Origin of the sequence: Mesorhizobium sp. B2-4-14 (assembly GCF_006442155.1) — a bacterium.
Lineage (GTDB): Bacteria > Pseudomonadota > Alphaproteobacteria > Rhizobiales > Rhizobiaceae > Mesorhizobium.
On record NZ_VFVA01000030.1, the window covers coordinates 1 to 55,671 of the forward strand.

Here is a 55,671-nt window from a genome sequence, read left to right on the forward strand (position 1 = left end):
GCAGGGGGCGAAACTTATCTCGCCTTCAAATCTCGCCTTGGCCCTTTAATCCGCCAAAAATTCCAAAAAAAATTGCACAAAGTGTTCATTTTCCTGGTCGCTCGAAAAGTTGGGCTGGCTCGACGCAGAGTGCACTGGCCGCTTCGCCAATCGTTTTGATGGTTGGGTTCCGCTGCCCAGCTTCAAGCCTGCTTACGTACGCCTGATCGACGTTCATCCTCGCGGCAAATTCCTCTTGCGAGATGCCCGCATTCAGGCGGTGCTTTCGAATATTGAGGCCAACCAGCTTCTGTATCTCCATCTGAAATGATGGAGCGGCGTTCGACTTGATCGGCCATGTATCCTATTACATATTTTGTGTGGGCTGGTGCTGGCCGGTCATGGCTTTGGGGGATGACATGGGATTTTGGACAGAAGTCAATCAGGACGCTCTGACGGTGTCCCCGGACATGGCTGCGATCTCTCCTGCACAACGAGGCTTTCTGCGAAATTTCGAAATTGCCAATGGCGTGAGCTTATCGTTTGTTGCGATTCTCGTTGCCGTCATAATTGTCGGCATTCTGCTGGCTAGGGCGACCGCGCTTGTCGCCAGAAGCCCTGATGGCAGAACGTACGTGCAGGCCAATGCACTTGGGAGTTTGGTCGGTCTCGCATCAAGCGCATCGGTGCTTGTGATGGCGGTTGTCGGCTATGTGTTCACGCACTGGTACTGGCCTACTGGCTCACTGGTTGCCGCTTTTGCGCTGTCCGGCTTGTTGGTCAACGGGGCGACGGCAATTCCGTTGTACAGATTGCACAACATTCTGGGTCTGCTCGTGATCGGAGCGACCGTGTTTTCGATCTGGCATATCTGGCGATAGGCGATGAAAAGGAATTCCGCAGGGCGGCAATTTCATCCTATCGTAGCCCGTGGACATGGACACAACGCGGGGGTGACGTAAGGAACTTCCCCCGCGTGTCCGTCCGGTCCATCAAGAGGGAGCCGTGGGCAAGTATCCATGGCCAATGAGACGACATGCCCAATTCACGCCACTCCTTTTTGATGTCGGTTTACGAGACGCACCTGTGCGGCCTCGTGCGCCTGCGGCGAGGCATTGCGCCAATCCTCAAACAAACACGCTGCCTTAGTGGTCCCATGCCAATGTTGGCAGATAGTATGTGCTGCTTTCGCGTGTCGTTTTCTCGATCAACGCAGCCTCAATGAGAGTGGGTAGCCCACGCTCTGCCCGTTTTCGAAGCGTATTGGCTTTCGTCGGCTCCGCGTCCTCAGTTCTTGCACGTTCCGAATTTATCGCCACCCACGCTCGTTCGATCTGAGCCAGATTTGCTGCCTTCACCTTTTGGCCAAGGAAATTCTCAAGCGTGACAGATGAACTCTCACATGCTCTTTCAATCACGCTCAGCAGTTCCATCGAAAGTTCCGAAAGCGATGACTTGTCTTCGGGTGCAACGCCTTCGCGTACGACGTCTCCTGCCACTGGCCGCATTACCGCGCTAGCCGCGATGCTCACTAGTTCGAAGTCGAAGGTTTGGCGTTCTGTGGCGCTGTCGCGCATCTTGACCACGGTTATTCGGCGACGTGCATTTCTGCTTCGCTCAAGCGAGAAGATAACATCAGCACCGTTGGCCAAGGCGCTCGCGCCACGTACACCCTGTCTACGTGCGCCACGTCCCTTTCCCGGATGAGCGATTGCCAAAACCAAGCAGTCGAACCTTTCTGCATATCGCCTTAGCGCGCTAATAACGCCCTGCATCTCGCTGTTGCTGTTTTCATCACGCACATTGAAACAAGCAATGAGTGTATCAATGACGATAAGCCTTACCGGCAACCCGTGTGTCGCGCCGCGTTGAATCTGCTCGTTGGCCTTTTGCCAGATACCAAACACTTGTTCGGCAGCGTTCAGCCGCAACTGCGCAATACCAATGGGAAGAATGGGCAAGACCACGCCTTCGTCCACACCAGGACCGCTCGAGGCCTCGGCACGTAAGGCTTGCTCACACGCTTTAATCCTGTGCGGCAAACCTTCCGCACCTTCGCCTGCGATGTAAATGGTTGCACCGAGTTTCGCAGGTTTTGCGAACTCGTGGTGTTCGTTCCCTGCAACACGGGGTGGAATCGCTGCATGTCGCCCGGTTGCGAGGCACGTAGCCAGCAAGAGTGCCCAGAACGATTTGCCTACGCCGCTTCGTCCGAACAGCAGTGCCACGCCTTTGCGAGGTAGGTAGTCGCTGAAAAGACAATCGGCATCGCCGGCCTCTGCTTTGGCCTCGCGGTCTATCACGCGAATATATTGGTCCAGGCTCATGACAACGCCTTCAAACCGGCCAAGCGGCTCGCGAGCAAGTTCTGGAAGCCGCGCACGCTACACACGTCCTGTTCTGACGCGCTTGCTTTGTCCGTTGATGGTGTCGCGCATTGTACGCCAGCGTGCGCCGCCATCGCCGCATGCCATAGTTCTTGGGCAATACCGTATTCCTCGTGCGCGGATGCACCAGCCAACGCCACGGCAAAATCAAATGCGGTGAGCGCGTCGAGCCACGGGAACAGGCGCGCTAGTAGATCGGGAAACTGCTTTGGTGACTTGTCTCGGTCGGAGGAAATAGACCACTGCCAATTGCCCAAATCAACATCGATGTAGACGGGTTGACGGCTTTCAGTCGTCGGCGGAAATATTCTGCCGTGAAACCTACCGTGTGAGCCAATCTCGTTGTCGTCTCGTCTTCTGCTTGCTGCCGTCGCAACGCCCACACTTTCCTGATTCGCCCCGTACGTGTCAGCGAGAGTAAAGCTTGGCGGAACTGGCATTCCGAGTGGGGCTATCTGCCGAAAAATGCGGATGTCATTCCATACGGACGTTGGTTCACGCATTCGGTAGCCGGACCGGCTCTGCGTACCCTCCATTAGGTCACACATAATCTCGTAGTCTTCATATGAGATGCGACGCCAACGAGGCATGTCTGTTCGGTCGTCACGTTCCTCGTACACGGTCGCGGCAACACGGTGGTCGAAGCTGTATGGATTGAACGGCTGTCGGGCATCATCAATCTTTGAAGGCGCGGGGGAGCATTTGCCGGATGTAGCTTTTCTGTTGGCCATGACTTTTCCGATCGTAGAAGCGTGGGCTTGGGAGTTGGCATCCGACTAGACGGACCGCCGCCGAGCCTCAGCTTTCCGTGAACGCGCTCGCCGGAATACCCGACGCCCGGAACGGCTCTGACAGCCGCGCTTGGGCCCAGGCATCAAGGTCTGATTGCGAATAGATCGGAACCCGCCCGGCCTTACGGAAGACGGGACCGCCGCCGACACTCGCCAATTTGGCCAGCCAAGCCTTGCTGCACGGGAAACCGTAGGTGGCCATGATGTAGGCAGCCGCAGCATCACGGCGAAAGCGGCGCTGCTGAGTGTCAGAGACGATGGTCATTTTGCTTTCCTTCGATATAGCCAGAAGATTCTGGGAAGCGATGAAAAGCAGTCATGATCGATAGCGTCGGCGATGTCGCCGAATATTAAGAGGTGTAAAATCAGAGGGTTTTAGAATGCTGTCTTTCTTGGGTCATATGTAGCGAGAAGAGGAACGGAACTTTTGCACGTATTTTGCGCATAATTCTGATGACGTTATGCTCGTCGCAAACCATCTTACCTGACGGAAACGCGGTACACGCAACCTTCGAGCGGACTAGATTTCGCAAAGATATGTGCGGCTGCGCCGGTGCTTCGCGTATTATCTCTAGTATTATTCTCTTGTCGTATTCGTGTACTCGTGAAATGCGTGTTCCGCGCACGGTCGCCACAACAACCCGTGGCTTTGGGGGTCGGCCGCGATTTCGCTTTGTAAGGTATGACCACGCAGATACCACGACCGGCTTCTTGCGCCCTCGTCCACCTTTAGCGGCCCATTGCGCCTGTCGCTCAATCGCGCTTCGTCTTTGCGCTAGCGACAATGAGAAGCCCGGAATGGCAAACAGCGCGCTCATGGTTTCTGTCCTAAACCGCCTTCGCATTTTCTATGGGTACTATTTCTGCGCTTTGTCGGCCTTCCATTGCTGCGGTGATTTGGGACGAGACTTGTTCGGCTGCGCGCGTGGCACGGTCGTCAACGACATGCGCATAAGTCGATAGCGTCGTACGCGGGCCTTTGTGTCCCATGATCGCTGACACGGAGGCCACGTCCTGTCCTGCAGAAAGTGCCAGCGTGGCGACCGCGTGACGCGCGTGGTATCGAACGCGATCCGGTAGGTTCGCAACCCTGCGAGCTTCGTTCCACAGCTTCTTTGAGCCTGTAAAGTAGCCGTCGCCGCGTGTGGCGGGGAAGACGTACTCACTGCCTTCGACGCGTTCTATCCTGCCCAAGATGGCCATCGCTGCCGTCGATAGCGGCCTAATCGAGTATCCGGTCTTGCTGTCTGTCAGGCGAAGGCATCGCGCATACAAATCGACCTGTGTCCATTTAAGCGCTTCAATCTCATTCGGTCGTGCGCCGGTTATGAGAATGAGGCGCAGGATCGCAATACCACTCGCATTTGCACCGTCTGCCTCAAGCTGCACCAGCGCTTTTCCTATCGCCGCCATGTGTTCTGAGCGCAGGTAATCGTTACGCTTGCCTGCCTTCGGCTTCCGTGCCGTGGCCACTGGGTTTGTCTGCACAATCCGCTTTTCAATCGCGTAGCCATAAACAATCGACAGGTCGCTCGCGACTTTACGTGCTGCTCCGTCGCCGCCGCTCACGATTATTCGGCCTCGCTTGTTTTTCGATTTCTCCTGCCGCTTCGTCTCTCCGCTGGTCACACGCCGGATCATGTCGTTTATGTCGTCCACCGACACGTCGCTCACGCGCTTGTTGCCGATCAACGGCACGACATGGTGACGCAGCCGCGCAAGTGTGTACACGCGCGTCCGCTCGGCCATGGGCTTACCCGTCTTGCGCCCAGCCGGATTTGCCTTTTCCCAAAGATCGATGAGTTGATGGACTTTAATTTCCCGGCGCTTCGTTTCGCGTTCCAAGAGCGGATCATCGCCCTTACGAACGGATGCCAACTTGCTTTGAGCCATCGTCCGCGCTTCGTCAGGCGTCAACTCGGTCGTTCGCCCAAGCGCCATGCGCTTCTTAGACACGCCTCGCCCACCTTCGCCAGGACGGTACTCTACGATGTACGCCGCAACACCAGATGGCATAACGCGTATGCCGAAGCCCTTCACGTCCGCATCGTACACGACGAATGCCTTCTCGGTCGGCTTGATCGCATCCACGTAGCGACGTGTAATCTTTGCTGTTGCCATTGCTTCTCTCCTAGTTTCGGTGGCGACACACGTACCAAGTCGCCACTATGTCGCCACGCGCCAGAAAGGTGCAGCAATCGACACCAACCAAGATATATCATAAGCGATTGAAATTACACAACATGTATGTGAGCAGTATTCGGCAGAAACCAAAGGAAATTGCTTACACCAACCTTGCCAAGGTTGGGGTCGAGCGTTCGAATCGCTTCACCCGCTCCAGTTTCCTCCAGGGAATCAAGCAACGAAAAGCCGCGGTTCGCCGCGGCTTTTTCGCTTTCTGGGCGGTGCTTCAGGGTGATCCCAGCTCTGTCGGTCACATAAAATTACAGCTCGGAACGCTCGCGGCTCCGGCTCGTTAGGCCTGCATCCCGTCCAATCCATGGAGACAATGATGCAGAATATTTCCGGCAAGCGCGTCGCTGTCCTTGCGACCAATGGTTTCGAACAGTCCGAATTGGAAGTGCCGCTGAAGAAGCTGCGCGAAGCGGGCGCGGAGGTCGATGTCGTGTGGCTCGAAAGCGGCAACATCAAAGGTTGGGACCACAAGGGACTGGGGCCGCGAGGTTCCCGTGGACAAGACCCTCGATCAGGCGCGCGCGGATGACTACGACGCGATCGTCCTGCCCGGCGGCGTGATCAATCCCGACCTCCTGCGGGTCGAAACGAAGGCGCTGGAGTTCATCAAGGCGTTCTGGGCGGCCAAGAAGGTCGTCGGCGCCATCTGCCACGCGCCTTGGCTGCTGGCGGAAACCGGTATCGCCAGGGGACGCCGGCTTACGTCCTATAAATCCATCAAGACCGACGTGATCAATGCGGGCGGCCTTTGGGAAGACACTGAAGTCGTCGCCGATCAGGGCCTTGTCACAAGTCGCAACTCCGGCGATCTCGACGCTTTCTGCGACAAGCTCGCCGAGGAGATCAGAGAGGGCCTGCACGAGGACAGAGCCGCGGCATCGATCGATGCACCTCGCCCACAATGTGTCCTCGGCAACGACATACGACAGCACTCAAGCTCGTCGCGCGAATTGGTTTGGGCCCGGCGCGCTTAACGCGGTGGCTTGAGGTTGGCGGAGGCGCCATGCTCCGAGTTGCAAGGCCACAGGCCGGACTTCAGTGCTTGGGGTCCGTAGTGTGATTGGCGGCGTCCGCACCGGCCTGTTTTCGCCCTGCGGTCAACTTGCCTGATTCGAACTCTTCAACTGCCTTGTCCCAACAAGCTTTCTCACGATCGGGCATCAGTCCTTCGCGTTCCCAGAGCTCGCGGGCCCGCTTCGCGATATGCGCTATGCGTTCTTCCTGGCTGATCACCATAGCTGCATTCCTTCCGGATTTTAAAAGGAGGCAACAGGACAGTGCTGAAAATGTTCCACCACGGGTCGACTGGAAATGCCCGAGCCAGGCAATTCCAGGAAAGTTTGAAGCGGTTTCCGTTCGCAATGGCGTCGAAACAAAGAGTTAGGATCGCGATTCAGTCTCGCAGGCCCCTCAGCCGCCCTTTCCGCCGTCCGCCTTGCGCAGCGACGCCTGGTGGACCAGCGATGTCCAGCTGTTGGTCGAGGCAAGGTGGCAATAGACCAGGACGAGCGCGCCTGATTTTCTCAGGTCGAGAAAGGCCTGGTCGCTCAATTTGTTGAAGGCCTCCTCGTCGATCACCTGGAAATCGGTGAGGTTGAGCACTTCACCGCCTTCCAGCGTCACCTTGCTCTGGCGCGGCGAAAACAGCCCGTGCGCGTCGATCTTCTCGACCATCTCGCGGGTGGCTCTGAAGTCGATCTGGAACTGATTGCAGAAGGCGAGCGCCTGCTTGGTTGCCTCGGCCGGCTCGGCGCCGTTGAAGAATGGCGCGATCTTGTCTTCGCGCGGTGGCGCGACGGACTGGTCGACGACACGCTCGCTTGCCCGGTCGACGCACAGCGTCAGCCGGCCTGATGCGGTCGGGTCCTCGGCAAGGATGAAAGGATAGCGGCGCACATAGGCGGGGATATAGTGCGGTGCCGTCCACCGGCCGTCGGCGTCGACGAACAGGTTCTCGCCCTGGCGCACGCCGGTGATGATCACCGGCGCCTTGCCGGTGCCGATGAAGACGATCGGATAGGAGCGCATCGCCGCCGGCATTTCCGACGCCACCACCGGAATGGCATGCGCCGAGCGCGCGAAGGAAAAGTCGCTGCGCGCGGTGAGGCCGAGAAAACCGTGCCGCGCCGGGTTGAGCGCCTCGGGCCTCGAATAAAACAGCGGCATTGAAGCATCCGCCGGCGCCGCTGCCGTTCTCGCACCGCTGTCAGCCATCGTTCGGCCCCTCTTCTGCCGCGACCCGGTTGCGCCGGCCCGCTTTATACGCGATCCCGCCGGGATCTGTTTTTCTGCGCCGATCTTCGGTCGGCAAGAGATCGTGCGCAGGATTAAAGTAAAGGCTCTACCGCGTTCCTCGCCACGACAAAAGCAGGCATGGCCGGATGATGCGGATTTACGCCGGGTTTGCACCGCGTTGTGCGGCAAAGCCCGCCTTGCGGCTATGGACAGCTTGCGGCGAAGCGGCGACATTGCCGCCATTCCGGGAACCAGGGGACTGGGCGTTGAACGCTCCAGGCAGTCGAGGCGCATGGCATGACGAAATCGGATTTCGAACAAGCGGTCGGCACGGCCTTCACCACCACGATTGCCCTGGAATTGACCGATGTCCGCGCCATCCCTGCCAGCCCGCGCCCCGGCGGCGGATTCTCGCTGCTGTTTCGGCGGCCGCGCGACGTGGCGCTGCCGCAGGCGACCTATAGTCTTGCCGGCAAGGGCGGTGCCCATGACATCTTCATCGTGCCGGTCGCGGCCGACGCGGCGGGGCGGCTTTACGAGGCGGTTTTCAACTAGTCTTGTAGTCTTGCGAGGCTGGTGCCGGTCCCCCACCGAACCTGCGGTCCGAACTCGCCACAAAGGGGAGGTCGGAGCCAGGCCCTCCAGAATACCTCCTCTTGCGGCAACCCACCCGCAACCATTCGCCAAATTGCGCGCCGCCGCGCAACATCGACAAGAAATTTCGCCGACATATCTTCATCTTGGTGCGCGGGAGGCTCGATCGGCCGGCATGGCCGGCCCGATGCGCGAAAGGCTTGCCCGGCGAATTCGCACTGGTCTGGCCGCGCGGATGTGCAAATATCGGCGCCAGGCAACATTGGAGGACAAAGGTCATGGCCGATGCTGGAATGTTGCGGTTTCACGTTCCGGAGCCGGAAGTGCGGCCGGGCGGCATGCCTGACTTTTCCAATGTGCCCATCCCCAAGGCCGGCTCGGTGCCGCGCCCGGAAATCGATGTCGATCCGCGCACCATCCGCGACATGGCCTTCTCGATCATCCGGGTGTTGAACCGCAACGGCGAAGCCGTCGGGCCATGGGCCGGGCTGCTCACCGACGAAGAACTGCTGACCGGTCTGCGCCACATGATGACGCTGAGGACCTTCGATGCCCGCATGCAGATGGCGCAGCGCCAGGGCAAGACCTCCTTTTACATGCAGCATCTCGGTGAAGAGGCGGTGAGCTGCGCATTCCGCAAGGCGCTGGCGCCGGGCGACATGAATTTTCCGACCTATCGGCAGGCCGGCCTGCTCATCGCCGACGGCTATCCGATGGTCACCATGATGAACCAGATCTATTCCAACGAGGCCGATCCGCTGAAGGGGCGGCAGCTGCCGATCATGTATTCTTCGAAGGAACACGGTTTCTTCTCAGTCTCGGGCAATCTGGCAACGCAGTACATCCAGGCGGTCGGCTGGGCGATGGCCTCGGCCATATCGAACGATTCCAGGATCGCCGCCGCCTGGATCGGCGACGGCTCGACGGCGGAATCGGATTTCCATTCGGCCCTGGTCTTCGCCTCCACCTACAAGGCGCCTGTGATTCTGAACGTCGTCAACAACCAATGGGCGATCTCGACCTTCCAGGGCATTGCGCGTGGCGGCTCCGGCACTTTCGCCGCGCGCGGCCTCGGTTTCGGCATCCCGTCGCTGCGCGTCGACGGCAACGACTATCTCGCCGTGCATGCGGTGGCCAAATGGGCGGCCGAGCGCGCGCGCAGCAATCTCGGGCCGACGCTGGTCGAATATGTCACCTACCGCGCCGGCGCGCATTCCAGTTCGGACGATCCGTCCGCCTACCGGCCAAAGACCGAATCCGACGCCTGGCCGCTCGGCGACCCTATCGTGCGGCTGAAGAACCATCTCATCCAGCTTGGTGTCTGGTCGGATGAGCGGCATGCGCAGGCGGAGGCCGAAATCCTCGACACGGTGATCGCGGCGCAGAAGGAAGCCGAAAGCCATGGCACGCTGCATGCCGGCGGCAAGCCATCGACGCGCGACATGTTCGAAGGCCTCTATGCCGAGATGCCGCCGCATCTCAGGCGCCAGCGCCAGCAGGCGGGAGTCTGAGCATGCCGAGACGGACCATGATCGAGGCGATCCGCGACGCCATGGATGTGTCGATGGGACGCGATGAGCGCGTCGTCGTGTTCGGCGAGGATGTCGGCTTCTTCGGCGGCGTCTTCCGCTGCACGCAGGGCCTGCAGGCCAAATACGGCAAGAGCCGCTGTTTCGACGCGCCGATCAACGAATCCGGCATCGTCGGCTCGGCCATCGGCATGGCCGCCTACGGGTTGAAACCTTGCGTGGAAATTCAGTTTGCCGACTACATGTATCCGGCCTACGACCAGCTGACGCAGGAAGCAGCGCGGCTGCGCTACCGCTCCAACGGCGATTTCACCTGCCCGATCGTGGTGCGCATGCCGACCGGTGGCGGCATCTTCGGCGGCCAGACGCACAGCCAAAGTCCGGAAGCGCTGTTCACCCACGTCTCGGGCCTGAAGACGGTGGTGCCGTCCAACCCGCATGACGCCAAGGGGCTGCTGATCGCGGCGATCGAGGATCCCGATCCGGTGATCTTCCTGGAGCCGAAACGGCTCTACAACGGTCCGTTCGACGGCCATCACGACCGGCCGGTGACGCCCTGGGCGAAGCATGAGCTCGGCGAGGTCGCCGACGGTCACTACACCGTGCCGCTCGGCAAGGCCGCGATCCGCCGGGCGGGCTCCGCCGTCACCGTGCTCGCCTACGGCACCATGGTCTATGTCGCACAGGCCGCTGCCGAGGAGACCGGCATCAATGCCGAGATCATCGATCTCAGGACCCTGCTGCCGCTCGACCTCGATACGGTCGTCGCATCGGTCAAGAAGACCGGGCGCTGCGTCGTCGTACATGAGGCGACGCTGACCTCCGGCTTTGGCGCGGAGCTTTCGGCACTGGTTCAGGAAAACTGTTTCTACCATCTCGAGGCGCCGGTGGCGCGTGTCGCCGGCTGGGACACGCCCTATCCGCATGCGCAGGAATGGGACTATTTTCCGGGACCGGCCCGCGTCGGCCGTGCCCTCCTAGAAACAATGGAAGCGTAGAGCGGGAGGCCTGAGATGGGCGAACACATCATCAAGCTGCCCGATGTCGGCGAGGGCGTGGCCGAGGCCGAATTGGTCGAATGGCATGTCAAGGTTGGCGACATCGTACGCGAGGACACAATGCTCGCCGCCGTCATGACCGACAAGGCGACGGTCGAGATTCCGTCGCCCGTCGATGGCGAAATCCTGTGGCTGGGCGCCGAGATCGGCGACACGGTGGCCATCGGCTCGCCCATCGTGCGGCTGAAGGTGGCGGGCGAGGGGAATGTGAAGGCGGAAGGCGCGAAATCGCCGGAGGTCACGGCGACACCTACCCCCACCCCTAACCGTGCCGGGACGAGCCACGCGTCTCGCCCGTCCTCCGGACCCCCACAAGGGGGAGGGGAACGCGCCTCGGCTCCCAAGGTCGAAGCAAAGCGCGCGCCACCGTCATCCACGAATCCAAGAAACGATAACGTTGGAGCGGCTGTGACCGAATCCCCCTCCCCCTTGTGGGGAGGGGTTAGGGATGGGGGTACTGCGACGGTGGGCGCCCCACGCCCTGAAGGCGAAAAGCCGTTGGCATCGCCGGCCGTTCGCCTGCGGGCGAAGGAGGCCGGCATCGATCTCAGGCAGGTCGCGGGAAGCGGCCCGGCCGGACGCATCGGCCATGAGGACATCGAGGCGTTCCTGGCGCGCGGGCCGCAAATGGCCAAGGCATCGGGCCTTGCCCGCAACGATGCTGTCGAGGACATCAAGGTGGTCGGTCTGCGGCGCAAGATCGCCGAGAAGATGACGCTGTCCAAATCGCGCATCCCGCACATCACCTATGTCGAGGAGATCGACGTCACCGCGCTGGAAGAGCTGCGCACCGCGCTCAACAAGGAGAAGCGCCCTGCCAAGGCGGGCGCGGAAAGGCCCAAGCTGACGCTGCTCCCCTTCCTGATGCGGGCGATGGTCAAGGCGATAGCGGATCAGCCCCAGCTCAATTCGCTGTTCGACGACGAGGCCGGTATCATCCATCAGCATGGCGGCATCCATATCGGCATCGCCGCGCAGACGCCGTCCGGACTGGTGGTGCCGGTGGTCAAGCATGCCGAGGCGCGCGACATCTGGGAATGCGGCGCCGAGGTCGCCAGGCTGGCCGAGGCGGCGAAGTCCGGCACGGCGACACGCGACGAGCTGTCCGGCTCGACCATAACCATCACCTCGCTCGGCGCCATGGGCGGTGTCGCGACGACGCCCGTCATCAACCATCCCGAGGTGGCGATCATCGGCGTCAACAAGATGATGGTGCGGCCGGTGTGGGACGGCACCCAGTTCATCCCGCGCAAGATGATGAACCTGTCGTCAAGCTTCGACCATCGCGTCATCGACGGCTGGGACGCGGCCGTCTTCATCCAGCGCATCAAGACGCTGCTGGAAACGCCGGCGCTGATCTTCGTGGATTAGGTTTATGAATACGGACGCTGCCCCCTTACCTTCGTCATCCTCGGGCTTGACCCGAGGATCCATGCCGCGACCTGGGCCGGGGCGCGCAGCAGAACAGAATTCCGGACCGTTGCAACGCCTTAACGTGACGGCATGGATCCCGGGGTCTACGCGCGTCGCTACGCTCCTTGCTCCGCCCCAGGATGACGAAGGTACGAACGCCTCCGCCAATCTCCAACATGAGCGATGCGGTCCCGAGGCACCGCGACCAAGCGAGGTGCCAACATGAAAGAAATCTCCTGCAAGCTGCTCGTCATCGGCGCCGGTCCCGGCGGCTATGTCTGCGCCATCCGCGCCGGGCAGCTCGGCGTCGATACGGTCATCGTCGAGACGGGCAAGCCGGGTGGCACCTGCCTCAATGTTGGCTGTATTCCTTCCAAGGCGCTGATCCATGCGGCGGAAGAATTCGAGAAGGTGGCGCACATGGCCGGCGGCGACAGCCCGCTCGGTATTTCGGTTGCGGCACCGGCGCTTGACCTGGCCCGAACCGTTGCCTGGAAGGACGGTATCGTCAGCCGGCTCAACAGCGGCGTTGCCGGCCTGCTGAAGAAGGCCGGGGTCAAGACCGTGCATGGCTGGGCGACGTTCCGCGACGGCAAGACCGTCGAGGTGGAGACCGAGACGGGCATGCAGGTGATCCGGGCCGAGATGATAGTGATTGCCACCGGCTCGGCGCCGGTCGAATTGCCGTTCCTGCCGTTCGGCGGACCCGTCATTTCGTCGACGGACGCGTTGGCGCTGGGCGAGGTGCCCAAGAGGCTCGTGGTCGTCGGTGGCGGCTATATCGGCCTGGAGCTCGGCATGGCCTTCGCCAAGATGGGCGCCAGGGTGACCGTGGTCGAGGCTCTGCCGCGCGTGCTGGCGCAGTACGACGCCGAACTGACCCGGCCGGTGGTCAAGCGGCTTTCCGCGCTTGGCATCGAGGTGATGACCGGCGCCAAGGCCAAGGGCCTGTCAACGAAGGGCGACGCCCTGCTGGTCGAGACATCGGACGGCAAGAATGCCAAGATCGCTGCGGACAAGATCCTCGTGACGGTGGGGCGCAAGCCGGTGACCGAAGGCTGGGGGCTCGAGCAGATCGACCTCGACAAAGCGGGCAGGTTCATCCGCATCGACGACCAGTGCCGCACCTCGATGCGCGGCATCTTCGCCATCGGCGACGTCACCGGCGAGCCGATGCTGGCGCACCGGGCGATGGCGCAAGGCGAAATGGTCGCCGAGATCGTCGCCGGCCACAAGCGCGGCTGGGACAAGCGTTCCATTCCCGCCGTCTGCTTCACCGATCCGGAGCTGGTGACGGCCGGGCTGTCGCCTGAAGAGGCCAAGACCCGAGGCGAGATCAAGATCGGTGTGTTCCCGTTTGCCGCAAACGGACGGGCGATGACCAGGCTCGGCGAAGATGGCTTCGTCCGCGTCGTCGCCCGCGCCGACAACCATCTGGTGCTCGGCATTCAGGCGGTCGGGCAGGGCGTCTCGGAACTGTCGACGGCCTTTGGGCTGGCGCTGGAGATGGGCGCGCGGCTCGAGGATATCGCCGGAACGATCCATTCCCACCCGACGCAAGGCGAGGGCTTCCAGGAAGCCGCGCTGAAGGCGCTGGGACACGCGCTGCATATTTGAGAGTTCACCCTCCCCCTTGTGGGGAGGGTCGATCCGTGAAGCGGAGCGGGGTGGGGGGTCTCGTAGGGCGCACCCCCACCTCGTCTCGCAATCTCCGCTTCGCTCCGACCGCGAGCCGACCCTCCCCACAAGGGGGAGGGTGGGAGCCTCAGCTCGCCAGCCGGCTCACCATTTCGTGCTGGGCGTAGGCGCGGCCGAAGCGGTTGGCGAGGAAGGCGTCAAGCGCGATCTCTTCCTGCTTGACGAAGCCGGTCGCCGGCAGGCTGCCGTCGGCCAGCATGTCGAGCACCGCGCAGATGCCGGACGCCGTGGTGATCTGGATGGCGCTGCGCACCGTTTGGCCGACGCGCCTGGAATAGATCTTGTTGGCGTAGGTCTCCTGCAGCAGGCGGCCGTTCTTGCGGCCGGAGACGGTGACGAAGACGATGACCACGTCCTGCAGCGTTGCCGGCAGGGCGCTCTCGAAAATGTCCTTCAGCACGTCGCGGCGGTGACGGAGCCCAAGGTCGTTGAGCAGCGCCTTCATGATCGCGGCGTGCCCGGGATAGCGGATGGTGCGGTAGTTCAGCGTGCGCACCTTGCCTTTCAGCGTCTCGGCCAGGGTGCCGAGCCCGCCGGAGGTGTTGAATGCCTCGTAGGTGACGCCGTCGAGCGAGAACTCCTCGCGCTCTTCCAGCGGCGGCACCTCGACCAGCTCGCCCTCGACGATCGCCTCGCAGGGCTCGCAATATTCGTTGATGACGCCGTCGGTGCTCCAGGTCAGATTGTAGTTCAGCGCGTTGGACGGGTATTGCGGCAAGGCGCCGACGCGCATGCGCACGCTTTCCAGCGTATCGAAGCGGCTGGCGAGATCGTTGGCGACGATCGAGATGAAGCCCGGCGCCAGCCCGCATTGCGGGATGAAGGCGCTCTTGGCGGAACGGGCAAGCTCCTTGACCCGCCTGGTCGAGACGACATCCTCGGTGAGATCGAGATAGTGCACGCCGGCACTGGCCGCCGCCTCGGCGATGCGCGTGGTAAGGTGGAAGGGGGCGGCGCTCAACACCGCAAATTTGCCGGCGAGCGCCGCCTCCAGCGCGCCGGGTGCCACGATATCGAGTTCGAGCGTCTCGACGCCCTCAGGCACTTCGGCCGAGGCGAGCTGCGCCGCCGTGCGGTCGACGAGGGTGACGTGGTAGTCGCCCGTTGCGGCGAGCATCTCGGCGATAGTCGAGCCGATCTTGCCGGCGCCGACGATAACGATGTTGTTCATGATCAAATACCCCTGCCAATCTGCGTTTGCCGGAATCATCGCAGCTTGCCTGTCGAAAGGCAGCGTGGAATCTAGCAGAGTGAAACCTATCTTTAGCCGATCTGCCGAAGGAATTCGTTGAAATGCTCAGTGAAGCCGAACAGGCCCTGCTCTCCTTGCTGCGCGCCAACGCACGCGCCTCGACGGCCGAACTGGCGCGGCGGCTCGGCGTGTCGCGCACGACGGTGCAGAGCCGGATCGAGCGGCTGGAACAGCGCGGCATCATTACCGGCTATACCGTCCGGCTGTCGCCGGACTATGAGCAGGGGCTTGTCCGGGCGCATGTGCTGCTCACCGTCACGGCAAAGCTCGCCGACAAGGTGGTGCGGGCTCTGCAGGCGCTGCCGCCGGTCAGGACGCTGCACTCGGTGAGCGGCAATTTCGACATGATCGTCATCGTCGACGCGCCGTCGATCCGCGACCTCGACGCGCTGCTCGACCAGATCGGCGCCATGGACGGGGTCGAGCGGACCTCGTCGTCGATCATCCTGTCGACGCGGATCGATCGCTGAACGGCGCGGCCGAGGCTATGCGGTCCCCGGGCCGGTCGTGAACGGTTCCACCCTCTTACCGATTTGTAAGAACCCGGCAAAACACCGGTATGATTGACGCGGCAGTGTCGCACTTGAACCGCTGCGGCTGAAATTGTTCCAAGCAAGGCCTGTCGTGTTCCGAGAGGTGGCTTTGACCGTACCGCGCAGTGCTCCCGTCTGGCCGAGCCGATGGATCTGGATCACGACCAGCGTCGTCCTGCTGGCCATCGCCCTGGTGCTGATCGTCATGTCCGGAAAAGGCTCGGTGCCCGACTACGGTTTCCATCCTCTCTGGTTCTGGTAGTCGGCGGATGCCGAGACCGGTGCTGCCACATGGCCCGCCGGCCCTGGTTCGCCTTGCGTATCGGAAAACACCCGGCTCGATCGCTTGATCACCGCGTTACCCCTAGCCCGGATGTATCAGGGCTAGAAAGCCGGCCCCACCGGCAGCAGCCAAGATCGCCGCCGGCGGGATTTCCGGCCCGGAGCGGTTCATGGTCTCACGGAAAGACGCTACGCATCTTTCCCGGAATTGCTCCGGGTCAGGGCACCTATTTAGCCGGCTGGATGCTCGACGCCGCCAGCTTGCCGGCCTTGGTCGAATAGGTCACCACCACCTTCTCGCCGACCTTCAGCGTCTCGGCTTCGATGCCTTCCGGCAGGACGAAGGTCTTACCGTCGGAAAGCGTGATCGAGTCGCCCTTCTTGTCGACACTGGCGATTGTGCCGGTGGCCGCCTTGGCGAAAGCGCCGGTTGAGGACAAGGCGGCGAGTACCATTGCGGCTACGATAGCTGATTTTTTCATGTTGTTTTCCCGTTGGCTTGGTTGCGGAGCCGCCGGCTGTCGGCCGTTGAGCGGCTCCCGTATCCGGGCCGTTTGGTCGCCGGATTCGTCTCTCCTGACGAGAGACGGATCAAGCCTAGACCGTGGAGTTTTCGATGATCTGGCCGCAAATTTACAAATAGGTAAATCGACGTCCGGCTTCACAGGTCGCGCAGCAGTTCCGTTGCCTGTCCCGCCGATGGCCTGGCGGACAAAACGGCGGCAGCCACCGAAGCGGCGACGAGGCCGAGCACGGCTGCCAGATAGAGCCAGGGGATCGACAAGGCCTCGGGTGGCGGATCGAATACGCCGGTCAGCAGCTTGACCAACATCCACGCCGTCAGCAGCCCCGAAAGGAGGCCGAACGCCATGCCGCCGACAAGGATCAGCAGACCTTCGCCCCAAAGGAAGGCCGCGAGCTGGCGGGGTTTGGCGCCGATCGCGGCAAGGATGGCGAAAGGCCGGCGACGCTCGAAGAACCCCAGTGCCAGCATCAGCCCGGCGGCGGCCGCGGCCATGACGACCGCGAAGCCCAGTTCGATTGCCGTCAAGCCGCCAAGGTCGACCGCGGTCAGGCTCGAGCCGATGAGATGTGCGGCCTGACCGATGTCGGCCACCTTCAGCGTCTGATCAGAACGAAGGGCCGACGATGCCTGCCGCGCCAGCGCAGCGGGATCCGCCTTGGCCCGCATAAGCACGTATTCGGATGCATCGGAGCCGGTCATGCGGGCGACATAGGCTGAATTGGCGACAAGGAACGAATCCTTTGGCGCGGTCGGAAATTCGCGGGCGACGCCGATGAACTTGAAGACCACGGGATGATACTGGTGATCCCTGGCATCGACGAGCCGCAGGTTGATCGTATCGCCTTGCTGGAGCTGGAAATCCTGCACGGTCTCTTCCGACACCAGGACACCGTCCGGCGTCGCGGCGAGCAGGGCAAGCGTGCCGGCGGCGCTGGCGCCGCTGAAATAGGCGTCGGAAAGACCGGTCGCGCGTCCGATGCGATTGGGGTCGATGCCATAAAGATCCTGCAGGTCGGCGCCGACATAGGCGAAACGATGTTGCATGGGTTCGGCCGCCGCCGCATCGGGCAACGAGGCGAGCGCCGCGAGGTGGGCTCCGGCAGGTTTGTCCGTCGTGCCGAAGACGGTGACGTCGGAGCCGTTGGTGAGCTCGGCGTCGATGCGTGCCTGGGCATTGTAGGTGGTGTTGAAGACGGCCGTCGAGGTTGCGAAGGAGATGGCCAGCGCGGTCATCGCAATGCCGATCGTCAGGCGGCCCGATTGCCGCGACAGCGCGGCCGATACGATGGGCGCCAAGGCTCCCGATACCGGCGCGACAATCAATCTCAGGAGCGTGCCGTTGCGGGCGATGACTGTGGCCGACAGCCTGATGGTCAGCAGCGCCATGCCGAGCCAGAACAGGGCGGGGGCGACGAACGCCTTGTAGTCCACGGCTGTCGCGGCCACGCCTTCGGGCGCAAGCACGATCTGGTATCCGGTGCTCGCCGATTGCCAGAAGACCAATCCCGCCGCGGCGAGCAGCAGGCCGTCCAGCCACAGGCGCTGCCACAGCGGTGGATGTGGCCGGCTCACGGTGCGCCGCGCCGCCATCACGGTCGCCCAGCGCGCGTCCCGCCAGGCCGGGTAGAGAAAGGCGATGAGCCCGACCAGCAGTCCGAAGAAGGCGACAAGAAGCAGCCTCGGCTGGTCCACGCCAAGCGCAGCGTCAAGGCCTGGGGCGGCGATGCCAATGAGGAATACCACGGCCATGCCGAAGGCGGTTCCGCCAATGGCGGCGACGGCGGCCTCTGTCGCGGACAGAAGCAATATGTCCTTCGCCGTCGCGCCGCGGACGCGAAGCAGCGCCTGCTCGGTGCGCCGGCGTTCCGCGCCGGACGAGGTGACGGCAAAGGTAAGCGCGATCGCCAGGGCGATGCCAGGCAGTCCGAGGAACAGGAACAGCACGGAGGCGTACAACGCATCCTCGCGAACCGCGCCGAGGCGCGAGCCGAGATTGTCGGCGACCAGGGCCTGGCCGGCGACTCTTGCCTCGAGATTGCGCTGCGCGGCAGTGACAAAGGTATAGGCCGCGACCGGATCCGACGGCAGCGCCCCGTGCGCGAGCCGCACATGCAATTGCAGCCGGGTGGTGTCGGGGCGCGCCTTGCCCTGCGGATCGAACGATTGCCGCCAGGCTTCCTGCGGCAGGATGAGGACGTTGTCGGGCGGGGCCTGTGGCGCTGCCTGCGGCGGCAGACCGACAGCCTGGAACAAGGCGTCGGCGTCGGGCAGGTCGACCACGCCGGCAATCCTGACCTCCGTCGGCGGCAAACCCATCCGCCGGATCGAGACCGTGTCGCCGGGGGCAACATGGAGGTTGGCAGCGGTCTGCTGGGCAATCAGCGCACCATCGAGGCTACCGGAAAGCAGCCGGATTTCCGCCGGGAAATCGCTGGAATACCCGCTATCGAAAGCAACCACCTGGCCAGGCCCCGTGGTCTGGGTCGTACCGCCGGTTCGAGCCTCGAAGCCGGCGATATCGGCATAGCGGACCTGATGCACGGCCTTGACCGGAGCAGCTTCAGGCAGGGCCTTGCTGATGAGACCCGGATCGGCGCCGGAAATCACTTGCACCTGCCAATCGATCGGGACCGCCGACACGGCGCGGGCGGTCATCGATGCACCGGCATTGGCGAGAAAGAGCGCCATCGCCGCAAGCAGGGCGACCGTCAGCGCTATGCCGGCTGCGGTGCCCGCCACGCGCATGAAACGGCGAGCGAGCACACCACGAATCCACAGCAGGAACATCATGCCGCCGCGGTCCCCGGCCGAAGGCCGGTGGTGAGCCGGCCATGGTCCATCGTCCAGCGCGTCGCCATGCGCTTGGCCATGGCTTCGTCATGCGTGGCGACGACCAGGGCGACGTCGGTTCCTTCCAGGCGGTCGAGCACGGCGTCGAAGAAACGCAGCGCCGTTCGGCTGTCCAGCTGCCCGGTTGGTTCGTCGGCCAGCACAAGCTTCGGACCCATGACCAGGGCGCGCGCCATGGCAATACGCTGAGCCTGGCCGCCGGACAGTTCCTCCGGCAGTTTGTCGCCGAGTTCGCCGAGGCCGAACGATTGCAGAAGCGATGCCCCGATCTCCTCGGCGCCGGCATTCTCGCCGGCCAGCAGCAAGGGCAAGCCGACATTCTGGACGGCGGTTAGGGCGGGAAACAGGCTGGGCGACTGGAACACGAAGCCAATCTGGCGCGGCCTCAAGGCCTCGAATGTGCCGAGGCCGGGCCATTCGACAACGCCGGCGGTCGGCCTGTCGAGGCCGCCAAGAATATGCAGCAGCGTCGTCTTGCCGCTGCCGGAAGGTCCGACGAGCGCGATGCGCGCGCCCGACACGATCTCGCAGCCGACATTGCGCAGCACCTCGATCCGACCGGCGTTGCCATCCCGGAAGTCCCGCCCGAGGCCTTTTGCGACGACAAGCGTTTCACCCACGATCGATCCTCCCATCCTTCAGCCGGATGATGCGATCCGCCCGCTGCGCCAGCGCGTTGCTATGGGTGGCCAGCAGCGTCGCCAGTCCGGTGTCGCGCCTCGCCTCGAAATGAGCGATCAGCCTGGATTCGGTATCGCTATCGACCTCGGCGGTCGGCTCGTCTGCAACCAGGATCAGCGGGTCGGCGGCCAGGGCCACCGCAAGGCCCGCCCGCGCCGTCTCGCCGCCGGACAGCTCGGTCGGAAAGGCATGTGCGCGATGCGCAAGGCCGACGCTTTCCAGCAGGCCGGCCATTCGCCGGTCATCCGACTTCTTCGCCAGAAGCATCTGCAATCGAAGATTCTGCTCGACATTCAGATGGCCGAACAGGTTTCCCGATTGCAGCAGAATGCCGAAGCTGGCGGCGCGAACACGCGTGCGATGGGCCTCCGGTCGCCGGGTCAGCCGGACGCCGGACACCTCGACGTAGCCGCCATCCGGTTCATCGAGGCCGGTTACGCAGGCCAGCAAGGTGGATTTGCCGCTGCCGGAGGGCCCGACCAGGGCAACGATCTCGCCGGCGGCGACGTGGAAACTGACGCCCCGCAACGCGGCTGTCTCGTCATCGCCTATGTGGAAGAACCGATAGATCTCATGCGCGTCCAACGCGTGCATCTCATTTCCACCGGAACGAGCTGGACATCAGCTGCCACTGATCGACATTGTCGGCGCCCTTGGGCGCGTAGAGTTCGAGCACGACGAGCTTGCCGTCCTTGAAATAGAGATAACGCTCGTTCTCGAGGCGAACCTGCCGGTTGGTTACCGCGTTCGGTTCGGAGTTCGAGGTGTAGACAATGCGGATCGCGGCCCCGGCCGGCAGCTTGACCTGTTTGACGGCGCTCACCCGCACAGCGCGCCCGGCGGCCTCGAGCTTGACGACATCGTTCGCCTTGACGCTGTCGACGGTCGGCGCGGTATCCGCCTTGGAAACCGAGACGACGACGCCATCCAGCTTGTCGACGAAGCTGGCGCCGTCGGCACGATCCGACCGTGCCCAACCCTCCGGCACCTTCAGGGTGAACCCTTCTGGTGAAGTATAGTCGATGAAAACCTGCGTATCGGGGATGTCGCCCGGAGGATTTTTCTCCGGTTGGACGGGTTTCTCGGCAGCCGAGGCCGGCAGGCAGCCAAGCACCGGAGCCAGGACAGCTGTCGTTCCCAGGCATGCTGTGAAGGCGAGAACCGGCAGGACGCCGATGGTTTTCCGAAAATGGGTTCTCATTTTCCGCAGCCTTTCGATGGAAGGTGAAGTCCATCCAGTATGGCGCTGCAAGCTTACGGGCGGGTCGCCGGTCTCATACGCTTTTGTAAGCTATCGGCGCGTTGGCAAGCTTTCGGCTTCGGCTTCCGGCTCTATGGCGCCGGCGATTTTACCAGCGGAAAGCTCACCACCACGGCGAGCCCGGGCCGGCAGTCCTCCAACGTAATGGATGCGCCGTGTAGATCGGCAATGGCCCTGACAAGGCTCAGCCCAAGGCCGCTGCCCGGTGTCGAGCGGCTGTGGTCCAGCCGGTACAGCCGCTGAAACACCCTTTCGCGTTCGCCCATCGGAATGCCGGGTCCGTTGTCGGCGACGCTGGCAAGAACACGATCGCCCTGACGCGTCACCGACAGTTTGATGGTCGTGCCGGACGGGCAATGGCGAAGCGCGTTCTCCACCAGATTGGCGAACATCTGGGTCAACAGTTCGCGGTCGCCATGGATTCGGTCCGCGGCCTCCTTCAGTTGCCTGGATGACAGCAGCTTGCCGTCGTCCTCGGCGACATCGGTATAGATCTCCGCTATGATTTGCAGGATCTCGTCGAGGTCGACATCGGTGAAGCGCGCCTTGCGCGCGCCGGCCTCGATCTGTGCTATCCGCAACAGCGCGTCGAAGGTCTCGTTGATCTGATGGCCCTCGGCCCGCGCATCGGCGAGATCGTCCGATACGTCCTGATCCTGCGCTGCCTTGTCGGCGGCGCCTTCCAGGATCATCTGCAGGCGATTGAGCGGTGTCTTCAGATCGTGCGCGATGTTGGTGCTGACCTGTTTCATGCCGTCAACCAGGCTCGACAGCCGGTCGAGCGCCGCATTGACCTGGCTGGAGACGATGTCGATGTCGTCGCCATTGCCGGTCAGCGGAATGCGTGTATCCAGCCGGCCATGCGAGACATCGACCATGGTGGCGGCAATGCCGTCGAGACGGCGCTGGACGCGCGAGGCGAGCAGCGCGCCGCCGGCGACCGCCAGCCCGGTGATGATCAGGGTTGCCCAGCCGAAGCTCATCAGCATGATCGTTTCCAGTTCGTCCGTCTCGGACAGGCTGAATGCGATCGTCAGGGTGTTGCCGCCGACCGCGCCGGAATAGGCGCGGTATTCGGTATCCGGAGGAATGCCGGGCATTTCGGCGCCGAACAACGAAAAGCCGTCAGGAAGACCCGCCGCGGTGAAATTGCCGGCCAGACGGTTGCCGGCCGCGTCGGTCAGCGAAAAAAGCTGTTCCTTCTTCGGGTTGCGCATGGAGTGGCTTTCAACGGTCTCCATCAATTCCTTGAGATCGCTGTCGGAATAGGTCGCGGCGACGACGGAATAGGTTTCCTTGATGCTCTCGTCGAGCTGTTCGGCAAGATCGGCGCTCATCATCTGGTAGACGATGGCGCCCGACAGCACGAAAGCCAGCATGAACAGGAAGGCGAATGTCAGGGCGAGCCGGAACGGCGTGCTGCGCGGCAGGCGGGCCCATCCTTCCATCATGGCGCGAGCGGTGCGTGCAGGCTGTAGCCGGTGTTACGGACTGTGTGGATCAGCTGGGTTTCGAACGGCTTGTCGATCTTGGCCCGTAGCCGGCTGATATGGGTTTCGACGACGCTGGTCTTGGGGTCGAAGTGAAAGTCCCAGACGCGTTCCAGAAGCATTGTGCGGGTGATCACGCGGCCCTCGCCGCGCATCAGCACTTCCAGCAGGCTGAACTCGCGTGGCTGCAGGTCGATCGGCTGGCCTTGCCGCGTGACGCGGCGCATGATGAGGTCCATTTCGAGATCGCCAACCCGCAGAACCGTCTTCTGTTCCTGCGCCGCCGGCCGCCGGCCAAGCGCATTGATGCGGGCAAGCAGCTCGGAAAAGGCGAAGGGCTTGACCAGATAATCGTCGCCGCCCGCCTCCAGGCCCTCGACGCGGTCGTCGACGCCGCCGACGGAGGTGAGAAAGATAGCCGGCGTGCGCACGCCGGCGGCACGGACCGCCTTGACCATCGACAGGCCGTCGAGACCCGGGATCATGCGATCGGCTATGATCACGTCATAGGCGCCGCTGGTCGCGGCGAAAAGCGCGTCATGTCCGTTGCGCAGGAGGTCGCAGACATGGCCGGCCTCTGTCAGCCCCCTGACGATGTAATCGGCGGTCCTTTGATCGTCCTCGACGAGAAGAAGTCGCATCGCTGTTCCGGTTGAATGCCGATACCGCGAACAGGCTATCACCGGCGCGGGTTCGTTCCTAGGATGGCCGTGACGCCTGCCAGGCGCGGCACGCGCCCGCCGTGGGTTTATTCCGACTCCAGCAGGATCTCGTCCAGCTCATCGGCCTTCTTCCTGAGCGTCATGTAGAGGACAAGGGCGACGATGCAGCCGAGGAAGATCAGGCTGGTGAAGGTGGTGCCGAAGCCGAGGCCGCCATATTCGACCGGCTGCGACAGCAGATCGCCGAAGGAGGCGCCAAGCGGCCGCGTCAGGATATAGGCCAGCCAGAAGGCCAGGATGGCGTCCAGAACGAACAGGTAATAGGCGAGCGCGATGAGCGCGATCACGCCGCCGAACAGCAGGCCCGTGGTCAGATAGCCCATGTTGAAGCTCTCGGCGACAAGGTCGCCCGCGGCCGTGCCGAGCGAGAAGGTGAAGAGGATCGCCAGCCAGTAGAAGACCTCGCGCCTGGTCGTGAAGATGGTGTGGATCGAAAGCGTCCGTTCGCTCGCGTACCAGACCGCGAAGGTCGCCACGAGCACCACGCTGAAAGCAATCGTCGTGGTCTGCAGCCGCACGCCGAAATTGTCGACGAGGTTGTCGGTGATCAGCGTGCCGACGACGCTGATCAGCACCACCGCCAGCCAGTAGGCCCAGGGCACGTAACGTTTCTGGGCGAACTGGAGGACAAGGGCGACGATCAGGACACCGGTCATGATCAATGACGTGACGGTCAGCCCGAGCCCGAGGTTGACAGTGAGATAGTCGGCCGCCGTTTCGCCCATGGTCACCGCCATCAGCTTGATCAGCCAGAAATCGACAGTGACCTCGGGGACCCTGTTCTGGCTCGGTGCGGCGATGTTTTGCGTGTTGGAAGAAAGCATGGCGACCGTCCTGATGGTTCGCGAAAATTACTTGCCCATGACTTTCATGGCCTGGGCGAAGAAGTCGTCGGCGCGCTTGTCGTCATCCGCGTTGCAGCGTTCGATGCCCTTGGTCTCCAGTTCCGAGACCTTGTTCTTGTCCGCGTCGCCAAGCTTTGCCGTCGCCTCCGCCGCGCGCAGCGCCTTCAGCGTCTCTTCGCAAGGCGCCGTGGCCGCGAAAACGGAGGAGACCGGACCGGAAACGGCGACGATGCCCAGTGCGATGGCGAGCGCGTATCTTCTCATGAGATGTTTTCCTGTCTGGTGCCGGTTGCCCGGCTGTCGGTTGATTATGGCTCGCAGGAGGAGCAAGCCGGCATCTCGACAGTAGGGACGCGAATTCACGCTCGCCTGTCCGCCGCCATACAATTTCGTAAGAATGGGCGCCGATCGGCCAAAAGGCCTTTACGAAACCCTCGAGGTGCGCTGATAGAAGGCCACTGCCTTGCATCCGCCATCAATGGCGTGCCCCAGTGCTCCCGGGCCTGTCAGCGCCCAAGGAAAACACCGATGACCTACGCGCCCCTCAAGCCGGTTTCCGATGCCTTTGTCCAGCGCAAGCGACTGATCTTCGTGCGGGTCGCGGCGGTATTCGCCGTGCTGCTTCTGTTTTTCGCCAAGCCAGCCTTGAGCGAGGGTTCGAGCGGCCATGAGACGCTCGAGCATCTTGGCCTCAGCCTGGTGCTCGTCTGTATCGTCGGGCGGCTGTGGAGCATCCTCTATGTCGGCGGCAAGAAGAACCAGGAACTGGTCACGACCGGACCGTTTTCGATGACCCAGAACCCGCTCTATTTCTTTTCGACAGTGGGCGCGGTCGGCATCGGATTGATCTATGGCTCCCTGATGGCGGCGCTGCTGCTGGGCGCCGCCTCCTTCTTCATCTTTCGCGTCACCGCCCGCAAGGAAGCCGGATTCCTGCTGGGCAAGTTCGGGCCGGCCTATAGCGCCTATGTCGAGGCGACGCCCCGGTTCTGGCCGAACCCGCTGCTCTACCGCGACCATGACGAGCTGCAGTTCTCGACGCGCGCGCTCAAGCGCACCTTCCTCGACGGGCTTTATTTCCTCGCCATCTTCCCGGTCATCGAGCTGATCGAATATTTCCGGGAGACGGGCCTGCTGTTCCCGGCCTTCGTCACGCTCTACTGATCATCCGCGCCCGCCCTGCAATCGGGAAAATCGTTTCAGGTCGTTCGGCGCTTCGACCAGTGCGGTTCAGCGTCAGGATCGCCGGCCGCTCCAAGCCTCTGTATCCATGCAATTCCGGACGAAGCCGCGATGCGCGGTCCAGGAATACGCTATGCTCTCAGCGGATAAGGCATGTAGCCGACGAAGCCCGCGATCTTCCAGCTTCCGCCGACCTTCCTGCAGAAATACAGCGTCTGCCATTTCAGCCTGTCGACGCCGCCATCCGCCTTGGCGACGGAGCCGTCGAACTTCTTGTGCAGCACGGCGCGGTCGCCATCGACATCGATGTCGCGCAGATTGGCGACACGGAACAGCGCCTCGCGCAGCGGTTCCGCGAACTTGGTCGCCGCCGTCTCCTTGGCCTGGCGCAGCCACTCGTCGCGATAGACTTCCAGCCTCGGGAACTGCAGCCGCCAGGCGTCGGCATTGGCGAGGAAATGCGCGTGCATGCCGAAAAAGCTTTCAGCGACGAAATCATTCTCCACCATCGACCAGTCCTGGCTGATGAAGGCGTCGATATCGCGCCGCACCAGCATCTCCCACAGGGCGTGGCGATCAGCGTCGCCCGATGGAAACGGGTTCTTGTCGAAGGTCATTGTCGGGTTCTCCGGTCTCGCAAAGGCATCTGTTCGTCGCGGCTTTTAGGCCGTCCGGCAAGCGCCCACGATGCAAGCGCTTCTGTAATAAAGCAACACGGATTTCGAAGAATGTTGCTTTCCAACAAGACCTCTATCGGGATCGCCCCGATCGCGGTAAATCTGCGCCAAGCGGGCGCCGTCCTGGCGCCGCGTCGCGTCATCGGAGGAGCATCCCTTGCCCAAGCAGACTTTTGGAACATCCCATGTGCCGCTGTCACCCGCCGTGCGAGCCGGCGATTTCGTCTATGTCTCGGGCCAGGTCCCGGTCGGCGGCGACGGCATCGTGGTGAAAGGCGGCATTACCGAACAGACCGAGCAGGTGCTCGCCAATGTGAAGGCCGCACTCGCTTTGGCCGGATGCACCCTGGACGATGTGGTCAAAACCACCGTCTGGCTCGAGGACGCGCGCGATTTCGGCGCCTTCAATGCCGTCTACGCCAGGCACTTTCCCAAGAACCCGCCGACCCGCACCACGGTCGAATCGCGGCTGATGATCGATATCAAGATCGAGGTCGAGGCGGTCGCCTATCGGCCGGTCTGACAAAAAGCCCTGAAGAAGTGGAGGTTCTCCCAATGCAATTCGACCTCCTGCTGAAGGGCGGACGGCTGATCGATCCGGCATCCGGGCTCGACGCGCCACGCGATGTCGCCATCGCCAATGGCCGTGTCGCGGCGCTCGCCCCCGACATCCCGGCGGACCGCGCCAATCAGGTCGTCGATGCAACGGGGTGCATCGTCGCGCCAGGCCTGATCGACCTGCACAGCCACGTCTATTGGGGCGGCACCTCGCTCGGCGTCGATGCCGACCGGCTTGCCGCCAAGAGCGGCACCACCACCTTCATCGATGCGGGCAGCGCAGGCGCCGGCAATTTCCTTGGCTTCCGCCGCCACGTCATGGAGCGTTCGAAGGTGCGCATCCTGGCCTATGTCAACATTTCCTTTGCCGGCATCTTCGGCTTCTCGCAGAAGGTGTCGGTCGGCGAGTGCAGCGATCTCAGGCTGTGCGAACCGCGCGAGGTGGTCGCGGCGGTGCGTGAGCACGCCGACGTCGTCGTCGGCGTCAAGGTCCGTTCCGGCAAGCATGCCGGCGGCAGCAGCGGCATAGCGCCGGTCGATCTTGCGCTGGAGGCCGCCGACAAGGCCGGCCTGCCGCTGATGGCGCATATCGACGAGCCGCCGCCCGGGCGCTCGGAAGTGCTGCCGCGCCTGCGCCGGGGCGATATCCTCACCCATTGCTTCCGGCCGTTCCCCAACGCGCCGGTCTTTGCTTCTGGCGCGGTGCGCCGATATGCGGCTGGCGCGCGAGCGCGGCGTCATCTTCGATCTCGGCCATGGCATGGGCTCGTTCGACTTCGACGTCGCCCGCGCCATGCTCGCCGAAGGGCTAGCGCCCGACGTCATCTCGAGCGACGTGCATCTCTACTGCGTCGACGGCCCGGCCTTCGACATACTGGTCTGCATGTCGAAGCTGATCGCGCTCGGCATGCCGCTGGTCGAGGTGCTGCGCGCCGCGACGCAGGCCCCGGCGCGGGCGATCGCGCGGCCCGATCTCGGCACGCTGGCTGTCGGCGCTGTCGGCGACGTCGCCGTGCTTCGCCAGCGGTCGGGCCGCTTCACTTTCGTCGACGCTGTCGGCGCCTCGTTGGTCGCCGACCAGCGGCTGGTGTCGGAAGGCATCGTCATCGGCGGCACGTGGTGGCCGAACGAGGCGGTGAACGACCTCGGCGAGACCGAGCGTTTCGAGGCGCATGCGCATCACACCCATGTCGAAGTCGCGGCCCGGCACTTCGGACATCGGCACGAGTAAGCCTTGCCAGCGAGGTCGGGGTTTCAGCGGTCAGATGACTGCCGGGGGCAGTTATGCCAGGTCCAGCGCGCTCAGGAAACTTGCAACATCCATCGTCGTCAGGAGCTCGATACGCGCGCGGATCAGATCATCGCTCCAGTCCCACCACTGCAACGACTGCAGGCGCTCGATGACATCGGGCGCGAACCGGTAGCGCATCACACGAGCCGGATTGCCGACCGCGATGGCATAGGGCGGGATCTCCCTGGTGACGATGCTGCCGGCACCGATCACCGCTCCATTGCCGATCGTGACGCCGCTGAGGATGACACTGCGGGCACCGATCCAGACGTCATGGCCGACCGTGATCGGACCCTTGCCGACGGTTCCATTTCCGTTGCGGATCTTCCCGTCCACGGATTGGATCGGATAGGTGGTTGCGCTGTCGAGGCGGTGTTCAGCCGCGCAGATAAAGAGAACATCGGGGCCGATCGAACAGAAAGATCCTATCCGCACCGGCACGGTTTCACGCGGAACGAAGAACGATTTCTTGCTGAGGCCGTAAGTATGACGCCCGATCTCGACACCTGGCAGTGGCGGCAACGGGTCCTTTTTCAGTCCAAGCTTGATGCGAAGCCCTCTTAGAAATCCCATCGGCGTCCTCCCCCGAGTCGCCGGGCACTATAGCGGGAATCCTCACGGCACCTGAAACCTTCGCGGATGATTTTTCGTCCGGGCTGGTCCGGTGGCCCCAGCTCCTTTCAATTCCGGCGTGAGGAATTGCTCGGCGGCCCATAAACCGGCGTCGCGATGCCTTCCATGCGCGCCTTGATCTGAAGCGCCACATATTTCGAATAGAAGCGCGACAGCGCCAGGTTGCCGCCATGGAACCACAGCGCTTCCTGTGCCGTCGGCTTCCACATATTGCGCAATTCGCCTTGCCACGGGCCGGGGTCACCCTTGACGCCGGAGCCAAGGCCCCAGCAGGGACCGACCTTGTCGGCGACCTCACGCGAGACGAGCGCGGCCACGTTCTCGTTCATCGACTGGTAGCCGGTGCAGGCGATGATGGCGTCGGCCTCGAGCTCGGTGCCGTCCTCGAACAGGATGCCGTTCGGCGTCAGCGACTTGATCGCCACGCCGCTGCGGATGCCGATCTTGCCGTCGATGATCAGGTCCGAAGCGCCGACGTCGATGTAGTAGCCCGAGCCGGTGCGGTAGGCCTTCATCAGAAGGCCCGTCTCGTCGTCGCCGAAATCGATGGCGAAGCCGGAAGCGCTGAGGCGCTCGTAGAAGCCCGCGTCGCGCGCCCGGACGACGTCGTAGAGCGCCCGCTGGCCCCTGGGCACCAGAGCGAACGGCGTCGAGGCGACAATCATGTCGGCCTTCTCGGTGGTGATGCCGCGCGCCAGCGCGCTTTCCGAGAAGATTTCGAAGCCTACTTCCATAAGCGTGTCCGATTTGACCACGGTGGTCGGCGAGCGCTGGATCATAGTGACGTCGGCGCCGCTCTCCCAAAGGTCGACGCAGACGTCATGCCCGGAGCTTGCCGCGCCGATGACCGCGACCTTCCTGCCACGGAATTTCTCGCCGCTCGAATACTGGCTTGAATGCAGCAACTCGCCCTTGAACTGGTCCGCGCCGGCCAGGTCGATCTTTCGCGGCGGCCCGTAGGCGCCGGTGGCGAAGACGATGTGCTTCGGCTTCAGCGTGACCTGCCTGCCGACGCGATCGACCACCACCGTCCAGACCTTCTCCGCCTCGTCATAGCTGGCGCTGAGACACTTGGTGGCGGCCCAATAATTGAGCTCCATGACGCGCGTGTACATTTCCAGCCAGTCGCCCATCTTGTCCTTGGGCGTGAAGACCGGCCAGTTATCGGGAAACGGAATGTAGGGCAGATGGTCGTACCAGACCGGATCGTGCAGCACGAGCGTGCGGTAGCGGTTGCGCCAGGAATCGCCTGGCCTCGCGTTCTTCTCGATGACGATGGTCGGCACGCCGAGCTGCCTGAGACGCGCGCCGAGCATGATGCCGCCCTGGCCGCCACCGATGACCAGGCAATAAGGCTGGTCGGAGGCGCCAAGTTCGCGCGTCTCGCGCGCCCGCGCCTCCGACCAGGTCTCGCGCTCGGGGTCGGCCTTGTGGCGCACGCCGAGCGGCCGCGCCGCGCCCTTGCGCTCCTCGAAGCCTTTCAGATCCGTCATGGCGGTGAACAATGTCCGGCAGCGCCCGTCGCGAAGGCGCATGATGCCTTGTCCCGAGGCGACCGCGGTCTCGAATGTGAACCAGGCTTCGATCGTGCCTTCGTCCGAGGTCGCCTCGCCGCTGAGCTGCCAAGCGGTGGGCTTCGTCGTCGCCAGCGTCGCCTTGAGCATATCGCCGATGGCCTCGCGGCCTTCCATGGTCTTCACATTCCAGGTGAAGGTCAGAAGATCGCGCCAGTAGCAATCGTCGACGAACAGATTGCCGGCCGCCGCCACGTCGCCGGCGTCAAGCGTCTGCGCAAAGGAGCCGAGCCATGCGGCGGCCTGTTTCGTTGGTGCCATTTCGAGCATGTCTTCCCTCTTCCTCCAATGCGCCCCATGCAGGGGCGGTAAATTGTCGAACCCGGCGTTGCCCCTCATCCGCCTGCCGGCACCTTCTCCCCGTGAGGACGGGGAGAAGGGACTTGGCCGCGACGCCGGCGATCCCCTCCCCCGTCCTTTACGGGGAGAGGGTAAGAGTGAGGGGCAGCGCTGACGCGGCATAAACTGGCCGTCAATCCCCCAGCGGCTCCATCTCCTTGCCGGTGCGGTGGATCTGGGCGTTGTACTTGATGCGGCGCACCGTCTCGCGCGCCGGGCCGTCGAGCTTATAAGCCGAGGCCACCGCCAAGAGGTCGATCATCGCCAAGAAGGCGAAGCGCGATGCGGTCGGCTTCAGCGTGTCGGGATATTCGGGCACGGCAACCGTCAGCCTGACATCGCAGGCACGCGCAAGCTCGGTGTCGGGCGCGGTCACGGCGATGGCGTTGGCGCGGTAGTGCTTGGCGAGTTCGACGGCCTCGATCACCTCGCGCGTGCGCCCGGTCGCCGAAATGGCGATCACCAGATCGCCGGGTTTCAGCGTCGAGGCGGTCATGCGCATCAGATAGGGGTCGCATTGAGCGCTGATCGATATGCCGTAGCGAAACAGCCGGTATTGCGTTTCCTGCGCCAGTGCCGAGGAACTGCCGCCGAGGCCGAAGACGGTAACCTGGCGCGCCTTGGCAATGAGTTCGGCGGCTTTTTGCAGCTGCGCCGGGTCGAGTTGGCGCTCGGCCTCCTGCAGGGCCCGGCGTGCTTCGCCGAACACGGCGTTCCAGAACGGCATGCCGTTGTCGCCGCTGGTCGCCGGCGGCTTGGCCAGATAAAGCGCGCCGACGACAAGGCTCTGCGCCAGCTTCAGCTTGAAATCGCGCACGCCCTCGCAGCCAATGGCACGGCAGAACCGGGTGACCGTCGGTTCGCTGACCCCGGCGCGCTGGGCAAGGGCCGCATTGGAGGCGTCGACGGCGTATTTGACGTCGTCCAACACGACATCGGCGACGCGGCGCTCGGCCGGGCGCAGCTCGGCATAGGAATCCTTGACCAGCGAGATGATGTCAGGGATGCGCCGGAGGTCGCGCCCTTCCAGATCGCTGCTCACTTCCTGGCTGTCAGCTTCGGTCATCAAGTCGGTCTTCCCTGTCTTTTCGACCTCACCTCTTACCATGTTTGCACGCTGTCGTTCCATGCGCCTGGCCATGGGTGCAACCGGTGCTCCGGGCAGGCCGGGCTGAATTTTCGCCCGGCCGAGGAGGCCGACATACCGTTTCTGTCGCGGCTCTACGCCTCGACCCGCGTCGAAGAACTCGCCGTGACGGATTGGAGCGAGGCGCAGAAGGCTGCCTTCCTCGACATGCAGTTCCAGGCGCAGCGCGCCCACCATATCAGGCACTATCCCGAGGCAGAGTGGCTGGTGGTGAACCGCGTCGGGCAGAATATAGGGCGTCTCTATATCGAACGCTGGCCGAGCCAGCATCGCATCATCGACATCGCTTTCCTGCCGGCATACCGCCGCAACGGCTATGGTTCGCCCTGTTGCGCGACCTGGTCAAGGAGGCATGGTTAGCCGGCAAATCAGCCTCGATCCATGTCGAAAAGAACAATCCGGCGCGGCAGCTCAATGTCAGGCTCGGCTTCACGGTCGTCGAGGACAAGGGCGTCTACGACCTGATGGCCTGCGCGCCCCCGGTGGCACCGAATCAGCCAAGGCTGAAGTAGCACGCGGCTAAACGCCGGTGATCCGATCCGGCAAAATCCGCCTAGACGTCGTCCCTATGCAGGTCGCCCAAAAGTGGCCTCGGTTTTGGGAGAACGACATGCCGTGAAAACAAAGACCTAAATCCTTTCGACACGACGTGCTTTGGCCTTGCCGTCAGGCCTCCCCAAGGAGTGAAGAGGGCGAGGAGGCGCCCTGCCAAATCTCGAACTACCATTGTTCACCCCTGGCTCCAGCCATGCTAACCACCTTTCATGGCACAGAAGAAAGCTTTCGAGGTCGATTCCTGGCTGTCGCGGCCCGATCCGCGCACCTCGATCGTCCTGCTCTATGGTCCTGATCGGGGGCTCGTTTCCGAGCGGGCGAAAGCCTTTGCCGAAAAGACCGGGCTGCCGCTGGATGATCCGTTCTCCGTAGTCCGGCTCGAGGGCTCGGAGGTCGACCGCGACGAGGGCCGGCTGCTCGACGAAGCCCGCACCGTGCCGATGTTTTCCGACCGGCGGCTGCTGTGGGTGCGCAACGCCACCGGCCAGAAGGCGCTGGCCGACGACGTCAAGGCGTTGACAGCGGAGCCCGCGCGGGACGCCATCATCCTGATCGAAGCCGGCGATCTCAAGAAGGGCGTTGGCCTGCGCGCCGTGGTCGAAGGCGCTGACAACGCCATGGCGCTGCCCTGCTACGCCGACGAGGCCCGCGACATCGACACGGTCATCGACGACGAGCTGCGCAAGGCCGGCATGTCGATGACGCTGGAGGCAAGGCAGGCGCTGCGCCGCAATCTCGGCGGCGACCGGCTGGCCTCGCGTGGCGAGATCGAGAAGCTCGTCCTCTACGCTCACGGGCAGAAGGAGATCGGGCTGGAAGAGGTCAGGGCGATGTCCGGCGACGTGTCCGGCGCCTCGTTCGACGACGCCGTGGATGCGCTTCTCGAAGGCAAGATCGGCGACTTCGACACCGCTTTCACCCGCCACTGCCAATCCGGCGGCCCGCCTTTTCTCGTTCTGTCCTCCGCCATGCGGCAATTGCAGCAGATCCAGGTCATGCGCGGCCAGATGGAATCGAGCGGCCGCAACGCGGCCTCGGTCGTTGCCGGCGCGCGCCCGCCGGTTTTCTTCTCGCGACGCAAGCTGGTGGAGAAGGCGCTGGAACGCTGGAGCAGCGAAGCGCTTGGCCGCGCGCTGACCCGGCTGCAGACGGCGGTGCTGCAGACACGGCGCAGACCAGACCTCTCCGTCGCACTGGCAAGACAGGCGCTGCTGGGGATAGCGGTTGAGAGCGCGAGATTGGCGCAGCGGTAGTTAGCTGTGGGCGGATAGCCAACTATCAACGTCAGCGCCGCCCCTTTATTGCCCTGCCGGGCATTTCTCCCCGTATAGCGACGGGGAAGGGCAGTTGCAGCCTTGGCGCTTGTTCCGAAACGCAGACGATTGGCGAAAACATCGGCGAAAGCCTCCCTCTCCCCGTCTCTATGCGGCGAGAGGATGCCGGCAGGCAGGTGAGGGGCAGCGCCAACGTTCGGCAAGTACGGGCATGAAAACAACCGATAGCGAAAAAAGAGCCAAGCGATTCGCAAAGTTCGCCGGCTATCAGTCTCGCTTCAACCTGCGGCAAACCTCGTCCAGTTGCTCAAGGCTGCGATAGGCGACCCGAAGCAGGCCGCCGCCTTTGCCCTTGTGGTCGACGGTCACGATCATGCCGAGCGTGTCGGTCAGCAGCTTTTCGAGCGCCAGCGTATCCGCGTCTTTCTGTTCCGGCGTGGCCGCGGGCCGAGCTTCTTTCGCGGCGCTGCCGGCCGGCATCTGCGCCAGCGCCTCGGCCTGGCGCACGGAAAGCCCCTCCTCGACGATGCGCTTGGCGAGGCCGGCCGGATCCTCCGCCGTCACCAGCGTGCGGGCATGCCCCGCCGACAACACGCCGTCGATCAGCATGTCGCGGATCACGTCAGGCAATTTCAGCAGCCGCAGCGTATTGGCGACATGGCTGCGGCTCTTGCCGATCACCTGGCCGAGATCGGCCTGTGTATAGCCATGGTCGTCGATCAGCTGCTGGTAGCCCTGCGCTTCCTCGACCGCGTTGAGGTCGGCACGCTGGACGTTCTCTATGATCGCCAGTTCGAGCGCGGTGCGGTCATTGACATCGCGAATGATGACCGGGATTTCGGTCAGCCCGGCGCGCTGTGCCGCCCGCCAGCGGCGCTCGCCGGCGATGATCTCGTAGCGGCCGGCCTGTGTCGGCGATGGCCGCGCGACGACCGGCTGCACGACGCCATGTTCGCGGATCGACTGAGCCAGATCGGTAAGTTCGGCGTCACCAAAATGCCGGCGTGGATTCTTCGGGTTGGGACTGAGAAACTCGATCGGCACCTTGCCATCGGCGCTCATGCCGGGCTTTTCCGGCGCCGCCGGGCGATCGATCTCGCCGATCAGCGCTGCCAGTCCCCGCCCCAATCTTTTTCTCGAAAGGTCTTCGCTCATCTTTATTCCAGGCTTCAGATGGTTGTCTTTAGATCGTTTCGGTATCGAATCGGCTGTTGATTATGCGCAGGAACTCATCAAGCGGCGCGCAATTTGCGCTCGCGGCGGATGACCTCGGAGGCCAATTGCAGGTAGGCTTGGCTGCCCGAGCATTTCAGATCGTACAGAATCGCCGGCTTGCCATAGGACGGCGCCTCGGACACCCGCACATTGCGCGGAATGATGGTCTCGTAGACCTTGTCGCCCATGTGCTCCCGGACGTCCTGCACCACCTGGTTGGCCAGATTGTTACGTCCGTCATACATGGTCAGCACGATGCCCTGGATGGTGAGCTCCGGATTGATCGAGCGGCGCACCTGCTCGACCGTTTCCAGCAACTGGCTGAGGCCTTCAAGCGCGAAGAACTCGCATTGCAGCGGCACCAGCACCGAATCGGCGGCCGCCATCGAATTGAGCGTGAGCAGATTGAGCGACGGCGGGCAGTCGATCAGCACATAGCCGAAATTGGCCGAGCGCTCGGCCGCGGCGCGCAAGGCGTTGCGCAGCCGCAGCACCCGGTCCGGCGCCGAAGCGATTTCCATTTCGATGCCGAGCAGATCGAGCGTCGACGGCACGATCGACAGGCCCGGCACGGCGGTCGGAACCGCCGCGGCTTCGAGATCCAGCTCGCCCGTCAGCACGTCATAGGACGAGACTGTGCGGTCCTTGCGGTCGATGCCGAGACCGGTGCTGGCGTTGCCTTGCGGATCGAGATCGACGATCAGCACTTTTTCGCCGATGGCCGCCAGCGCCGTGGCCAGATTGATGGCGGTGGTCGTCTTGCCGACGCCGCCCTTCTGGTTGGCTACGGTGATGATTCGAGGACCATTCTTCATCATGGGTCTATGCCAGAAATTCATTTTTGGGTCGCCAAAATAGCCCGACAAGGCGAAGATCAGACAGGTCGCACGTCAGACAGTTCAAGGATGACGCCATGGGGGTCGGTTACACTGGGATGTTCTACCAGATCGAAGGACCATCGGTTAACGCTTTCTTGCACCTCCGCGCGATAATCCCTGCCTTTGTGGAATAGCCCGCGCGCGCCCGACGTCAGCCAAGGCGCCGACAGGTCCAGCAATACCGAGAGCGAGGCCAAGGCCCGCGCCGTGACGATTTGCGGCGTCGAAACAAGTGCATGGCTGTCTTCGATGCGCCGCGCCACGACCCGTGCCGGCAGGTTGAACTGGCCGATGACGGTCTGCAGGAACGACGCCTTCTTGCGGTTGCTTTCCACCAGATCGATGCTCGCCCCATCGCGCTCGGCGAGCAGGAAGGCCATGACCAGGCCCGGAAATCCGCCGCCCGAACCGATGTCGACCCAGCGCGTGGCATTGGGCTCTATGCGTCCAAGCTGTGCGCTGTCGAGGATGTGGCGGTGCCAGACATCGCCCGAGGTCGACTGCGCCACCAGATTGATGCTGCGGTTCCATTTCTGGAACATCCGCTCGAACGCCGTCAGGCGATCGAATGTTTCACGTGAAACCGGGCCGGCCGCGTCCTGCAGGCTCTTCCAGGACATAGGACTCACGCAACATTCCTCTGGGCGCTCTCATGGTGGCGGACATGCGCGACAATGATCGCCAATGCGGCAGGCGTCATGCCCTCCATGCGCTGGGCGTCAGCGATGGAGCGCGGCCGCCGCGCCTGCATCTTCTGCTTCAACTCATTGGACAGACCAGGCACGCCGGCGAAATCGACGCTTTCCGGGATCTGCCGGCTCTCCTCATGCCGGATCTGGGCGACGTCGGTCTTCTGACGGTCGAGGTAAACAGAATATTTCGCCTCCGTTTCAAGGCGCTCCGCCGTCTGGGCATCAATTGCCGCAAAGCGCGGTTCAATCGTCGCCAGCCAGGCGAGGTCGACGCCGGGGTAGGCCAGCAGCTCATAGCCCGACCGGCGAACGCCATCGCGATTGATCTCCAGTCCGTGCCGCGCCGCCTCATTAGGCGTCATCGTCAGCGCGGTAGCCAGCTGCCGAGCTTCGTCGAGCCGCTGCATGACATTGCCATAACGCTGCATGCGTTGCGCCGAAGCGATCCCCAGCTTCTCCGCCAGCGACGTCAACCGCTCGTCCGCATTGTCCGCGCGCAGCGACAGCCGGAATTCGGCGCGCGAGGTGAACATCCGGTACGGTTCGCTGATGCCGCGACTGGTCAGGTCGTCGACCATCACACCGATATAGGCCTCGGTGCGGCTGAGCACGACCTGCTCGCCGCCCGACGCCCGCCGCGCCGCGTTGATGCCGGCCAGCAAGCCTTGCCCGGCTGCCTCCTCATAACCGGTCGTGCCGTTGATCTGCCCGGCGAGGAAGAGCCCGGCGACGCGCTTGGTCTCGAGTGTCTGATCAAGCTCGCGCGGATCGACATGATCATACTCGATCGCATAGCCGGGCTGCAGCATCACAGCCCGCTCCAGGCCCGGAATGGTCTTCAAAATATCGAGCTGGACATCCTCGGGCAGCGAGGTCGAGATGCCATTCGGATAGACGGTGGCGTCGTCCAGCCCTTCCGGTTCGAGAAAGATCTGATGCCCATCCCGGTCGCCGAACTTGACGATCTTATCCTCGATCGACGGGCAGTAACGTGGCCCAACGCCTTCGATCGAACCGGAATACATGGCGGAGCGGCCGAGATTGGCACGGATCAGCTCGTGGGTGGCGGTGGTCGTGCGCGTGATGCCGCACTCGATCTGCGGCGTCTCGATACGATCGGTCATCAGCGAGAACGGCACCGGATCCTCGTCGGCCGCCTGGCTTTCGAGCGACGCCCAGTCGATGGTCCGCCCGTCCAGCCGCGGCGGCGTACCAGTCTTCAAGCGGCCGAGTTGAAACCCGGCGCGGGACATCGTCGCCGACAGGCCAAGGCTCGCCTGCTCGTTCATGCGGCCGGCGACAATCTTCTTCTCGCCGATATGAATGAGGCCGCGCAGGAAAGTTCCGGTCGTGAGCACCACCGCGCTGCAAGCAAGCCTGCGGCCATCGGCCAGCAGGACGGCTGAGATCCGCCCGTCCACGATTTCGAAGTCCAGCACCTCGGCCTCGACTACGTCGAGATCGTTCTGCTGCCGAATCGCTTCCTGCATCGCCAGGCGATAGAGCTTCCTGTCGGCTTGCGTGCGCGGGCCGCGTACCGCTGGGCCTTTGCGTCGGTTGAGCAGGCGGAACTGGATGCCCGCAGCATCCGCCACACGGCCCATCAGGCCGTCCATGGCGTCGATCTCGCGCACCAGATGCCCTTTGCCAAGCCCGCCGATCGCCGGGTTGCACGACATCACGCCGATCGTCTCGAAGCGCAACGTCACCAGCGCGGTCCTGGCGCCGGCACGCGCGGCGGCGCTCGCAGCCTCGCAACCCGCATGGCCGCCGCCCACCACAACCACATCATAGTGATCGGTCATTTCCAAATCCTGGGCTCGAAAGAGATAGAGGACACATGTCCCCGCGGGGCGAAGCTGTCAAGAAAACTTCGCGGCAAGTTTCACGTGAAACAGAGCGGCAGGGTCCGGCAACGCCGTTTCACGTGAATCAATGGAACGATTGGGGGAATCCAGCGCTGCCGGTGTTTCACGTGAATCCTTAAGCGTCTTCGCCCCGGTGCGTGTTTCACGTGAGTCATTTCCCAATGCAGAACTGCGCGAAGATCACATCCAGCATGTCCTCGACATCAATGGCGCCGACAATTCGGCCGAGCCGATCCGCCGCCAGCCGCAATTCCTCCGCACGCAGTTCCTGGCCTATGGCACGGCCGTCGGTCGCCCGAAGCAGATGGCGGTTCGCTTCGCCAAGCAATTCGACGTGGCGCAGACGTGACGGCAGAACATCGCCAAGGTTGCCGGCCGCCTCCACCGCGCGCTGGCCGATCTCCGCGAGCAGCGCGTCCACGCCCGCCCCATTCAGGATCGAAATAACGAGATCATAATGACGGCTCGCTGCCACTGCCGCCTGCTCGTCGAGCAGATCGAGCTTGGTCCCGACCCGCAGCACCGGTACCGAACCGGGCAGAGAACCGACATCGCCGGGTTTCGCCACGTCCTCCAACAGCAACACGAGATCGGCGCGATCGGCCTTGGCTCGCGCTTTCTCGATACCGATCGCTTCGACCTTGCCTGTCGCCTCACGCAATCCCGCTGTGTCCGTCAACCGGATGCGCAACCCCCCGAGATCCAGCGCCACCTCGAGCAGATCCCGCGTCGTGCCAGGCTCATCCGTTACAATAGCTGCATCGCGCCGCGCCAAAGCGTTGAACAGACTCGACTTGCCGGCGTTCGGCGCGCCGAGGATCACAACCTCAAAGCCGTCGCGGATGATCTCGGCGGTGCGGAAACCGGCGATGTGGCAGGCGATCTCGCCGATCATCATTCCGACATCGGACCATACCGTCTCCGAAACGGCACCGGGCACATCGTCCTCATCGGCAAAGTCGATCTCGGCCTCGATCATGGCGCGTGCATGGACAAGCCTGCGACGCCAGCCAAGATAGAGCTCACTCTGGACCCCCTCGGCATTCCGGAGGGCAAAGCGCCGCTGCGCTTCGGTCTCGGCGTTGACCAGATCCGCCAGCGCCTCGGTCTCGACCAGATCGACCTTGCCATTGAGAAAGGCGCGGCGCGTGAATTCGCCAGCCTCGGCATGCCTGACGCCGGCAAAGCCGGTGATTGTCTCCAGCATCCTGGCCACCACCGCGCGCCCGCCATGGACATGAAATTCGGCGACATCCTCACCGGTGAAGCTGGCCGGCCTTGGGAAGAAGATGACCAACCCGCTGTCCAGCACCGTTCCATCCGGTGCCCTGAACGTGCGCAAGAGCGCCACCCGGTCCTTAACCATGCGGCCGACGATCGTTTCGACCACGAATCGAGTCTGCGAGCCGGAAATGCGGATGACGGCGACGCCGGCTGGTAGCCGGCCACTGGACAGCGCAACGATCGAATCGGCTGAAATCATTTGCCCACCCTGTCGAACCGCCCTAGCTTCCGCCACACCTAACCAAGTTGCCGCCCAACTACCCACTGTGACCGAGTTGCCCGTTGTGACATTGCCCGCGCAAAACCTGCTTGCCGACGAAGCCAGCCCCTATTTGCAGCAACACAGCGGCAATCCGGTGCATTGGCGGGCCTGGTCGCCGGCTTCGCTCGAAGAGGCAAGAGCCCTGGACAGGCCGATCCTGCTCTCCGTCGGCTATGCCGCCTGCCACTGGTGCCATGTCATGGCCCATGAAAGCTTCGAGAACCACGACGTCGCCGCCGTCATGAACCGTCTGTTCGTCAATATCAAGGTGGACCGAGAGGAGCGCCCCGACATCGATCAGATCTATATGGCCGCGCTCTCCTCCATGGGCGAGCAGGGCGGCTGGCCGCTGACCATGTTCCTGACGCCGGATGGCAAGCCGTTCTGGGGCGGCACCTATTTTCCCAGGGAGCCGCGCTTTGGCCGCCCGGGCTTCATCCAGGTGATGGAGGCGGTGGACAAGGCTTGGCGCGAGAAGAGGGCCAGCCTGAACCAGAGCGCCGACGGCCTGACCACCCATGTCGAGGCGCGGCTCTCGGGCGCTCATGCCAAGGCGCTTCTCGATCGCGATACATTGTCCGATCTTGCCGGCCGCATCTCCGGCATGATCGACCGTGACCTTGGCGGCCTGCGCGGCGCGCCCAAATTCCCGAATGCGCCATTCATGCTCACGCTGTGGCTGTCTTGGCTGCGCGACGGCGATCCCACGCATCGCGACGACGTGCTCATCAGCCTGGAACAGATGCTGGGCGGCGGCATCTATGATCACATCGGCGGCGGGCTCAGCCGTTACTCGACCGACGCGGAATGGCTGGTGCCGCATTTCGAAAAGATGCTCTACGACAACGCCCAGCTCATCCGCTTGTGCAACTGGGCATACGCGGCGAGCGGCAACGACTTGTTCCGGACGCGAATCGAAGAGACCGTGGAGTGGCTGCTGCGCGAAATGCGCGTCGACGGCGGTGCCTTTGCCGCCAGCCTGGACGCCGACAGCGATGGCGAGGAAGGCCTTTTCTACACCTGGGCCAAGGAGGAGATCGAAGCTGTCCTCGGCGACAATTCTGGCTTGTTTTTCAAACACTTCACGCTCTCCAGCCCGCACGGTTGGGTAGGCAAGCCGGTTGTCCATCAAACCCGCGCCCAGCAAACCCAAAGCGTGGCCGCTCGCGAACGGCTGATACCGCTCAAGACAGAACTTCTCACCGCTCGCGAAGGTCGGGTTCGGCCAGGCCTCGACGCGAAAGCCCTGACCGACTGGAACGGCCTGATGATCGCGGCGCTCGCGGAGGCCGGCCGATCGCTGGCGCGACCCGACTGGATCGATGCGGCGGCCAAGGCCTTTGCCCATATCAGCGCCGCCAGCCGCGACGGCCGCCTGCCGCACTCCATGCTTGGCGTCAGAAAGCTGTTTCCTGCTTTGTCCAGCGACTATGCCGCCATGACCAATGCGGCGATCTCGCTGTTCGAGGCGTCAGGCAAATGGCGCTATGTCGATCAGGCCAGCCGGTTCATCGAGCAGCTCGACCGCTGGCACTTCGATGCCGAGGGCACCGGCCACTACCTGACCGCTTCCGACAGCACGGACGTGCCGATCCGCATCAGGGGCGATGTCGACGAGGCCATTCCGTCAGCCACCAGCCAGATCATCGAAGCGCTGGTCCGGCTGGCTTCCGTTACCGGCGATCTCGAACTGCAGGAGAGAGCGTGGAAGATCGCCGAGCACGCCGCCGGCCGGGCGGCGCAGCAGGCCTATGGTCAGGCGGGCATCATCAATGCGTGTGCGCTCGCGATCGAGCCGTTGAAGTTGGTCGTGGTGGACAAGCTGGAGGATCCAACGCTCGTTACGGTTGCGAATCGACGTCCTGACCCGCGTCGCGTCGACATCATTGCGGCGATTGGTTCGGAAGCGAATCGACCCTTGCTGCCCGGCGGCATTTTCCCACCGACCAACAGGGCGGGCGCCTGGCTTTGTACGGGCCAGCTTTGCCTTCCCGCTGTAAGCGACCCGCAAGAGCTCGAGCCTCTTCTGCGCCGCCAATAGGCAACTCGGGAAATGTGTGAGGCGATTTTCCGTCGGGCGGCGTCCGCTTCCGCCTGTACAGCCGAAGGCAATGTCCTGACCGATTTCGCATCCGGCCGCGGCTTGAACAGCAGATCCCTGGCCGCGATCACCGCGCCGACCATGATCAGCGCGCAGGCAAGCGCCACGGACCAGTGGAACACGCCAAACCCGGCCAACTACAGCACGATCACCGAAAACAGCGGCGCGGCATAAGACAAGGCACCCAGGATCATTATGTCCCCGTGCTTGCAGCCATGGTCCCAGGCGTAGAAGCCGGCTCCGAGCGGGATCGTGCCGAGAACAAGGATCGCGGCCCACTGCATCGTCGTTTCGGGCCAGACCGTGATTTCCAGCGTCAGATGCAACACCAGCGCAACCACGGCGGTGATGAAGCAGTAGCCGGCCACGACATCGGTCGGCACCTGGCCGAAGCGCCGCGACAGGACGGAATAGCCGGCCCAGATGAAGGCACAGAACAAGGCAATGACATGACCCTTCATCCCGCCATTCGCGAGACCGATAGTGCCGCCCTTGGTGATCACCACGATCGCCCCGGCAAGGCCAAGGACGACGCCGACAAGGTGGTGAGCCTTGAGCCTTTCGCCCGGCAGGAAGGCGGCCAGGACGACGATCAGCAAGGGCCAGAGATAGGCTATTAGGCTGACCTCGACAGGCGGCGCCGACTGGATCGCGAAGAAATAGGCGCAGTGATAGATGCACAATCCCGCAACCCCTGTCGCCCAGACCTTCCAGGGCTGCCGCAGCGAACGGACCGCGCCTGGACCGAAGGTCCAGCTGCCCATTCCGACAAGCGCACCGAGAAAGAACGTCATCGCCGCCAGCTGAAAGGGCGGTATCGGCCCCGCGGCCGTGGAAAGCAGCGCCAGAAACGACCAGGTCAGGATGGCTGAAAAGCCGACAAGCGTTGAGATGGTCTTCTTCACGTCACTTCCAACCGCGTATGTGGTCAAAACAGCAAACCGGCTCGGGCAGGATCATGCCTCAACAAGACGCGGACCATCGCATAAGGCTGGCACCGTCCGCCGCCGCATACAGCCACGCGGTATCCGGAATGCGACCCATCTGGAGGCAACAAAAAACCCCATCCCGCTTGACCGGAATGGGGCCTGATGCGCGGTCCGGGAAATTCCCGATAGCCGGTTACGTGTTCATCGAATCGAAGAAGTCGGCATTGGTCTTGGTCTGCTTCAGCTTGTCGATCAGGAACTCGATCGCATCGGTGGTGCCCATCGGCGCCAGGATGCGGCGCAGCACGAAGATCTTCTGCAGGTCCGAACGCGCGACCAGAAGGTCTTCCTTGCGGGTACCGGACTTGAGGATGTCTATCGCCGGATAGATGCGCTTGTCGGCCACCTTGCGATCCAGCTGGATTTCGCAATTGCCGGTGCCCTTGAACTCCTCGAAAATGACTTCGTCCATACGGCTGCCGGTGTCGATCAGCGCCGTGGCGATGATGGTCAGCGAACCGCCTTCCTCGATGTTGCGCGCCGCGCCGAAGAAGCGCTTCGGCCGCTGCAGCGCGTTGGCGTCGACGCCGCCGGTCAGCACTTTGCCGGAGGACGGCACGACGGTGTTGTAGGCGCGGCCGAGGCGGGTGATGGAATCGAGCAGGATGACAACGTCGCGGCCATGTTCGACCAGGCGCTTGGCCTTCTCGATGACCATTTCGGCGACCTGCACGTGGCGCACCGCCGGCTCGTCGAAGGTCGAGGAGATGACTTCACCTTTGACCGAGCGCTGCATGTCGGTCACCTCTTCCGGGCGCTCATCGATCAGAAGCACGATCAGATAACACTCCGGATGGTTGGCGGTGATGGAGTGTGCGATGTTCTGCAAAAGCACCGTCTTGCCGGTGCGCGGCTGCGCGTTGATCAAGGCGCGCTGCCCTTTGCCGATCGGCGCCACCAGATCGATCACCCGAGACGATATGTCCTTGGTGGCCGGGATCTCGACCTCCATCTTCAGCCGCGAGGTCGGATAGAGCGGCGTCAGATTGTCGAAATGGATCTTGTGGCGGATCTTTTCGGGATCGTCGAAATTGATCGTGTTGACCTTGAGCAGCGCGAAATAGCGCTCGCCCTCTTTCGGGCTGCGGATCGGCCCTTCGACCGTATCGCCGGTCTTCAGCGAAAAGCGGCGGATCTGCGACGGCGAGATGTAGATATCGTCGGGACCTGGAAGATAGTTGGCATTGGCGGAGCGCAGGAAACCGAAACCATCCTGCAGCACCTCGACCACACCTTCGCCGATGATCTCGACGTCCTGTGCTGCCAGCTTCTTCAGGATCGCGAACATCAGCTCCTGCTTGCGCATCACGCTGGCGTTCTCGACCTCGAGCGATTCGGCATAGGCGATCAGCTCTGGCGGTTTCTTGTTCTTGAACTCGGTAAGTTTCATTTCTTGCATAGACGGACTCTGGGTGAGCTTTGGGAAAATATCGGCGGGATGCGACAAATGCCGGGCGCGGCCGAAAACAAGGAGGGGCGGCGCATGACGGGAAGGAAGACCCGTCTTTTATCGTCGGTCTGTTGAAAGAGCAAGCCGCGTTTTACGGACCTGACAGGCCTCAGAAAGGCTTGACGACAACCAGGATCACAATTGCCACCATCAGCAATGTGGGGATCTCGTTGACGATCCGCCAGTGCCGCGCCGGCTTTTCATTGCGATCCTCGGCGAATTTGCGCACCGCGCCGGCGAGATAGCCGTGAACCGCGGACAACAGGAGCACCGCCGCGATCTTGGCGTGCAGCCAGCCACCCTGGAAACCAAAGCCTTTCCAGGCGAGCCAGAGGCCGAACATCCAGGTGACGATCATTGCCGGATTGATGATGCCGCGCATCAGGCGCCGCTCCATTACCTTGAAGGTCTCCGATTGCACCGAGCCCTTTTCGGCATCGGCGTGATAGACCAGCAAGCGCGGCAGATAGAGCATGCCGGCCATCCACGAAATGACGGCAAGGATATGGATCGCCTTTGCCCAGGGATAGAAACTGTCAGGCGCGACTAAAAGCAACAGAGCGGTGAGCACAACAAGCGCCGCGATACCGACGACCATGCGCATCATTGCCGAACCGGTGCTGTTCGTGTTTCCGGTGCTGTCCGACCGAGCCATCAGCGTGTCGCACTCCTCACCTGTTTCACCATCGCCTCGACATGCGCGACCGGAGTCTCCGGCGTGATGCCATGGCCGAGATTGAAGATCAGCGGGCCTTCGCCCAACGTCTTCAGGATTGCCTCGACGCCATAGGCGAGCGCCTGGCCGCCGGCCACCAGCCGCAACGGATCGAGATTGCCCTGGACGGCGCCTGAACGCTGCAAGTCCTTCGCGGTCTCCAGCGGCACCGTCCAATCAATCCCCAGGCCGGTTACGCCGGTCTTCTCCCGATAGGTCTGGTAGCGCGCACCGGCGCCCTTGGGAAAACCGATGATCGGCACATCGGGATGGACAGCCCTTACCTGCCGGACGATCTCGGCCACCGGCTGAACGCAGAACCGTTCAAAAGAGGCATCGTCGAGCACGCCGGACCAGGAATCGAATATCTGCACCACGTCAGCGCCGGCCTCGATCTGCCGGATCAGGTAGGCCGCCGAATGATCGGCGAGTACCTTCAGCAGTTGTTGAAAGGCGACCGGTTCGCGATAGGCGAACAGCCGCGCCGGCGCCTGGTCCGACGTACCGTGGCCGGCAATCATATAGGTCGCCACCGTCCATGGCGCGCCGCAGAAGCCGATCAGGGTCGTCTCGTCGGGCAGTTTCGCCCGCAGCCGACGAACCGTCTCGTAGACCGGTTCGAGATTCACGTGAAACATGCTGCTCTCCAGAGCCGCAATCTCGGCGGCCGAGATCGGCGTCAGCAGCGGGCCCCGCCCCTCTTCGAAGCGAACATCACGGCCAAGCGCGTGCGGGACGACAAGGATGTCGGAGAACAGGATCGAGGCGTCGAAGCCGAAGCGCTCGATCGGCTGCAGCGTCACTTCGACGGCAAGGTCGGGATCGTAACAGAGGTCAAGGAATGAGCCGGCACGTCGGCGCGTTTCACGATACTCCGGCAGATAGCGCCCGGCCTGGCGCATCATCCAGAGCGGAGGAGGAAAATGAGCCTTGCCCTTCAGGACATCCAGCATGATCCGGTTCTGGGGCATCGAGCGCTCGCTTCTCCAAGCCTCTTTCTAATCAAATATTCTTATATCTAAGATTCTTCTGATTCTAAGAGTCTGTTGGTTGTGGTGGTTGTCACCTGTCCCGCTTCATCAAGCAAAAAGCCAGCAAGCATATTGTCGCGCGCTTCTTTCTCCCGAATGCAGGGTTCTGGGGACGATCAGGAATCCATCATCGGAGTCAAAGCGTTACGCCGCCGCCGGAAAAGCCGGCCCTGTGGACGGACGAGAGGCAAAGGACATCCTCCCCGGATTTGTCCCCAGCCGCCCGACGAAGCCGACAGCACATCGAATTGTGGACAAACTGGCATCTGATACAGTCGCCTCCGACGAGCCCGGCTCGTTGTCCGACCTTATCCACATCCGCCCACAGACCCAGGTGATCCCTGTGAACAAACCCCAGAGCTTCTTTCACCTGCACCTGATTTCCGACGCGACCGGCGAAACGCTGCTCGCCGCCGGCCGCGCAGCTTCCGCGCAATACAAGGATGCGCGCGCCATCGAGCATATCTACCCGCTCATCCGCACCGAAAAACAGGTGGCCAAGGTTTTCGAAGACATCGAGGAGGAGCCGGGCATCATTCTCTATACGGTCGTCGACCAGAAGCTGGCGCGCGGCATAGACGAACGTTGCGCGGCCATGGGTCTGCCCTGTGTCTCGGTGCTGGAGCCGGTGCTTACCGTCTTCCAGTCCTATCTCGGCACGCCGGCGGGCCGCCGCGTCGGCGCCCAGCATGTTCTCGACGCCGAATATTTCCGCCGCATCGATGCCCTCAATTTCACCATGGAACATGATGACGGCCAGCTGCCGGCCAATATGGACGATGCCGATATCGTGCTCATCGGTATTTCGCGTACGTCGAAGACACCGACCAGCATCTATCTCGCCAATCGCGGCATCAAGACCGCCAACATTCCGATCGTGCTCGGCGTGCCGGTGCCCGAAAGCCTGGTCAACGCCAAGGCGCCGCTGGTCGTCGGGCTGATCGCCACCGCCGAGCGCATCTCGCATGTCCGCCAGAACCGCATCCTCGGCAACAGCAGTTCCTACGAGCCGACCGATTATGTCGACCGCGCCGCCATCAACGAGGAACTCGCCTATGCTCGCCAGATCTGCACCAGGCATGGCTGGCCGATGATCGACGTCAGCCGCCGCTCGATCGAGGAAACGGCGGCGGCGATCGTTGCCCTGCGGGGGAAGAACAGATAGATGAGCGAAGAGTTGGTTTTGCGATTCCTAGCGGAAAGTCGGCGCTGCCCCTCACCTGCCTGCCGGCATCCTCTCCCCGTATAGGGACGGGGAGAGGGGCGTTGCCATCGATGGTTTCGCCAATCGCCAGCGTGGCCGGAAGGTGCGCCCGCGCCGAAGCTGCCCTTTTCTCCCCGTCCCTATACGGGGAGAAATGTCCGGCAGGACAATGAGGGGCGGCGCCGGCTTCACTGAATAAGCCCCGTACTCCAACCGCGCCTGTGTCCGCGCCTGTGTGGAAAAATGACCGAAAAAATCATCCTTGCCTCAGGCAGTCCGTTCCGCAAGGCGATGCTTCTCAATGCCGGCGTTGACGTCGAAGCGGTTCCCGCCGATGTCGACGAGCGGGCGCTGGAGGCGCCCTTACAGGACAGCGACGTTTCGCCGGAGGACGTCGCCCTCATCCTCGCCGAGGCCAAGGCCACCGAAGTCAGCGAGCGCAGGCCCGGTGCGCTGGTGCTCGGCTGCGACCAGACGCTGTCGCTCGGCGACGAGGTGTTCCACAAGCCGGCCGACATGGAAGGCGCGCGCCGCCATCTCCTGGCGTTGTCGGGCAAGACCCACCTGCTCAACAGCGCCGCCGTGCTGGTGCGTGACGGCAAGGTGCGGTGGCGGCATGTCGGCATCGCCTCGATGACCATGCGCAAGCTCGACCCCGCTTTCATCGGCCGCCATCTCGCCCGTGTCGGCGCCAAGGCGCTGGCCAGCGTCGGCGCCTACCAGGTCGAGGGTGAAGGCATCCAGCTCTTCGAAAAGATCGAGGGCGACCATTTCACCATTGTCGGCCTGCCGCTTTTGCCGCTGCTGGCGGAACTGCGCACGCTGGGAGCGATCGATGGCTGAAGCGACCAAGAAGGCCTTCGTCACCGGCCATCCGGTCAAGCATTCGCGCTCGCCGAAGATCCATGGTTACTGGCTGGCCGCCCATGGCATCGACGGCAGTTACGAGGCCATCGACGTCGCGCCGCAGGACTTCGCCGAATTCGTCGCGACCTTGCGGCTGGCCGGCTTTCGTGGCGGCAATGTCACCATTCCGCACAAGGAGGCAGCCTTCGCGCTGGCCGAGCGCCACGACCAGGCGGCGGAAGAGATCGGCGCTGTCAACACGCTTTGGTTCGAGGACGGCGTCTTGTGGGGCGGCAACACCGATGGTCACGGCTTTGCCGCCAATCTTGACGACTACGCACCGGGCTGGGCGAGCAACGGACCCGCGGTCGTGCTCGGCGCTGGCGGCGCGTCGCGCGCCATCATCCAGGCGCTGAAGCAACGCGGCATCGCCGACATCCGCATCGTCAACCGCACGCTTACCCGGGCGCAGGAACTACGGGATCGTTTCGACACCGGCATTTCGGCACACGGCATGGCTGCGACCAACGAGCTGCTTGCCGATGCCGGCCTGCTGGTCAACACCACGGCACTCGGCATGCACGGCAATGAAGGCCTCTCCGCCGATCCGGCCCTGTTGCCGGACCACGCCATCGTTACCGATATCGTCTATGTGCCGCTTGAAACGCCGCTGCTGGCTGCCGCCCGCGCCAGGGGGCTGAAGACGGTCGACGGCCTCGGCATGCTGCTCAACCAGGCCGTGCCCGGTTTCGAACGCTGGTTCGGGGTGAGGCCAAAGGTTACGGCTGAGCTCCGCGCGATCATCGTCGCCGATCTGGTGCCGAAAGCATGATCGTGCTCGGTCTCACCGGCTCGATCGGCATGGGCAAGTCGACGACGGCCAGGATATTCGCCGAGGCGGGCGTACCGGTTCACGACTCCGACGAGACCGTGCATCGCCTCTACGCCGGCAAGGCGGCGCCTTTGGTCGAGGCCGCTTTCCCCGGAACCACATCCGCCGGAGGCGTAGACCGCGCGAAACTGGCGGCCCGTGTGCTCGGCGACGCCGCCGCGCTGAAGCGGCTTGAAGCCATCATCCACCCGCTGGTTCGTGCCGACGCCGACACCTTCCTGGCCAAGCATCGTAACGCCGGCGAATCGATCGCCGTGCTCGACATTCCGCTGCTGTTCGAAACCGGTGGCCGCAACCGCGTCGACAAGGTCGTGGTCGTCACCGCGCCGGCCGAAATCCAGCGTCAGCGCGTGCTGGCGCGGCCGGGCATGACGGAGGAAAAACTGGCATCGATTCTGGCCAAGCAGGTGCCGGACGCGGAGAAACGCGACATGGCCGATTTCGTCATCGACACTGGCCAGGGGCTGGATGCCGCCCGCGATGCCGTCGCCGCCATCATCGCCGAACTCTCCGGGGATAACTCCGGCAATGCCCCCTCCTGACGGCATGCTGTCGGCATTGCCCATTGCCATTTTGTTCCGGTCTCGCGATTCTGCCCCTTGGAGCAACTGATTCGATGCGTGAGATCATCTTCGACACCGAAACCACCGGCCTTGATTCGCGCGATGACCGCGTGATCGAGCTTGGCGGCGTCGAGCTGGTCAATCGCTTCCCGACAGGCAAGACCTTCCACCACTACATCAACCCGCAGGGCCGCGCGATCCACGCCGAGGCGCAGGCGGTGCACGGCATCAGCGCGGCGGATCTTGCCGGCAAGCCGACCTTCGCCGAAATCGCCGAGGAGTGGCTGAAGTTCACGGAAGGCGCCAAGCTGATCGCTCACAACGCCACCTTCGATATCGGCTTCCTCAATGTCGAGTTCGCCCGGCTTGGTCATCCGCCGGTCGACAATGGGCTTGTCGTCGACACGCTGGCTCTGGCGCGCCGCAAGCACCCGATGGGCCCCAATTCGCTCGACGCGCTCTGCCGGCGCTACGGCATTGACAACACGAAGCGCACCAAGCACGGCGCCCTGCTCGATTCCGAACTGCTGGCCGAAGTCTATATCGAGCTGATCGGCGGCAAGCAGGCCGCCCTCATCCTCGACAGCGTGGCCGGCCCTTCCCAGGGCGGCGACAATGTCCGCCAGATCGAGATCGTCGTCGCCGAACGACTGGCACCGCTGCGGCCGCGCCTGACCGAAGCCGAGCGCGTCGCCCATGCCGCCATGGTCGCCACGCTCGGCGAAAAGGCACTGTGGCTGCAAGCCACTTCATCCGAAGCAAGTGCCGCTGCGGCGTCATAAGCAATTCCGAGAGAAGTGACGGGCCTCCGTCCGGAATTGCGTCAAGAAACAAGGACGAACCTCAATACGGCCATTCGCCCCGGCCCAGCGCCGCGACCGCATCGATAATGCGCGCGAAAGCTTCGGCCGCGGCCGGCACCGTGGTTCGGGCGCGCAGGAAACTGTGCACCAAGCGCTTCTCCTCATGCCACCACGCCTTGCCGCCGGCGGCCACGATACGGTCGCGATAGGTCTCGCCATCCGAGGACAGCGGATCGCACCCGGCCGTGATGACCACGGTGGGCGGCAGGCCGGAAAAGTCGGTGTCGCGCAAGGGCGAGAAGGTCGGATCGTCGGGCGATTGCCGCCTGACGGAGCGGACATCACGGTAGAAGGCGATATCGCCGACCGACAGCAGCGGTGCCTCCGCATGCTCGACATAGGAGCCGGAGCTTTCGTCGCCGCCGAGGCCGGGATAGATCAGCACCTGGCCGATCGCTGTGCGGGCATGCCGGCGCGTTGCCTGCGCCACAGCCGCCGCCAGATTGCCGCCGGCACTCTCGCCGCACAGCACGATCGGCAGGCTGCCCGTCCCGGCCGCCCATTCGAAGGCGGCCAGCGCATCGTTGAAGGCGGCGGGGTGGACATGCTCCGGCGCCAGCCGGTAGTCGACCGACAGCACGTCGAAGCCGGTGCCGGCGCAGATCTCGGCGCAGATGTCGTCATGGCTGTCGAGCCCGCCAAGGATGAAGCCGCCGCCATGATAGTAGACGACCAGGGCTCGCGCGGCCTGGCCCGAGAGTTGGTAGCGCCGGACGGGAATGCCATGATCGGCGGCGGCGATCAGGCCGTCACGGGTCTTGACCCCCAACGGGCGCCCCTGGCGGAAGGCCCGGCACATCCGGTTATAGACCGCGCGCTGCTTGTCGACAGGCAGGCCGACGATCTCTTGCGGGTACCAGGCGTTGACGCTGTCAATATACGCCCACAGGGCCGGGTCTAGCCGGGTCTCGTACTTGCCGCGGCTGGTCATGTCAGGCTGCACGGCCGGGCGCATCAGAGCTCGCCATAAAGCTCGGCCGCGTTGTCGAAGCTGAAGCGCAGCGGCACCGAGCCTTCGACCTGCCAGGCGGTGACCGTCTCGCCGGCCAGCAGCCGGCAGGCGCCGTCGGTGTCGACAACCGCGCCGCCATAGAGCCGGTTGGCAAGGTTGAGGATGCCGGTCTGGTGCATGGCCGCGCTGCCGCTGCCGCAGGCATCCTTGACCAGCAGCACGCGAAAACCCTTGGCCACCGCATCCTTGACGGTGGCATCGATGCAGGCCTCGGTCCACACGCCCGATATGACCAGCCATTCGATGCCCGAAGCCTTGAGCTGATCGGCCGCTGGCCCGGACCGGAAGGCGCTGGCCTCGGCCTTGATCAGCAACGCCTCGCCATTGGCCGGCGCCACCTCGTGGCAGATCTCGGTCAGCGGGTCGCTCTTGTCGGAAAAGGCCGATTTGCCGTTGGCATCGAGCGGATGAAACGGCCGCTCCTGTTTGTCGAGATCGACGATATAGGCCCAGTGGTGGAGCGGCACATGGTTCTCGCGTGCCGCCGCCTGCAGCCGCCGGACGTTGGCGAGGATTTTTTCAAAGCCGTCGACCAGGTAGCGTGGATCCTGCCGGTGCTCTTCCTGCAGGTCGATGAAGACGGCGGCGACAGCGCCGCGCTTGATGGAGATGGGGCTTTTCATGCGGAGGGGCCTTGGCTCAACCTCGGCGTCGCCCTGTCCAGCGATCTGGCGCAAGCCGTTGCGATTGGCCGGCGCCTCCCCCATGTCGTCATCCCAGGGCGAAGCAGGAGCGCAGCTCCGTCGCGGAGACCCTGGGATCCATGCCGTGACGTTGATCGAATAATGCAGCGGAGCAGAATTCCGTAGCCGTTGCATCGCTTTGGCGTCACGGCATGGATCCTAGGGTCTGCGCCGCGTCGCTGCGCTCCTTGCTTCGCCCTAGGATGACGAAAGCGCGGGGCGTTCCATCTGGTTGCCAACGGAGACGGACCCAGCATCAAACCTGTTTCTCCAGGAACTCATCCTCATAGGGGAAGCGCGACAGAAGTTCGGTGCCGGTGTCGGTGATCAGGATTTCGTCCTCCAACTTGACGCCCTCGCGGCCGCCCTTCTCGCCAATATAGCTTTCCACGCTCACCACCATGCCTGGCACGATATGGCCGTCGCGGCCATAGGTCTCGTAGTCCATCGCATGGGCGATGAACGGCGTCTCGCCATGCATGCCGACGCCGTGCATGACCGAGGTGTAGCGCTGGTCGACGAAGCGGTCCGGGATCTTCCACGCCTTCTCGGCGATCTCGCGGAAGGCCATGCCCGGCTTGACGATCGAGATGTTGTGCTGAACCTGGTCATGCGCCATGCGGTAGAGCGACTTCTGGTAAGGGGTCGGCTTGCCCGGCCCGCAGCGGAAGGTGCGGGAGAAGTCGGAATAATAGCCGTAGCAGCCGATCGTGTCGGTATCGAGCGCCAGCAATTCGCCCGGCCGGATCTTGCGGCCGCTGGCCTCGTTGAACCAGGGATTGGTGCGCTGGCCCGAGGTCAGCAGCCGCGTCTCGATGAACTCGCCGCCCTGCCGGATCACCTCGCCATACATGATGGCGAACAGGTCGTTTTCGGAAACGCCGGGTTTGATCGCCTCGCGTACCGCCGCCACCGCCGCCTCGGCGCCGGCCATCGACACCTGCAGGCATTTCACCTCCTCCGGCGTCTTCACCGCGCGCACCGCCAGGATCTCGCCCTGACAATCGCGGACCTCGCAGCCACGCTTTTCCAGCGCCAGCGCCTGCAGATGGCTGCAGCGGTCGAGGCCGAGCTTCATCGAGCCGCCGCCATGCTTCTTCAGGAGTTCGGCGATTTCGTCGGCGAAGGGGCCGGCGGTCTCGTCGTCGCGGCCCGAGACCGACGACCAGACGAGCTTGGAAGGACGCGCCTCGTCGATCGTGTCGAGCACCATGGAGACATGGTAGCTCTGCGGATATTCGAACAGCACGACCGGCCCTTCGGTCGGGATGAAGAAATAACGGGTCGAGTTGCGCAGGAAGTAGCCGAACATGTTGCGCGAGCCGGTGGCGTAGCGCTGGTTATAGGGGTCGAACAGCACGACGCCGCCATAGCCCGCCTCGCGCATCCAGCCGCGCAGCTTGGCCAGCCGGCCCTTGCGCAGCGCGTCGGCATCGATGAAGGACGGCTCGGTGTCGGACAGCCACATGCCGCCGGCCGGATCGGCCGCCACCGGATGGCGCATGCGGTCCTTGAAGTCCACGTCCTCGGTGCTGTCCGGTTCGAAAACGACGATGCTCATGTACCTGGCCTTGGGTGGGTTGCAGGCATCGACCATGGCGCAGGAGCGACAAAAGGATTGTGCGAAAAACCGCGTGTGTTGTGCGGGATGCCGCTGGCGAACGGCTCCGTCGAGATACTTCACGCCCCCCCTCTGGCCTGCCGGCGATCTCCCCCACAGGTGGGGAGATCGGCAGCTTCGGCAGCCGCGCTCATGTCCTCACGGTCGGAGCTGGTGGAGGCGGAGGTAACGGCCAATCTCCCCCCTTGTGGGGCAGATGTCCGGCAGGACAGAGGGGGGCGCTGTCCCGCCAGCATCCGAAGCCCGCTAATGCCTTCTCGCCAGCTTCGGCGGATGTCCATGTTCTTCCCGAAATGCCCGGGCAAAGCTCGACATCGAGGCAAAGCCGCAGGCCAGCGCCACGTCGCGCACGGCGAGTGTCGAATGCGCCAGAAGATCGGCTGCGCGCTTCAGCCGCAGCCGCCGGTAGTAGCCGTTGGGCGAGATGGCGAGTTCGGAACGGAAGGAGCGTTCGAGCTTGTCAGAAGAAACGCCGAGTTTTTGGGTCAGTTCGGCCATGCCGAGCCGCTCCTCCACGGCGTCTTCCATGATCGCGATGGCCGACAGCACCAGTTCGTTGCGAACGCCGGTGCGCAGCCGCAGCGGCATCAGCTTGCGGTCGACGCTGGAGCGCAGCTGGCTGTGCACGAACCATTCGGCGACGCCGGCGGCAAGCTCGGCACCGTAATCCCGGGTGATGATCTCCAGCATCATGTCGAGGCTGCCGACACCGCCGGCCGAGGTGAAACGCTTGCGGTCGATGACATAGAGATCGCGGCTGAGCTCGATGTTGGGAAAGGCCTCGGTGAAGGCGGCCTGGCTGGTCCAGTGCAAGGTGCAGGCATGGCCGTCGAGCAGGCCGGCGCGGGCGAGGAAGAACGCCGCATCGGCAACGGCGCCGATATGGGCGCCGCCGCGCAGGCTGCGGCGGATCCAGCTTGCCGCATCCTCGGCGACGAGATGATCGGCGTCGCCGCCCGAGCAGACGACGACGCGGTCGACCTTCGGCGCATCCTCGGCATAAAAGCCCGGCTGGATGACGACGCCGTTCGAAGCCTCGACCGAACCCTTCGTGCCGCCGACGATGATCCAGCGGTAGCATTCCTTCTTCGCCAGAATGTTGGCCGCGCGCAGCGGCTCGATGACGGAGCTGAACGCCAACATCGGGAAGCCGGGAAACACCAGCACCGCGAAGGTGATGGTCTCGGTGGGTTTTGAAGCGTCGCGCGTGGCCATGATGTCTGGAGCCGGAGGTTGGGGCGCTACAATTCGGACAGATGGGGCCTTGGGTCAATCGGACTGGCGCTTGATCTTGAGGCATTGGCGCCGCCCCTCACCTGCCTGCCGGCATCCTCTCCCCGTATAGTGACGGGGAGAGGGGCGCCCTCGCCGATGTTTTCGCTAATCTTCTACGCTGCGGAATAAGCGCCGACGCCGCAACTGCTCTTTCTCCCCGTCACTATACGGGGAGCAATGCCCGGCAGGGCAATGAGGGGCGGCGCCAACATCGGCCATGTTCATCTCAACATGATTGCGCAGTAGGTCAGGAACCCTCAACCCCCTAGCGCCTGTTCCAGATCCGCGATCAGATCGTCCGCGTCCTCGATTCCCGCGGACAGCCGCACCAGCGAATCCGATATGCCGATCTCGTCGCGTTTCTCGGCCGGGATCGAGCCATGCGTCATCAGCGCCGGGTGCTCGATCAGGCTCTCCACGCCGCCAAGACTTTCGGCGAGCGTGAACAGCTGCGTGCGCTCGAGGAAGCGCTTTGTGCCGGCGAGGTCGCGGTCGAGCACGGCGGTGATCATGCCGCCGAAGGCATGCATCTGCTGGACGGCGATGGCATGCTGAGGGTGGCTGCCGAGGCCGGGATAGATGACGCGGCGCACATCTTTTCGCGCTTCCAGCCATTGTGCGATCTTCAGGCCGTTGGCCGAATGGCGCTCCATCCTGAGTGCCAGCGTCTTCAAA

The 55,671-nt window shown here is 63.3% G+C and carries 55 protein-coding genes and 2 pseudogenes (1 of these 57 only partly in view); 22 read left to right on the top strand and 35 right to left on the bottom strand.

Features of this window, described 5'->3' with window-relative positions; genetic code table 11:
- Positions 1-85 precede the first annotated feature (85 nt).
- Positions 86-301: a helix-turn-helix transcriptional regulator gene (locus FJ938_RS22315; protein ID WP_140697488.1), complete on the bottom strand. Its 216-nt coding sequence runs from the start codon at positions 299-301 to the stop codon at positions 86-88.
- Positions 302-326: 25 nt separating this feature from the next.
- Between FJ938_RS22315 and FJ938_RS22320 the strand changes: the two genes are divergently transcribed.
- Positions 327-860 (top strand): hypothetical protein, encoded by a 534-nt coding sequence (locus FJ938_RS22320; protein ID WP_140697491.1) that lies wholly within the window; start codon positions 327-329, stop codon positions 858-860.
- Between the two features lie 264 nt (positions 861-1,124).
- Here FJ938_RS22320 and FJ938_RS22325 read toward each other — a convergent pair whose 3' ends face one another.
- The 4 genes from FJ938_RS22325 to FJ938_RS22340 all read right to left on the bottom strand — a co-directional run bounded on the left by FJ938_RS22325 (position 1,125) and on the right by FJ938_RS22340 (position 5,278).
- Positions 1,125-2,306 carry an AAA family ATPase gene (locus tag FJ938_RS22325; RefSeq protein ID WP_140697494.1) on the bottom strand — a complete coding sequence of 394 codons (1,182 nt, stop codon included), beginning with the start codon at positions 2,304-2,306 and terminating at the stop codon, positions 1,125-1,127.
- Complete coding sequence (locus FJ938_RS22330) at positions 2,303-3,097, bottom strand: hypothetical protein (RefSeq protein ID WP_140697497.1); 795 nt, start codon at positions 3,095-3,097, stop codon at positions 2,303-2,305. Before FJ938_RS22330 ends, FJ938_RS22325 begins: the two co-directional genes overlap by 4 nt.
- 67 nt (positions 3,098-3,164) lie before the next feature.
- On the bottom strand, positions 3,165-3,422 hold the full coding sequence (locus FJ938_RS22335; RefSeq protein WP_140697500.1) for a hypothetical protein: 258 nt from the start codon (positions 3,420-3,422) through the stop codon (positions 3,165-3,167).
- A gap of 563 nt (positions 3,423-3,985) precedes the next feature.
- Positions 3,986-5,278, bottom strand: a complete 1,293-nt coding sequence (locus tag FJ938_RS22340; protein ID WP_140697503.1) for a site-specific integrase — start codon at positions 5,276-5,278, stop codon at positions 3,986-3,988.
- Positions 5,279-5,669: 391 nt separating this feature from the next.
- Here FJ938_RS22340 and FJ938_RS22345 point away from each other — a divergent pair.
- A pseudogene (locus tag FJ938_RS22345) lies at positions 5,670-6,231 on the top strand (type 1 glutamine amidotransferase domain-containing protein); the annotation flags it as partial.
- Between the two features lie 157 nt (positions 6,232-6,388).
- Here FJ938_RS22345 and FJ938_RS22350 read toward each other — a convergent pair.
- Positions 6,389-6,589: a DUF2934 domain-containing protein gene (locus FJ938_RS22350; RefSeq protein ID WP_140610272.1), complete on the bottom strand. Its 201-nt coding sequence runs from the start codon at positions 6,587-6,589 to the stop codon at positions 6,389-6,391.
- Positions 6,590-6,763: 174 nt separating this feature from the next.
- Positions 6,764-7,567 (bottom strand): SapC family protein, encoded by an 804-nt coding sequence (locus FJ938_RS22355; RefSeq protein ID WP_140610273.1) that lies wholly within the window; start codon positions 7,565-7,567, stop codon positions 6,764-6,766.
- 318 nt (positions 7,568-7,885) lie between these two features.
- Between FJ938_RS22355 and FJ938_RS22360 the strand changes: the two genes are divergently transcribed.
- From FJ938_RS22360 to lpdA, 5 genes are all read left to right on the top strand, one after another.
- Positions 7,886-8,143 (top strand): hypothetical protein, encoded by a 258-nt coding sequence (locus tag FJ938_RS22360; RefSeq protein ID WP_140610274.1) that lies wholly within the window; start codon positions 7,886-7,888, stop codon positions 8,141-8,143.
- Positions 8,144-8,460: 317 nt separating this feature from the next.
- On the top strand, positions 8,461-9,693 hold the full coding sequence (locus FJ938_RS22365; RefSeq protein ID WP_140610275.1) for a 3-methyl-2-oxobutanoate dehydrogenase (2-methylpropanoyl-transferring) subunit alpha: 1,233 nt from the start codon (positions 8,461-8,463) through the stop codon (positions 9,691-9,693).
- A gap of 2 nt (positions 9,694-9,695) precedes the next feature.
- Positions 9,696-10,709, top strand: coding sequence for an alpha-ketoacid dehydrogenase subunit beta (locus FJ938_RS22370; protein ID WP_140697508.1), 1,014 nt, complete (start codon positions 9,696-9,698; stop codon positions 10,707-10,709).
- A 15-nt stretch (positions 10,710-10,724) separates the two neighbouring features.
- Positions 10,725-12,140 (top strand): dihydrolipoamide acetyltransferase family protein, encoded by a 1,416-nt coding sequence (locus FJ938_RS22375; RefSeq protein ID WP_140697511.1) that lies wholly within the window; start codon positions 10,725-10,727, stop codon positions 12,138-12,140.
- A gap of 264 nt (positions 12,141-12,404) precedes the next feature.
- Complete coding sequence (gene lpdA / locus FJ938_RS22380; RefSeq protein WP_140697514.1) at positions 12,405-13,799, top strand: dihydrolipoyl dehydrogenase; 1,395 nt, start codon at positions 12,405-12,407, stop codon at positions 13,797-13,799.
- A gap of 148 nt (positions 13,800-13,947) precedes the next feature.
- Here lpdA and FJ938_RS22385 read toward each other — a convergent pair whose 3' ends face one another.
- Positions 13,948-15,051: a saccharopine dehydrogenase family protein gene (locus FJ938_RS22385; protein ID WP_140697517.1), complete on the bottom strand. Its 1,104-nt coding sequence runs from the start codon at positions 15,049-15,051 to the stop codon at positions 13,948-13,950.
- Positions 15,052-15,173: 122 nt separating this feature from the next.
- Here FJ938_RS22385 and FJ938_RS22390 point away from each other — a divergent pair, with 122 nt between their 5' ends.
- Both FJ938_RS22390 and FJ938_RS29585 read left to right on the top strand, forming a co-directional pair.
- Positions 15,174-15,602 (top strand): Lrp/AsnC family transcriptional regulator, encoded by a 429-nt coding sequence (locus FJ938_RS22390; protein WP_140697520.1) that lies wholly within the window; start codon positions 15,174-15,176, stop codon positions 15,600-15,602.
- A 166-nt stretch (positions 15,603-15,768) separates the two neighbouring features.
- Complete coding sequence (locus tag FJ938_RS29585) at positions 15,769-15,927, top strand: hypothetical protein (RefSeq protein WP_181169161.1); 159 nt, start codon at positions 15,769-15,771, stop codon at positions 15,925-15,927.
- A 247-nt stretch (positions 15,928-16,174) separates the two neighbouring features.
- Here FJ938_RS29585 and FJ938_RS22395 read toward each other — a convergent pair whose 3' ends face one another.
- The 9 genes from FJ938_RS22395 to FJ938_RS22435 form a co-directional block, all read right to left on the bottom strand.
- Positions 16,175-16,429 (bottom strand): DUF1344 domain-containing protein, encoded by a 255-nt coding sequence (locus FJ938_RS22395; RefSeq protein ID WP_140697523.1) that lies wholly within the window; start codon positions 16,427-16,429, stop codon positions 16,175-16,177.
- A 179-nt stretch (positions 16,430-16,608) separates the two neighbouring features.
- Entirely contained in the window at positions 16,609-19,263 is a 2,655-nt protein-coding gene (locus FJ938_RS22400) for an ABC transporter permease (protein ID WP_140697526.1), read from the bottom strand.
- Positions 19,260-19,943 carry an ABC transporter ATP-binding protein gene (locus FJ938_RS22405; protein WP_226890451.1) on the bottom strand — a complete coding sequence of 228 codons (684 nt, stop codon included), beginning with the start codon at positions 19,941-19,943 and terminating at the stop codon, positions 19,260-19,262. The genes FJ938_RS22400 and FJ938_RS22405 overlap by 4 nt, the downstream gene beginning before the upstream one ends.
- A complete protein-coding gene (locus tag FJ938_RS22410; RefSeq protein WP_140697532.1) occupies positions 19,936-20,598 on the bottom strand; it encodes an ABC transporter ATP-binding protein in 663 nt (220 codons plus the stop codon). The genes FJ938_RS22405 and FJ938_RS22410 overlap by 8 nt, the downstream gene beginning before the upstream one ends.
- Position 20,599: 1 nt before the next feature.
- Positions 20,600-21,205, bottom strand: a complete 606-nt coding sequence (locus FJ938_RS22415) for a hypothetical protein (protein WP_140612866.1) — start codon at positions 21,203-21,205, stop codon at positions 20,600-20,602.
- Positions 21,206-21,336: 131 nt separating this feature from the next.
- Entirely contained in the window at positions 21,337-22,716 is a 1,380-nt protein-coding gene (locus FJ938_RS22420; RefSeq protein ID WP_140612865.1) for a HAMP domain-containing sensor histidine kinase, read from the bottom strand.
- Positions 22,713-23,396 carry a winged helix-turn-helix domain-containing protein gene (locus FJ938_RS22425; protein ID WP_140612864.1) on the bottom strand — a complete coding sequence of 228 codons (684 nt, stop codon included), beginning with the start codon at positions 23,394-23,396 and terminating at the stop codon, positions 22,713-22,715. Before FJ938_RS22425 ends, FJ938_RS22420 begins: the two co-directional genes overlap by 4 nt.
- A gap of 107 nt (positions 23,397-23,503) precedes the next feature.
- Positions 23,504-24,301 (bottom strand): hypothetical protein, encoded by a 798-nt coding sequence (locus FJ938_RS22430; RefSeq protein WP_140612863.1) that lies wholly within the window; start codon positions 24,299-24,301, stop codon positions 23,504-23,506.
- A 27-nt stretch (positions 24,302-24,328) separates the two neighbouring features.
- Positions 24,329-24,586: a hypothetical protein gene (locus tag FJ938_RS22435; protein WP_140612862.1), complete on the bottom strand. Its 258-nt coding sequence runs from the start codon at positions 24,584-24,586 to the stop codon at positions 24,329-24,331.
- Between the two features lie 264 nt (positions 24,587-24,850).
- Between FJ938_RS22435 and FJ938_RS22440 the strand changes: the two genes are divergently transcribed.
- Positions 24,851-25,486 carry an isoprenylcysteine carboxylmethyltransferase family protein gene (locus FJ938_RS22440; protein ID WP_140697535.1) on the top strand — a complete coding sequence of 212 codons (636 nt, stop codon included), beginning with the start codon at positions 24,851-24,853 and terminating at the stop codon, positions 25,484-25,486.
- A 149-nt stretch (positions 25,487-25,635) separates the two neighbouring features.
- On the opposite strand, the gene FJ938_RS22445 is transcribed toward FJ938_RS22440, so the two are convergent.
- A complete protein-coding gene (locus FJ938_RS22445) occupies positions 25,636-26,121 on the bottom strand; it encodes a hypothetical protein (RefSeq protein WP_140697537.1) in 486 nt (161 codons plus the stop codon).
- Positions 26,122-26,338: 217 nt separating this feature from the next.
- On the opposite strand from FJ938_RS22445, the gene FJ938_RS22450 reads away from it, so the two are divergent.
- Both FJ938_RS22450 and FJ938_RS22455 read left to right on the top strand, forming a co-directional pair.
- Positions 26,339-26,704 (top strand): RidA family protein, encoded by a 366-nt coding sequence (locus FJ938_RS22450; protein WP_140697540.1) that lies wholly within the window; start codon positions 26,339-26,341, stop codon positions 26,702-26,704.
- 32 nt (positions 26,705-26,736) lie between these two features.
- Positions 26,737-27,970, top strand: a pseudogene (locus FJ938_RS22455) (amidohydrolase/deacetylase family metallohydrolase).
- Between the two features lie 51 nt (positions 27,971-28,021).
- Here the strand turns inward: FJ938_RS22455 and FJ938_RS22460 are convergent.
- The 3 genes from FJ938_RS22460 to FJ938_RS22470 all read right to left on the bottom strand — a co-directional run bounded on the left by FJ938_RS22460 (position 28,022) and on the right by FJ938_RS22470 (position 31,642).
- Positions 28,022-28,603, bottom strand: a complete 582-nt coding sequence (locus tag FJ938_RS22460) for a CatB-related O-acetyltransferase (protein WP_140697543.1) — start codon at positions 28,601-28,603, stop codon at positions 28,022-28,024.
- 107 nt (positions 28,604-28,710) lie between these two features.
- Positions 28,711-30,507, bottom strand: coding sequence for an NAD(P)/FAD-dependent oxidoreductase (locus FJ938_RS22465; protein ID WP_140697546.1), 1,797 nt, complete (start codon positions 30,505-30,507; stop codon positions 28,711-28,713).
- A 202-nt stretch (positions 30,508-30,709) separates the two neighbouring features.
- On the bottom strand, positions 30,710-31,642 hold the full coding sequence (locus FJ938_RS22470) for a MurR/RpiR family transcriptional regulator (protein WP_140697548.1): 933 nt from the start codon (positions 31,640-31,642) through the stop codon (positions 30,710-30,712).
- 186 nt (positions 31,643-31,828) lie between these two features.
- On the opposite strand from FJ938_RS22470, the gene FJ938_RS30065 reads away from it, so the two are divergent.
- The 3 genes from FJ938_RS30065 (at position 31,829) to holA (ending at position 33,531) form a co-directional block, all read left to right on the top strand.
- Positions 31,829-32,083, top strand: a complete 255-nt coding sequence (locus FJ938_RS30065) for a GNAT family N-acetyltransferase (RefSeq protein WP_246673462.1) — start codon at positions 31,829-31,831, stop codon at positions 32,081-32,083.
- Positions 32,053-32,235 (top strand): hypothetical protein, encoded by a 183-nt coding sequence (locus tag FJ938_RS30070; protein WP_246673464.1) that lies wholly within the window; start codon positions 32,053-32,055, stop codon positions 32,233-32,235. Before FJ938_RS30065 ends, FJ938_RS30070 begins: the two co-directional genes overlap by 31 nt.
- 252 nt (positions 32,236-32,487) lie before the next feature.
- Positions 32,488-33,531: a DNA polymerase III subunit delta gene (holA, locus tag FJ938_RS22480; protein ID WP_140697551.1), complete on the top strand. Its 1,044-nt coding sequence runs from the start codon at positions 32,488-32,490 to the stop codon at positions 33,529-33,531.
- Positions 33,532-33,819: 288 nt separating this feature from the next.
- Here holA and FJ938_RS22490 read toward each other — a convergent pair whose 3' ends face one another.
- The 5 genes from FJ938_RS22490 to mnmE all read right to left on the bottom strand — a co-directional run bounded on the left by FJ938_RS22490 (position 33,820) and on the right by mnmE (position 39,688).
- The gene (locus tag FJ938_RS22490; RefSeq protein WP_140697553.1) at positions 33,820-34,707 is read right to left on the bottom strand and encodes a ParB/RepB/Spo0J family partition protein; all 888 of its coding nucleotides are present in this window, start codon (positions 34,705-34,707) and stop codon (positions 33,820-33,822) included.
- 77 nt (positions 34,708-34,784) lie between these two features.
- Positions 34,785-35,585 (bottom strand): ParA family protein, encoded by an 801-nt coding sequence (locus tag FJ938_RS22495; protein ID WP_140697555.1) that lies wholly within the window; start codon positions 35,583-35,585, stop codon positions 34,785-34,787.
- Between the two features lie 56 nt (positions 35,586-35,641).
- Positions 35,642-36,274, bottom strand: a complete 633-nt coding sequence (gene rsmG / locus FJ938_RS22500; protein WP_140697557.1) for a 16S rRNA (guanine(527)-N(7))-methyltransferase RsmG — start codon at positions 36,272-36,274, stop codon at positions 35,642-35,644.
- Complete coding sequence (mnmG, locus tag FJ938_RS22505; RefSeq protein WP_140697559.1) at positions 36,271-38,142, bottom strand: tRNA uridine-5-carboxymethylaminomethyl(34) synthesis enzyme MnmG; 1,872 nt, start codon at positions 38,140-38,142, stop codon at positions 36,271-36,273. Before mnmG ends, rsmG begins: the two co-directional genes overlap by 4 nt.
- A 214-nt stretch (positions 38,143-38,356) precedes the next feature.
- Positions 38,357-39,688, bottom strand: coding sequence for a tRNA uridine-5-carboxymethylaminomethyl(34) synthesis GTPase MnmE (mnmE, locus tag FJ938_RS22510; protein WP_140697561.1), 1,332 nt, complete (start codon positions 39,686-39,688; stop codon positions 38,357-38,359).
- A gap of 85 nt (positions 39,689-39,773) precedes the next feature.
- Here mnmE and FJ938_RS22515 point away from each other — a divergent pair, with 85 nt between their 5' ends.
- Complete coding sequence (locus FJ938_RS22515) at positions 39,774-41,792, top strand: thioredoxin domain-containing protein (RefSeq protein WP_140697563.1); 2,019 nt, start codon at positions 39,774-39,776, stop codon at positions 41,790-41,792.
- 102 nt (positions 41,793-41,894) lie between these two features.
- Positions 41,895-42,026 carry a hypothetical protein gene (locus FJ938_RS30440; RefSeq protein WP_348640936.1) on the top strand — a complete coding sequence of 44 codons (132 nt, stop codon included), beginning with the start codon at positions 41,895-41,897 and terminating at the stop codon, positions 42,024-42,026.
- Here FJ938_RS30440 and FJ938_RS22520 read toward each other — a convergent pair.
- The 4 genes from FJ938_RS22520 to hemE all read right to left on the bottom strand — a co-directional run bounded on the left by FJ938_RS22520 (position 41,990) and on the right by hemE (position 45,977).
- A complete protein-coding gene (locus FJ938_RS22520; RefSeq protein WP_348642290.1) occupies positions 41,990-42,757 on the bottom strand; it encodes an EamA family transporter in 768 nt (255 codons plus the stop codon). The two genes, FJ938_RS30440 and FJ938_RS22520, sit on opposite strands and share 37 nt — an antisense overlap.
- A 217-nt stretch (positions 42,758-42,974) precedes the next feature.
- Positions 42,975-44,240, bottom strand: a complete 1,266-nt coding sequence (gene rho, locus FJ938_RS22525) for a transcription termination factor Rho (protein ID WP_140697565.1) — start codon at positions 44,238-44,240, stop codon at positions 42,975-42,977.
- Between the two features lie 160 nt (positions 44,241-44,400).
- Positions 44,401-44,946: a protoporphyrinogen oxidase HemJ gene (gene hemJ, locus FJ938_RS22530; protein WP_140697567.1), complete on the bottom strand. Its 546-nt coding sequence runs from the start codon at positions 44,944-44,946 to the stop codon at positions 44,401-44,403.
- Positions 44,946-45,977, bottom strand: coding sequence for a uroporphyrinogen decarboxylase (gene hemE / locus FJ938_RS22535; RefSeq protein WP_140697570.1), 1,032 nt, complete (start codon positions 45,975-45,977; stop codon positions 44,946-44,948). Before hemE ends, hemJ begins: the two co-directional genes overlap by 1 nt.
- A gap of 403 nt (positions 45,978-46,380) precedes the next feature.
- Here hemE and FJ938_RS22540 point away from each other — a divergent pair, with 403 nt between their 5' ends.
- The 5 genes from FJ938_RS22540 to dnaQ all read left to right on the top strand — a co-directional run bounded on the left by FJ938_RS22540 (position 46,381) and on the right by dnaQ (position 50,324).
- Positions 46,381-47,202, top strand: coding sequence for a pyruvate, water dikinase regulatory protein (locus tag FJ938_RS22540; protein WP_140697572.1), 822 nt, complete (start codon positions 46,381-46,383; stop codon positions 47,200-47,202).
- 282 nt (positions 47,203-47,484) lie between these two features.
- Positions 47,485-48,084 carry a Maf-like protein gene (locus FJ938_RS22550; RefSeq protein ID WP_140612844.1) on the top strand — a complete coding sequence of 200 codons (600 nt, stop codon included), beginning with the start codon at positions 47,485-47,487 and terminating at the stop codon, positions 48,082-48,084.
- Positions 48,077-48,919 carry a shikimate dehydrogenase gene (locus tag FJ938_RS22555; protein WP_140612843.1) on the top strand — a complete coding sequence of 281 codons (843 nt, stop codon included), beginning with the start codon at positions 48,077-48,079 and terminating at the stop codon, positions 48,917-48,919. Before FJ938_RS22550 ends, FJ938_RS22555 begins: the two co-directional genes overlap by 8 nt.
- Entirely contained in the window at positions 48,916-49,521 is a 606-nt protein-coding gene (gene coaE, locus FJ938_RS22560; RefSeq protein ID WP_140612842.1) for a dephospho-CoA kinase, read from the top strand. Before FJ938_RS22555 ends, coaE begins: the two co-directional genes overlap by 4 nt.
- Before the next feature lie 74 nt (positions 49,522-49,595).
- Positions 49,596-50,324 carry a DNA polymerase III subunit epsilon gene (gene dnaQ, locus FJ938_RS22565; RefSeq protein WP_140697574.1) on the top strand — a complete coding sequence of 243 codons (729 nt, stop codon included), beginning with the start codon at positions 49,596-49,598 and terminating at the stop codon, positions 50,322-50,324.
- 61 nt (positions 50,325-50,385) lie between these two features.
- Here the strand turns inward: dnaQ and FJ938_RS22570 are convergent, their stop codons facing one another.
- The 5 genes from FJ938_RS22570 to FJ938_RS22595 form a co-directional block, all read right to left on the bottom strand.
- Entirely contained in the window at positions 50,386-51,336 is a 951-nt protein-coding gene (locus FJ938_RS22570) for an alpha/beta hydrolase (protein WP_140697609.1), read from the bottom strand.
- A 23-nt stretch (positions 51,337-51,359) separates the two neighbouring features.
- Complete coding sequence (locus FJ938_RS22575; RefSeq protein ID WP_140697577.1) at positions 51,360-52,040, bottom strand: isochorismatase family protein; 681 nt, start codon at positions 52,038-52,040, stop codon at positions 51,360-51,362.
- A 316-nt stretch (positions 52,041-52,356) separates the two neighbouring features.
- The gene (locus FJ938_RS22580; RefSeq protein WP_140697581.1) at positions 52,357-53,661 is read right to left on the bottom strand and encodes a Xaa-Pro peptidase family protein; all 1,305 of its coding nucleotides are present in this window, start codon (positions 53,659-53,661) and stop codon (positions 52,357-52,359) included.
- 306 nt (positions 53,662-53,967) lie between these two features.
- Entirely contained in the window at positions 53,968-54,936 is a 969-nt protein-coding gene (locus FJ938_RS22585) for a GlxA family transcriptional regulator (RefSeq protein WP_140612837.1), read from the bottom strand.
- Positions 54,937-55,253: 317 nt separating this feature from the next.
- A protein-coding gene (locus tag FJ938_RS22595) for a PLP-dependent aspartate aminotransferase family protein (RefSeq protein ID WP_140697584.1) crosses the window boundary here: on the bottom strand, positions 55,254-55,671 show its 3' end. It continues 764 nt past the right edge of the window; only the last 418 of its 1,182 coding nucleotides appear in the window; its start codon lies off the right edge, out of view; the stop codon is at positions 55,254-55,256.

What these genes read in the sequence shown, in the direction of transcription:
- FJ938_RS22315 (WP_140697488.1), bottom strand. Translation starts at nt 301, where the DNA reads ATGGAGATACAGAAGCTGGTTGGCCTCAATATTCGAAAGCACCGCCTG.
- FJ938_RS22325 (WP_140697494.1), bottom strand. Translation starts at nt 2,306, where the DNA reads ATGAGCCTGGACCAATATATTCGCGTGATAGACCGCGAGGCCAAAGCA.
- FJ938_RS22330 (WP_140697497.1), bottom strand. Translation starts at nt 3,097, where the DNA reads ATGGCCAACAGAAAAGCTACATCCGGCAAATGCTCCCCCGCGCCTTCA.
- FJ938_RS22335 (WP_140697500.1), bottom strand. Translation starts at nt 3,422, where the DNA reads ATGACCATCGTCTCTGACACTCAGCAGCGCCGCTTTCGCCGTGATGCT.
- FJ938_RS22340 (WP_140697503.1), bottom strand. Translation starts at nt 5,278, where the DNA reads ATGGCAACAGCAAAGATTACACGTCGCTACGTGGATGCGATCAAGCCG.
- FJ938_RS22350 (WP_140610272.1), bottom strand. Translation starts at nt 6,589, where the DNA reads ATGGTGATCAGCCAGGAAGAACGCATAGCGCATATCGCGAAGCGGGCC.
- FJ938_RS22355 (WP_140610273.1), bottom strand. Translation starts at nt 7,567, where the DNA reads ATGGCTGACAGCGGTGCGAGAACGGCAGCGGCGCCGGCGGATGCTTCA.
- FJ938_RS22360 (WP_140610274.1), top strand. Translation starts at nt 7,886, where the DNA reads ATGACGAAATCGGATTTCGAACAAGCGGTCGGCACGGCCTTCACCACC.
- FJ938_RS22365 (WP_140610275.1), top strand. Translation starts at nt 8,461, where the DNA reads ATGGCCGATGCTGGAATGTTGCGGTTTCACGTTCCGGAGCCGGAAGTG.
- FJ938_RS22370 (WP_140697508.1), top strand. Translation starts at nt 9,696, where the DNA reads ATGCCGAGACGGACCATGATCGAGGCGATCCGCGACGCCATGGATGTG.
- FJ938_RS22375 (WP_140697511.1), top strand. Translation starts at nt 10,725, where the DNA reads ATGGGCGAACACATCATCAAGCTGCCCGATGTCGGCGAGGGCGTGGCC.
- lpdA (WP_140697514.1), top strand. Translation starts at nt 12,405, where the DNA reads ATGAAAGAAATCTCCTGCAAGCTGCTCGTCATCGGCGCCGGTCCCGGC.
- FJ938_RS22385 (WP_140697517.1), bottom strand. Translation starts at nt 15,051, where the DNA reads ATGAACAACATCGTTATCGTCGGCGCCGGCAAGATCGGCTCGACTATC.
- FJ938_RS22390 (WP_140697520.1), top strand. Translation starts at nt 15,174, where the DNA reads ATGCTCAGTGAAGCCGAACAGGCCCTGCTCTCCTTGCTGCGCGCCAAC.
- FJ938_RS22395 (WP_140697523.1), bottom strand. Translation starts at nt 16,429, where the DNA reads ATGAAAAAATCAGCTATCGTAGCCGCAATGGTACTCGCCGCCTTGTCC.
- FJ938_RS22400 (WP_140697526.1), bottom strand. Translation starts at nt 19,263, where the DNA reads ATGATGTTCCTGCTGTGGATTCGTGGTGTGCTCGCTCGCCGTTTCATG.
- FJ938_RS22410 (WP_140697532.1), bottom strand. Translation starts at nt 20,598, where the DNA reads ATGCACGCGTTGGACGCGCATGAGATCTATCGGTTCTTCCACATAGGC.
- FJ938_RS22415 (WP_140612866.1), bottom strand. Translation starts at nt 21,205, where the DNA reads ATGAGAACCCATTTTCGGAAAACCATCGGCGTCCTGCCGGTTCTCGCC.
- FJ938_RS22420 (WP_140612865.1), bottom strand. Translation starts at nt 22,716, where the DNA reads ATGATGGAAGGATGGGCCCGCCTGCCGCGCAGCACGCCGTTCCGGCTC.
- FJ938_RS22425 (WP_140612864.1), bottom strand. Translation starts at nt 23,396, where the DNA reads ATGCGACTTCTTCTCGTCGAGGACGATCAAAGGACCGCCGATTACATC.
- FJ938_RS22430 (WP_140612863.1), bottom strand. Translation starts at nt 24,301, where the DNA reads ATGCTTTCTTCCAACACGCAAAACATCGCCGCACCGAGCCAGAACAGG.
- FJ938_RS22435 (WP_140612862.1), bottom strand. Translation starts at nt 24,586, where the DNA reads ATGAGAAGATACGCGCTCGCCATCGCACTGGGCATCGTCGCCGTTTCC.
- FJ938_RS22440 (WP_140697535.1), top strand. Translation starts at nt 24,851, where the DNA reads ATGACCTACGCGCCCCTCAAGCCGGTTTCCGATGCCTTTGTCCAGCGC.
- FJ938_RS22445 (WP_140697537.1), bottom strand. Translation starts at nt 26,121, where the DNA reads ATGACCTTCGACAAGAACCCGTTTCCATCGGGCGACGCTGATCGCCAC.
- FJ938_RS22460 (WP_140697543.1), bottom strand. Translation starts at nt 28,603, where the DNA reads ATGGGATTTCTAAGAGGGCTTCGCATCAAGCTTGGACTGAAAAAGGAC.
- FJ938_RS22465 (WP_140697546.1), bottom strand. Translation starts at nt 30,507, where the DNA reads ATGCTCGAAATGGCACCAACGAAACAGGCCGCCGCATGGCTCGGCTCC.
- FJ938_RS22470 (WP_140697548.1), bottom strand. Translation starts at nt 31,642, where the DNA reads ATGACCGAAGCTGACAGCCAGGAAGTGAGCAGCGATCTGGAAGGGCGC.
- holA (WP_140697551.1), top strand. Translation starts at nt 32,488, where the DNA reads ATGGCACAGAAGAAAGCTTTCGAGGTCGATTCCTGGCTGTCGCGGCCC.
- FJ938_RS22490 (WP_140697553.1), bottom strand. Translation starts at nt 34,707, where the DNA reads ATGAGCGAAGACCTTTCGAGAAAAAGATTGGGGCGGGGACTGGCAGCG.
- FJ938_RS22495 (WP_140697555.1), bottom strand. Translation starts at nt 35,585, where the DNA reads ATGATGAAGAATGGTCCTCGAATCATCACCGTAGCCAACCAGAAGGGC.
- mnmG (WP_140697559.1), bottom strand. Translation starts at nt 38,142, where the DNA reads ATGACCGATCACTATGATGTGGTTGTGGTGGGCGGCGGCCATGCGGGT.
- mnmE (WP_140697561.1), bottom strand. Translation starts at nt 39,688, where the DNA reads ATGATTTCAGCCGATTCGATCGTTGCGCTGTCCAGTGGCCGGCTACCA.
- rho (WP_140697565.1), bottom strand. Translation starts at nt 44,240, where the DNA reads ATGCAAGAAATGAAACTTACCGAGTTCAAGAACAAGAAACCGCCAGAG.
- hemJ (WP_140697567.1), bottom strand. Translation starts at nt 44,946, where the DNA reads ATGGCTCGGTCGGACAGCACCGGAAACACGAACAGCACCGGTTCGGCA.
- hemE (WP_140697570.1), bottom strand. Translation starts at nt 45,977, where the DNA reads ATGCCCCAGAACCGGATCATGCTGGATGTCCTGAAGGGCAAGGCTCAT.
- FJ938_RS22550 (WP_140612844.1), top strand. Translation starts at nt 47,485, where the DNA reads ATGACCGAAAAAATCATCCTTGCCTCAGGCAGTCCGTTCCGCAAGGCG.
- FJ938_RS22555 (WP_140612843.1), top strand. Translation starts at nt 48,077, where the DNA reads ATGGCTGAAGCGACCAAGAAGGCCTTCGTCACCGGCCATCCGGTCAAG.
- coaE (WP_140612842.1), top strand. Translation starts at nt 48,916, where the DNA reads ATGATCGTGCTCGGTCTCACCGGCTCGATCGGCATGGGCAAGTCGACG.
- dnaQ (WP_140697574.1), top strand. Translation starts at nt 49,596, where the DNA reads ATGCGTGAGATCATCTTCGACACCGAAACCACCGGCCTTGATTCGCGC.
- FJ938_RS22570 (WP_140697609.1), bottom strand. Translation starts at nt 51,336, where the DNA reads ATGACCAGCCGCGGCAAGTACGAGACCCGGCTAGACCCGGCCCTGTGG.
- FJ938_RS22575 (WP_140697577.1), bottom strand. Translation starts at nt 52,040, where the DNA reads ATGAAAAGCCCCATCTCCATCAAGCGCGGCGCTGTCGCCGCCGTCTTC.
- FJ938_RS22580 (WP_140697581.1), bottom strand. Translation starts at nt 53,661, where the DNA reads ATGAGCATCGTCGTTTTCGAACCGGACAGCACCGAGGACGTGGACTTC.
- FJ938_RS22585 (WP_140612837.1), bottom strand. Translation starts at nt 54,936, where the DNA reads ATGGCCACGCGCGACGCTTCAAAACCCACCGAGACCATCACCTTCGCG.